Origin of the sequence: Mesorhizobium sp. B2-4-18, assembly GCF_006441385.1 — a bacterium.
GTDB lineage: Bacteria > Pseudomonadota > Alphaproteobacteria > Rhizobiales > Rhizobiaceae > Mesorhizobium > Mesorhizobium australicum.
In genome coordinates this window covers 110,458-152,500 of the sequence record NZ_VFUW01000008.1, presented here as the reverse complement: position 1 = coordinate 152,500, position 42,043 = coordinate 110,458, and the positions used below count along the sequence as shown (strand labels likewise).

At 63.1% G+C, this 42,043-nt stretch carries 38 protein-coding genes, 1 tRNA gene, 2 rRNA genes and 2 pseudogenes (2 of these 43 running past the window's edge); 22 read left to right on the top strand and 21 right to left on the bottom strand.

What is annotated here, in order from left to right; genetic code table 11:
- From FJ527_RS20085 to FJ527_RS20075, 3 genes are all read left to right on the top strand, one after another.
- Positions 1–2,447: ribosomal RNA gene (locus tag FJ527_RS20085) — 23S ribosomal RNA — on the top strand (it extends 385 nt beyond the left edge of the window).
- A gap of 273 nt (positions 2,448–2,720) precedes the next feature.
- Positions 2,721–2,835: ribosomal RNA gene (gene rrf / locus FJ527_RS20080) — 5S ribosomal RNA — on the top strand.
- Positions 2,836–3,044: 209 nt separating this feature from the next.
- Positions 3,045–3,121 (top strand) — tRNA-Met (locus tag FJ527_RS20075).
- A gap of 105 nt (positions 3,122–3,226) precedes the next feature.
- Here the strand turns inward: FJ527_RS20075 and FJ527_RS20070 are convergent.
- Complete coding sequence (locus FJ527_RS20070; RefSeq protein WP_140823940.1) at positions 3,227–4,144, bottom strand: LysR family transcriptional regulator; 918 nt, start codon at positions 4,142–4,144, stop codon at positions 3,227–3,229.
- Between the two features lie 140 nt (positions 4,145–4,284).
- Here FJ527_RS20070 and FJ527_RS20065 point away from each other — a divergent pair, with 140 nt between their 5' ends.
- The gene (locus tag FJ527_RS20065; RefSeq protein ID WP_140823939.1) at positions 4,285–4,923 is read left to right on the top strand and encodes a DsbA family protein; all 639 of its coding nucleotides are present in this window, start codon (positions 4,285–4,287) and stop codon (positions 4,921–4,923) included.
- Between the two features lie 36 nt (positions 4,924–4,959).
- On the top strand, positions 4,960–5,571 hold the full coding sequence (locus tag FJ527_RS20060; RefSeq protein ID WP_015315614.1) for an NAD(P)-dependent oxidoreductase: 612 nt from the start codon (positions 4,960–4,962) through the stop codon (positions 5,569–5,571).
- Here FJ527_RS20060 and FJ527_RS20055 read toward each other — a convergent pair.
- Both FJ527_RS20055 and FJ527_RS20050 read right to left on the bottom strand, forming a co-directional pair.
- A complete protein-coding gene (locus tag FJ527_RS20055) occupies positions 5,555–7,027 on the bottom strand; it encodes an ROK family protein (RefSeq protein WP_140823938.1) in 1,473 nt (490 codons plus the stop codon). The genes FJ527_RS20060 and FJ527_RS20055 overlap by 17 nt on opposite strands.
- Positions 7,028–7,062: 35 nt before the next feature.
- The gene (locus tag FJ527_RS20050) at positions 7,063–7,971 is read right to left on the bottom strand and encodes a tagatose-bisphosphate aldolase (protein ID WP_140823937.1); all 909 of its coding nucleotides are present in this window, start codon (positions 7,969–7,971) and stop codon (positions 7,063–7,065) included.
- Between the two features lie 276 nt (positions 7,972–8,247).
- On the opposite strand from FJ527_RS20050, the gene FJ527_RS20045 reads away from it, so the two are divergent.
- The 4 genes from FJ527_RS20045 (at position 8,248) to FJ527_RS20030 (ending at position 12,472) form a co-directional block, all read left to right on the top strand.
- The gene (locus FJ527_RS20045) at positions 8,248–9,153 is read left to right on the top strand and encodes a sugar-binding transcriptional regulator (protein ID WP_140661652.1); all 906 of its coding nucleotides are present in this window, start codon (positions 8,248–8,250) and stop codon (positions 9,151–9,153) included.
- Positions 9,154–9,585: 432 nt separating this feature from the next.
- Positions 9,586–10,563 carry an ABC transporter substrate-binding protein gene (locus tag FJ527_RS20040; protein WP_015315618.1) on the top strand — a complete coding sequence of 326 codons (978 nt, stop codon included), beginning with the start codon at positions 9,586–9,588 and terminating at the stop codon, positions 10,561–10,563.
- A 99-nt stretch (positions 10,564–10,662) separates the two neighbouring features.
- Positions 10,663–11,724 carry a ribose ABC transporter gene (locus FJ527_RS20035; protein WP_140618992.1) on the top strand — a complete coding sequence of 354 codons (1,062 nt, stop codon included), beginning with the start codon at positions 10,663–10,665 and terminating at the stop codon, positions 11,722–11,724.
- The gene (locus FJ527_RS20030; protein WP_140618990.1) at positions 11,717–12,472 is read left to right on the top strand and encodes an ATP-binding cassette domain-containing protein; all 756 of its coding nucleotides are present in this window, start codon (positions 11,717–11,719) and stop codon (positions 12,470–12,472) included. Before FJ527_RS20035 ends, FJ527_RS20030 begins: the two co-directional genes overlap by 8 nt.
- 36 nt (positions 12,473–12,508) lie before the next feature.
- Here FJ527_RS20030 and FJ527_RS20025 read toward each other — a convergent pair whose 3' ends face one another.
- From FJ527_RS20025 to FJ527_RS20005, 5 genes are all read right to left on the bottom strand, one after another.
- A complete protein-coding gene (locus FJ527_RS20025) occupies positions 12,509–13,285 on the bottom strand; it encodes an ATP-binding cassette domain-containing protein (RefSeq protein ID WP_140823936.1) in 777 nt (258 codons plus the stop codon).
- Positions 13,282–14,163 carry an ABC transporter ATP-binding protein gene (locus FJ527_RS20020; RefSeq protein WP_181166411.1) on the bottom strand — a complete coding sequence of 294 codons (882 nt, stop codon included), beginning with the start codon at positions 14,161–14,163 and terminating at the stop codon, positions 13,282–13,284. Before FJ527_RS20020 ends, FJ527_RS20025 begins: the two co-directional genes overlap by 4 nt.
- Positions 14,160–14,990, bottom strand: coding sequence for an ABC transporter permease (locus FJ527_RS20015; RefSeq protein ID WP_015315623.1), 831 nt, complete (start codon positions 14,988–14,990; stop codon positions 14,160–14,162). The genes FJ527_RS20020 and FJ527_RS20015 overlap by 4 nt, the downstream gene beginning before the upstream one ends.
- Entirely contained in the window at positions 14,987–15,973 is a 987-nt protein-coding gene (locus FJ527_RS20010) for an ABC transporter permease (protein ID WP_140787802.1), read from the bottom strand. Before FJ527_RS20010 ends, FJ527_RS20015 begins: the two co-directional genes overlap by 4 nt.
- 144 nt (positions 15,974–16,117) lie before the next feature.
- The gene (locus tag FJ527_RS20005) at positions 16,118–17,728 is read right to left on the bottom strand and encodes an ABC transporter substrate-binding protein (RefSeq protein WP_140618983.1); all 1,611 of its coding nucleotides are present in this window, start codon (positions 17,726–17,728) and stop codon (positions 16,118–16,120) included.
- A gap of 367 nt (positions 17,729–18,095) precedes the next feature.
- On the opposite strand from FJ527_RS20005, the gene FJ527_RS20000 reads away from it, so the two are divergent.
- Complete coding sequence (locus tag FJ527_RS20000) at positions 18,096–19,286, top strand: Xaa-Pro peptidase family protein (RefSeq protein ID WP_140618981.1); 1,191 nt, start codon at positions 18,096–18,098, stop codon at positions 19,284–19,286.
- Positions 19,287–19,353: 67 nt separating this feature from the next.
- Here FJ527_RS20000 and FJ527_RS19995 read toward each other — a convergent pair whose 3' ends face one another.
- From FJ527_RS19995 to FJ527_RS19985, 3 genes are read right to left on the bottom strand one after another with little or no spacing between them, the layout of a single operon-like run.
- Complete coding sequence (locus FJ527_RS19995; RefSeq protein WP_140823935.1) at positions 19,354–19,770, bottom strand: cupin domain-containing protein; 417 nt, start codon at positions 19,768–19,770, stop codon at positions 19,354–19,356.
- Positions 19,771–19,775: 5 nt separating this feature from the next.
- Positions 19,776–20,633 (bottom strand): phosphoenolpyruvate hydrolase family protein, encoded by an 858-nt coding sequence (locus tag FJ527_RS19990; RefSeq protein ID WP_015315628.1) that lies wholly within the window; start codon positions 20,631–20,633, stop codon positions 19,776–19,778.
- 9 nt (positions 20,634–20,642) lie between these two features.
- Positions 20,643–21,839: a Tm-1-like ATP-binding domain-containing protein gene (locus FJ527_RS19985; RefSeq protein ID WP_140823934.1), complete on the bottom strand. Its 1,197-nt coding sequence runs from the start codon at positions 21,837–21,839 to the stop codon at positions 20,643–20,645.
- 139 nt (positions 21,840–21,978) lie between these two features.
- Between FJ527_RS19985 and FJ527_RS19980 the strand changes: the two genes are divergently transcribed.
- From FJ527_RS19980 to FJ527_RS19950, 7 genes are all read left to right on the top strand, one after another.
- Positions 21,979–22,659 (top strand): TetR/AcrR family transcriptional regulator, encoded by a 681-nt coding sequence (locus FJ527_RS19980; protein WP_140823933.1) that lies wholly within the window; start codon positions 21,979–21,981, stop codon positions 22,657–22,659.
- Positions 22,660–23,019: 360 nt separating this feature from the next.
- A complete protein-coding gene (locus tag FJ527_RS19975; protein WP_015315631.1) occupies positions 23,020–24,336 on the top strand; it encodes an ABC transporter substrate-binding protein in 1,317 nt (438 codons plus the stop codon).
- Positions 24,337–24,405: 69 nt separating this feature from the next.
- On the top strand, positions 24,406–25,311 hold the full coding sequence (locus FJ527_RS19970; RefSeq protein ID WP_015315632.1) for a sugar ABC transporter permease: 906 nt from the start codon (positions 24,406–24,408) through the stop codon (positions 25,309–25,311).
- A gap of 1 nt (position 25,312) precedes the next feature.
- The gene (locus FJ527_RS19965; protein WP_140618971.1) at positions 25,313–26,272 is read left to right on the top strand and encodes a carbohydrate ABC transporter permease; all 960 of its coding nucleotides are present in this window, start codon (positions 25,313–25,315) and stop codon (positions 26,270–26,272) included.
- Positions 26,269–26,499, top strand: coding sequence for a hypothetical protein (locus tag FJ527_RS19960; protein WP_015315634.1), 231 nt, complete (start codon positions 26,269–26,271; stop codon positions 26,497–26,499). The genes FJ527_RS19965 and FJ527_RS19960 overlap by 4 nt, the downstream gene beginning before the upstream one ends.
- Entirely contained in the window at positions 26,496–27,599 is a 1,104-nt protein-coding gene (locus tag FJ527_RS19955; RefSeq protein WP_140823932.1) for an ABC transporter ATP-binding protein, read from the top strand. Before FJ527_RS19960 ends, FJ527_RS19955 begins: the two co-directional genes overlap by 4 nt.
- Complete coding sequence (locus FJ527_RS19950; RefSeq protein WP_140823931.1) at positions 27,599–28,702, top strand: ABC transporter ATP-binding protein; 1,104 nt, start codon at positions 27,599–27,601, stop codon at positions 28,700–28,702. Before FJ527_RS19955 ends, FJ527_RS19950 begins: the two co-directional genes overlap by 1 nt.
- Before the next feature lie 7 nt (positions 28,703–28,709).
- On the opposite strand, the pseudogene FJ527_RS29640 reads toward FJ527_RS19950, so the two are convergent.
- Positions 28,710–28,935 (bottom strand): annotated as a pseudogene (locus FJ527_RS29640) (hypothetical protein); the annotation flags it as partial.
- Between FJ527_RS29640 and FJ527_RS19940 the strand changes: the two are divergent.
- A pseudogene (locus tag FJ527_RS19940) lies at positions 28,926–29,153 on the top strand (MFS transporter); the annotation flags it as partial. The pseudogenes FJ527_RS29640 and FJ527_RS19940 overlap by 10 nt on opposite strands.
- Before the next feature lie 38 nt (positions 29,154–29,191).
- On the opposite strand, the gene FJ527_RS19935 reads toward FJ527_RS19940, so the two are convergent.
- The gene (locus tag FJ527_RS19935) at positions 29,192–29,539 is read right to left on the bottom strand and encodes a GFA family protein (RefSeq protein WP_015315637.1); all 348 of its coding nucleotides are present in this window, start codon (positions 29,537–29,539) and stop codon (positions 29,192–29,194) included.
- 115 nt (positions 29,540–29,654) lie between these two features.
- On the opposite strand from FJ527_RS19935, the gene FJ527_RS19930 reads away from it, so the two are divergent.
- Positions 29,655–30,959, top strand: coding sequence for an amidase (locus FJ527_RS19930; protein WP_140823930.1), 1,305 nt, complete (start codon positions 29,655–29,657; stop codon positions 30,957–30,959).
- A gap of 15 nt (positions 30,960–30,974) precedes the next feature.
- On the opposite strand, the gene FJ527_RS19925 is transcribed toward FJ527_RS19930, so the two are convergent.
- The 5 genes from FJ527_RS19925 to FJ527_RS19905 are packed head-to-tail and all read right to left on the bottom strand — an operon-like array spanning position 30,975 to position 35,239.
- Entirely contained in the window at positions 30,975–31,364 is a 390-nt protein-coding gene (locus FJ527_RS19925; RefSeq protein WP_140823929.1) for a hypothetical protein, read from the bottom strand.
- A gap of 40 nt (positions 31,365–31,404) precedes the next feature.
- A complete protein-coding gene (locus FJ527_RS19920) occupies positions 31,405–32,385 on the bottom strand; it encodes a hydroxyacid dehydrogenase (RefSeq protein WP_140824009.1) in 981 nt (326 codons plus the stop codon).
- 14 nt (positions 32,386–32,399) lie between these two features.
- Positions 32,400–33,119, bottom strand: coding sequence for a FadR/GntR family transcriptional regulator (locus FJ527_RS19915; protein WP_015315641.1), 720 nt, complete (start codon positions 33,117–33,119; stop codon positions 32,400–32,402).
- Between the two features lie 2 nt (positions 33,120–33,121).
- Positions 33,122–34,291 (bottom strand): mandelate racemase/muconate lactonizing enzyme family protein, encoded by a 1,170-nt coding sequence (locus FJ527_RS19910; protein ID WP_140823928.1) that lies wholly within the window; start codon positions 34,289–34,291, stop codon positions 33,122–33,124.
- 60 nt (positions 34,292–34,351) lie between these two features.
- Positions 34,352–35,239: a sugar phosphate isomerase/epimerase gene (locus FJ527_RS19905; protein WP_015315643.1), complete on the bottom strand. Its 888-nt coding sequence runs from the start codon at positions 35,237–35,239 to the stop codon at positions 34,352–34,354.
- A gap of 398 nt (positions 35,240–35,637) precedes the next feature.
- Here FJ527_RS19905 and FJ527_RS19900 point away from each other — a divergent pair, with 398 nt between their 5' ends.
- The 3 genes from FJ527_RS19900 (at position 35,638) to FJ527_RS19890 (ending at position 39,001) form a co-directional block, all read left to right on the top strand.
- Complete coding sequence (locus tag FJ527_RS19900) at positions 35,638–36,693, top strand: sugar phosphate isomerase/epimerase (RefSeq protein ID WP_015315644.1); 1,056 nt, start codon at positions 35,638–35,640, stop codon at positions 36,691–36,693.
- 53 nt (positions 36,694–36,746) lie between these two features.
- On the top strand, positions 36,747–37,934 hold the full coding sequence (locus tag FJ527_RS19895; protein WP_015315645.1) for a Gfo/Idh/MocA family oxidoreductase: 1,188 nt from the start codon (positions 36,747–36,749) through the stop codon (positions 37,932–37,934).
- A gap of 215 nt (positions 37,935–38,149) precedes the next feature.
- On the top strand, positions 38,150–39,001 hold the full coding sequence (locus tag FJ527_RS19890) for a sugar phosphate isomerase/epimerase (RefSeq protein WP_140823927.1): 852 nt from the start codon (positions 38,150–38,152) through the stop codon (positions 38,999–39,001).
- A 294-nt stretch (positions 39,002–39,295) separates the two neighbouring features.
- On the opposite strand, the gene phnE (FJ527_RS19885) is transcribed toward FJ527_RS19890, so the two are convergent.
- The 3 genes in view from phnE (FJ527_RS19885) to phnD are tightly spaced (at most 59 nt apart) and all read right to left on the bottom strand, a layout consistent with a single transcriptional unit that may run on beyond the window.
- Positions 39,296–40,663, bottom strand: a complete 1,368-nt coding sequence (gene phnE / locus FJ527_RS19885; RefSeq protein ID WP_140823926.1) for a phosphonate ABC transporter, permease protein PhnE — start codon at positions 40,661–40,663, stop codon at positions 39,296–39,298.
- A 3-nt stretch (positions 40,664–40,666) separates the two neighbouring features.
- Positions 40,667–41,623, bottom strand: coding sequence for a phosphonate ABC transporter, permease protein PhnE (gene phnE, locus FJ527_RS19880; protein ID WP_140787824.1), 957 nt, complete (start codon positions 41,621–41,623; stop codon positions 40,667–40,669).
- A gap of 59 nt (positions 41,624–41,682) precedes the next feature.
- Positions 41,683–42,043, bottom strand: partial view of a phosphonate ABC transporter substrate-binding protein gene (gene phnD / locus FJ527_RS19875; RefSeq protein ID WP_015315649.1) — the end only. It continues 548 nt past the right edge of the window; 361 of the gene's 909 nt are visible here — the last part of the coding sequence; its start codon lies beyond the right edge, outside the window; the stop codon is at positions 41,683–41,685.

Genomic DNA, 42,043 nt, shown 5'->3' with positions numbered 1-42,043 from the left:
GGCCATAGTGGGTGACAGCCCCGTACGCGTAATGCAATCAATCGTCCTCGAGTAAGGCGGGACACGTGAAATCCTGTCTGAAATTGGGGGGACCACCCTCCAAGCCTAAGTACTCGTGCATGACCGATAGCGAACTAGTACCGTGAGGGAAAGGTGAAAAGCACCCCGACAAGGGGAGTGAAAGAGTACCTGAAACCGGTTGCCTACAAACAGTGGAAGCCCAAGGTTCGTCCTGGGTGACCACGTACCTTTTGTATAATGGGTCAGCGACTTAGTGTGACGAGCAAGCTTAAACCGCTAGGTGTAGGCGCAGCGAAAGCGAGTCTGAACAGGGCGTTCAGTTCGTCGCATTAGACCCGAAACCGAGTGATCTAGCCATGAGCAGGTTGAAGGTAAGGTAACACTTACTGGAGGACCGAACCCATAACTGTTGCAATAGTTCGGGATGACTTGTGGCTAGGGGTGAAAGGCCAATCAAACTCGGAAATAGCTGGTTCTCCGCGAAATCTATTTAGGTAGAGCGTCGACCGAATACCCCAGGGGGTAGAGCACTGGATGGGCTAGGGGTCCTCACCGGATTACCAAACCTAACCAAACTCCGAATACCTGGGAGTACTAGTCGGCAGACACACGGCGGGTGCTAACGTCCGTCGTGAAAAGGGAAACAACCCTGACCTACAGCTAAGGTCCCCAAGTTATGGCTAAGTGGGAAAGGATGTGAGGATCCCAAAACAACCAGGATGTTGGCTTAGAAGCAGCCATCATTTAAAGAAAGCGTAACAGCTCACTGGTCTAAATAAGGGTCTTTGCGCCGAAAATGTAACGGGGCTAAAGCCATACACCGAAGCTTAGGGTTTGGTCCGCAAGGGCCAAGCGGTAGCGGAGCGTTCTGTAAGCTGACGAAGCCATACCCGTGAGGGGTGGTGGAGGTATCAGAAGTGCGAATGCTGACATGAGTAACGTAAGGGGAGTGAGAGACTCCCCCGCCGAAAGACCAAGGGTTCCTGCTTAAAGCTAATCTGAGCAGGGTTAGCCGGCCCCTAAGACGAGGCGGAAACGCGTAGTCGATGGGAACCACGTTAATATTCGTGGGCTTGGAGGTAGTGACGGATCATTGAGGTAGTCCAATCTTATCGGATTGAACGGGCTGCTGCGTGGTTCCAGGAAATAGCTCCTCCTTATAAACCGTACCCGAAACCGACACTGGTGGTCTGGTAGAGTATACCAAGGCGCTTGAGAGAACTATGCTGAAGGAACTCGGCAAATTGCACGCGTAACTTCGGAAGAAGCGTGACCCTTTTCCACGCAAGTGGAGGAGGGTGGCACAGACCAGGGGGTAGCGACTGTTTATCAAAAACACAGGGCTCTGCGAAGTCGCAAGACGACGTATAGGGTCTGACGCCTGCCCGGTGCTGGAAGGTTAAGAGGAGGGGTGCAAGCTCTGAATCGAAGCCCCAGTAAACGGCGGCCGTAACTATAACGGTCCTAAGGTAGCGAAATTCCTTGTCGGGTAAGTTCCGACCTGCACGAATGGCGTAACGACTTCCCCGCTGTCTCCAGCATAGACTCAGTGAAATTGAATTCCCCGTGAAGATGCGGGGTTCCTGCGGTTAGACGGAAAGACCCCGTGCACCTTTACTATAGCTTTACATTGGCATTCGTAGTGGCATGTGTAGGATAGGTGGTAGGCTTTGAAACCTGGGCGCCAGCTCAGGTGGAGCCACCCTTGAAATACCACCCTTATCACTATGGATGTCTAACCGCGGCCCGTTATCCGGGTCCGGGACAATGTATGGTGGGTAGTTTGACTGGGGCGGTCGCCTCCTAAAGAGTAACGGAGGCGCGCGATGGTGGGCTCAGAACGGTCGGAAATCGTTCGCTGAGTGCAATGGCATAAGCCTGCCTGACTGCGAGACTGACAAGTCGAGCAGAGACGAAAGTCGGTCATAGTGATCCGGTGGTCCCGCGTGGAAGGGCCATCGCTCAACGGATAAAAGGTACGCCGGGGATAACAGGCTGATGACCCCCAAGAGTCCATATCGACGGGGTTGTTTGGCACCTCGATGTCGACTCATCGCATCCTGGGGCTGGAGCAGGTCCCAAGGGTATGGCTGTTCGCCATTTAAAGCGGTACGTGAGTTGGGTTCAGAACGTCGTGAGACAGTTCGGTCCCTATCTGCCGTGGGTGTAGGAATATTGAAAGGATCTGTCCCTAGTACGAGAGGACCGGGATGGACGGATCTCTGGTGGACCTGTTGTGGCGCCAGCCGCATAGCAGGGTAGCTATATCCGGACGGGATAACCGCTGAAGGCATCTAAGCGGGAAACCCACCTTAAAACGAGTATTCCCTGAGAACCGTGGAAGACGACCACGTTGATAGGCCGGGTGTGGAAGAGCGGCAACGCTTGAAGCTTACCGGTACTAATAGTTCGATCGGCTTGATCGTTCTCATTCCTAATACCCATTTGATGAAGTCAAATGGTCTGACCAGCGCTCACGCATGAGCGGCCCTTACGGGCCTATGCTTAAGCGAGGGCGCCGGACGACCGGCGACGCGCAGTCGCGCTTGCGGGCTTTGCCCGAAGCAACCTGCAAAGCATCGCCTTGGCGCGGAAAGACGGGCAACGGCACGGCCGGATGGCAAGCAGGTATCCCCTACTCACCATTCCCTACTGCCTAATCCCTAACCCAGCTTCTCGAATAACGTGCGTTTTGCCGACCTGGTGGTTATGGCGGAGCGGCTGCACCCGATCCCATTCCGAACTCGGCCGTGAAACGCTCCAGCGCTGATGGTACTTCGTCTCAAGACGCGGGAGAGTAGGTCGCTGCCAGGTCTGCAAAACGCACGTTCAAACTCTCATCCAATCGGATGACAGTGAAATCTTCTCTGCACATCGTTCGATGCATGTCGTTGCCCCAAACCGCTAACTCTTTTGGGCAACATGCATAAAGGCCCGCCAAGGGATCCCGGGCCGCTCTAAGCGGCCCTTTCATTTGGTGGAGACAGAATACCGCAATCGCCACAAGGCGATCATGGTGGTGACGCGGGGTGGAGCAGCCCGGTAGCTCGTCAGGCTCATAACCTGAAGGTCACAGGTTCAAATCCTGTCCCCGCAACCAAACAAAACGGCCCGCCTGGCTCTATGCCGGCGGGCCGTTCGCGTTCCGATCTCATATTGCTGCGGACGACTTGTTTCGGGTACCGACCTTCTGCCGCGGTTGCATTCACGCCACGACACTGCCGCGCGATCGCTTTCTCTCGGCGGCGGCGAGCAGGTCCACAAACGCGCGCACCTTGGCGGGCCTGAACCTTGCCGGCGGAAAGACGGCGTGGATGCCGCCGGTGGGCAAGGCCCAGTCGGCAAAGACCGGCACCAGCCGCCCCTCGGCGATGTCGTCGCTGACGCTGTAGTCGGGAAACACACCCAGCCCTATGCCGGCAAGCACGCAGGCATGGGCAGCCGGGCTCTTGTCGCATGTGATGACCGGGTTGAGTTCGGTCAGTACCTCGTCGCCATCCCTGGAAAACAGCCATTGGCCGACGCCGCGAAGCTGGGCGTTTCCGACCCAGGCCAGCGACCGCGCCTGCCGCGGGCTCACGCCCTGCGGCAGGCTTGCGGCGAACGCAGGACTTGCCACCACGATCTGCCGGATCGTGCCCAAGCGCCGCGCCTGGTTGGAGGAATCAGCAAGCCAGCCGACGCGGATGCCGAGGTCGATCTGCTCGTCGACCAGATTGCTTACCGCGTCGTCGAAGATCACCTCGACGCGCATATGCGGATAAGTTCTCAGATAGGCGGCGATGACCGGTGCAACCACCTTCGTGCCGTAGTCGAGCGGCGCCGTCAGTCTCAACATTCCAGCCGGTTCGACGGCCGCGCGCGAAATCTCGCCATAGGCGGCCTCCGCTTCCCGCAGGATTATCATCGCACGATCATAGAAGAGGCGTCCCTCTTCGGTCGGCGCGACACGCCGTGTCGTTCGTCGCATGAGTGTCGCGCCCAACTCCTCCTCGAGCTTGCCGATCTGATGGCTGACCACGGCTTTGGCGACGCCAAGCCGGTCGGCCGCCGATGTGAAGGAGCCGGTCTCCATCACGGTGGTGAAGTAGACCAGTCGATTGAGGTTCAGCAGGTCAGCCACGGCGATCGCTTTGTATGAACTGGTCAGACAATCTATATTATTGGATGGTGTTTATCGCAAGATCGTTGTCTGCCACATAGGAGCAACAGATTTTGGCAATCCAGACCGCTGCACGCCGCGCCAAGGGATATCAGGCAATCATGAGCAATTCGGATGTGATTTATCTTTTCGATCCGCTCTGCGGCTGGTGCTACGGCGCCGCCCCGATGCTGGACAAATTGGCTGCCAGCGGCGTGCGCGTCGAATTGCTGCCGGCTGGTCTGTTTTCGGGAGCGGGCGCGAGGCCGATGGATGAAGGTTTTGCCGCTCACGCCTGGGCGAACGACCAGCGTATCGAGCGTCTGACCGGACAAGCATTCACGCAGCCCTATCAGCACAATGTCCTCGGCATCCGTGGCACCTTGCTGGACTCGCATGCGGCGACCCTCGGCATCAGCGCCGCCGGCCTGGAAGACCCAAGCCGCCGGTGGACCGCGCTCAAGGCAATCCAACGTGCGCGCTATGTCGACGGTCGCGATATCGTGACTGTCGAAGGCGTGGCTGCCGTGCTCGGCGGCGCGGGCATGATGGATGCCGCCGCGATCCTGAAGAGCCCGACCGAAACCTTGCTGATGGCGCACCTCGACCTGGTCAATCGTGGCCGCGCGCTATTCCAGCGCTTGCATGCCAACGGCGTGCCTTCGCTGGCGGTCATCCGCAACGAAGCGCCTCGGCTCATCGGTTCGAACGCGCTGTTCGGCAGCTTTGACAATCTTGTCGCCCATATAGCGGCGGCGTAATCCCCAACCGACCTCCAACAAGGACTGGAAAAGAACATGGCAAACCTCGCTCTCATCGGTGCATCCGGCGCTGTCGGCTCGCGCATACTCAAGGAACTCTCCGATCGTGGCCACACGGTCACCGGTATCGCCCGCAGCCCTGAAAAAATTGCCGCGCTGCCCGGCGTGACCGCCAAGAAGGGCGATGTCTTCGACAAGGAAGGCCTTGCCGAGTTGATCCGCGACCATGACGCGGTGATCAGCGCGGTGCATTTCGTGGATAGCGACCCCGACACGCTGATCGCCGCGGTGCGTGCCTCGGGCGTGAAGCGCTATCTCGTCGTGGGCGGCGCGGGCAGTCTCGAAGTCGCGCCCGGCAAGCGTCTGGTCGATACCGCCGAATTTCCTGCGATCTACAAGGCCGAGGCACAGAAGGGCGCCGACTTCCTGGACAAGTTGAAGACAGTCAGCGACCTCGACTGGACGTTCCTGTCGCCGTCCGCGATGTTCGTCCCAGGTGAGCGCACCGGCAAGTTCCGCGTCGGCAAGGATACGCTTCTCGCCTCGGATAAGGGTAGCAGCATCTCCTTCGAGGACTATGCGATCGCGATGGTCGACGAGATCGAAAAGCCGACACATGTCAGGCAGCGCTTCACCGTCGGCTATTGATTGAAAGGACCGACGCGTCGCCGGCCAAACTCGCGCGCAGCCATGCGGCGATGGCCTCGAAGTCGATCGGCTGCGTCGTATCGACGTCGAACAGCGGCCCTCGCCGCAGCGGTTCGGCGCGCTTGGCCAGCTCGATCAATTCGGGGATATAGGCGGCGCCGGGATGACCCGGGAGGCGCTGACCTAGCCGGGCGCCGTAGCGTTCGGCCAGAACTTCGCCCGGCGCGTGGCACCAGATTTCGGCCGTGTGTTCCACGCCGGCGTTGCGCAGATGATCCTCGAGCACTTGCCGCGGCTGGAAGCCGAACCAGGCATCGACGATGAAGGTGCTGCCGGCCGGGGCGTCGCCGACGAGCGACCAGATTGCCTGGTAGCTGGCGCGGCCCAGCGTGCGGTTGAATTCGCGGTCGCCGCCGCCGAGCACTTCGAGGAACGGGTTCTTGACCGTATCGAGCGCGAGCAGCGGCCATCCCATGCGGTCGGCGATGCCGCGTGATACCGTGCTCTTTCCGCTGGCCGGGATGCCGTTGACGAGCACGGCGCGTCTGGCGCGGCCGGGCTGAACGGAAAGCGATGTCGATGTCGGTGCCGAAAGCGCCTGGAGACCGGCGCCGATCACTCCGGCGTCGTCGCCGAGCTGCGCCGGCGCCACCGGGCATTGGTACCACGGCGCCAGCGCCGGCGCGTGGCCAAGCGCTCTGTGTGCCGCCCGGCCAAGACCGCCGCCAAGCAGGACGAGGTCGGGGTCGAACACGGCAACGGTGGTATCGATGGCCGCGCGCAGTGGCCTCGCCCAGGCTTCCAATATGCCTCGCGCCTGGATGTCGCCGGCGGCATCGCGGGCAAAGAGTTGGTCGACCGAAACCTCGGGACCAAGGCCAGCCCGCGCTATGTGACGGCCGAGCGCCGTACCCGAACTGGTGGTTTCGACACAGCCGCGCCGCCCGCAAGCGCAGAGTTCGCCGTTGACATCGACGGTGATGTGCCCCAGTTGCCCCGCTGTTGCTCGGCCGCGCATGATCCGTCGGTTCTGGACGACGGCGCCGCCAATGCCGGTGCCGATGGTGAACATGGCGATGTTGTCGTGGCCTTGGCCGGCGCCAAGCGCCATCTCGGCTGCCAGCGCCATGTTGCAGTCATTGTCGACGATGACAGGCTTGCCGGTCATGCTTTCCAGCCGCTGCGCGAGCGCGACCGAAGCGAGGTTGACATAGCCTCCCGACAGGACCGCGCCGCGCCGCGCGTCGACGCGGCCGGGAACGCCGACGCCGATGGCCGCCACATCAGGCGTATCGAGAAGGCGCGCCATGTCGGCGATGCGGCCAAGCACCAGCTCCGCGTCGGCCGCGCTCTTTTCGGAAAGACGTTCGAGGATTTCACCGGCGCCCGAGATGCGGGCGGCACGCAAATTGGTGCCGCCTATATCGATCCCTATGGCCATCGACTTTTGTGGCATGACGTCCTGCACGTGCCGGCGCTCAAACGTGGATATCAGGCGGCAGCCTTCCGCCGATAGTGCCCGATCACCGCCTGGATCTCTCGCAGTCGCGGCACCGCGATGGTCTTAAGTCTTTCGCGCTGAATGTCACGATCGAGCGAGATGCAGTCCTTCCACAGCGATCGGCCGGCGATGACGCCGGAGGCGCCATTTTGCATGGCGACCTCGACCTGGCCAAGGAAAGTGGTGTGGTTGACGCCGGCCGAAAGTACGGCCCACGGCACTTCGCCGGCCATTTCAGTGATGTTGGCGCAGGCTTCCGGCGTTCCGGGGTAGGGAAGCTTCAGCACCTTCGCGCCGCATTCCAGCGAAATCCTCGTACCCTCCTCGACCAGCCAGGGCGTCTTGGCCGCATAGTCCTCGGGGCTTTCCCCTTCGAGCTGATAGGTCAGGAATTCGACGACGAGCAGCAGGTCCTCTTTGCCGAAGTCGGCGATGCATTGGCGCAGGAGGGCAATGTTGTGTTCGTTGGCTTCAGGCTTGTCGGCTCTGAGATACACCATGATCTTGCCGCCCGTGCCGCCGAGTTCGCGCACGCGCCTCGCGTCAATGCCGGGGACCAGCCGCGACAGCCGATAGCCCTCCGGCGAAACGTCGAAACCGGACGCGTCGAGGCCGATGAGCAGCGCGGTGTCACGGTTCAGTACGCCGTCGTCGACAACTCTCGGCACCGCGCAGAGCGGGTCGAGCAGCACGCAGGACGCCGCACTTGCGAGGTAGCGCGTGATGTCGGCCTTGGTGTCGCCGAGCATGTCGTTGGTGATTCTGGCCTGGTCCTCGGGGTCCGACGCCAACAAGGTGCGCATGCCGCCGCGCTGATCGCAAGCGATGGCCACCATGGCTCCGTCCTTGCCGCATATCTGCTGGTAGCCGCGCAGTTCCGCGGTGGTCATCCTGGTCATGGTTTTCTTCTGTCCGATGTTGGCGCGCCGAGGCGCTGGTCCCGTGGAAACAAATGGTCAGTTTGCCCGCCTGCCGGCAGGATGAGTTTGCCGCCTGATACATCGCCGGCTGCTGGGATAAGCAGCCCAACCGGCGTTTGGCCTGGTATGCCTCAAGTTGCGAGCTCACCGGATTTGCGCGATAACTCGCATCGGCGTATACGTGTGTAACACGTTTCTGAAAGGAATTGCAAGCTGTCTGTTCCCTCCGCCCAGGACGCGACCGCATCGCGCACCATGCTGCACACGGTTGCCAAGTTGCACTATGTGGAGGAGATGTCGCAGGTCGATATAGCGCGGCAGCTCGGTGTCTCCACCGCGACGATTTCGCGCCTGCTGCAGCGGGCGCGGGCCGAAGGGATCGTGCGCATCGAGGTGATCGACCTGGCGACGCCGGAGGATATTACCAGGCAACTTGTCGACGGATTGAAATTGCGGGACGCCGCCGTTGTCGAAACGCCGGCAGCGGGTGCGCTGACGGCGCTTTCCGCCCCGCTTGGCGCTTTGCTCAGGCAGGCGCAACTGGTGGCCGGCTCCGTGGTCGCCATCGGCTGGGGACGCGCCGTGCGCGAGGTCATTCGAGCCGGCCTGCCGCGCATGCCGGGCGTGCTGACTGTGGCCGCGACTGGCGGCATGCAGCAGCACGCGGCGCATTTCCAGGTCAATGAATTCGTGCGGCTCGCCGCCGAAGAGTTTGGCGGGACACCGCACTTTATCCATGCGCCCTATCTGCCGTCCAGCGAGCTGCGTGACGTCTTCCTTGGAGACGCCACCATCCGCGATGCCGTCGCGCTGTGGGACAGGACCGACGTTGCGATCGTCGGCATTGGCCTGCCGCACGCCATCAACCCACCCGAGGCGAGTGCCGCCACGCCGACCGAGCAGGCGCTGGTCCATGCGGCTGGCGACGTCCTTCGCCATTATTTCGATGCGGAAGGCGCCCTGATCGCCTGGGAAGGGGAGAGCCGGATGATCGCCATGTCGCCGGCGCAGCTTCGCGCCGTGCCCCTGGTGATCGGCGTCGCAGCCTCGCCGGAGAAGGCGACGGCCATCATCGGCGCCGTTCGTTCCGGGCTCATCAACACGCTGGTGACGGATACCAAGACGGCTCAGGCCATCCTCGCGGTTCTTGCAACGCGATAGCGGCAGATATGCGGACTGATGCGGCGCTGTCGGTGCGGAGAGAAGCCGCTGCGAAATCGATTGTGTCGCCGGGGAGTCGGGACGATAGTTCGCCCGGGGCTCGGAGGAGCAGTCAGAAGGCGTCTGGAAAGCCGGCGTTGCAGTCGCGGAAAAACCGAGTTGCAATTTATTTCTGCAAAGTGTTACAAATTGCCGATCCGTCGTGCAGGATGCCGGGCGCGATGGTTCCCTGACCTCGCGGAGGCGAGGAAAGTGAGCACGGGATTGTGCGGTCGGCTCGGCCGGCTGATATTTAGACTGGAGGGCGCTTGGGAGGAGCTGCCCGCGAAAGGCAAACAGGCGTTCCGGCCGTCGGCATCCTGCCTCTGAGCGGATAACGGCCATTCCAATGTCACCGAAAACGGCAGAACTGCCAACAATGAGGAGGATGTCATGAAGAAGATCGTTGCCGCGCTCGCGGCGCTTGCCGTCAGCGCAACGGTGCTGATGGCGCCCGCGCAGGCGCAGGACAAAAAATACACCATTGCGCTCATTCCGGGCCTCACGACCGATGGCTTTTACATCACCATGCGCAAGGGTGCCCAAGCGGCCGCCGACGCGCTCGGCGTGAACCTGGTCTTCCAGGGCGCTCCGGACTTCAACCCGGTCACCCAGGTGCCGGTGCTCGACGCGGTCATCGCCAAGAAGCCGGATGCGATCCTGATCGCGCCGACCGACAAGGTCCAGCTGGTCGAGCCGCTGCGCAAGGCCAACGACGCCGGCATTCCGGTCATAACAGTCGATACTTTCATCGGCAGCGGCGTCTACCAGACGGGTGCTGGCGATGCCGATTTCCCGCTGGCCTACATTGCTTCTGACAATGTTCTGGGCGGCGAGATCGCCGCGCGTGCGCTTGCCACCGCCGTCGGCGACAAGGGCAAGGTCTATGTGTCGAACGTCAAGCCCGGCATCTCGACCACCGACCAGCGCGAAGAAGGCTTCAAGAAGGAAATGGCCAAGCATACCGGCATCACCGTGCTGGAGACCCAATTCAATGACGACGACGCCAACAAGGCGGCCTCGCAGCTGCAGGCCGTCTTCGCGCGCAATCCCGATCTGGTCGGCGTGTTCGGCGCCAATCTGTTCTCCGCGCTGGGTGCGGCCAACGGCGTCAAGCAGGCCGGGCAGAGCGGCACCGTCAAGGTCGTTGCCTTCGATGCACCGACCAGCATCGTCGACAACATCAACACCGGCCTGGTGGACGTGGCGATCGCCCAGCATCCCGCCGAGATCGGCTACTTCGGCGTCGTCTCGGCCTATGCCCACCTGACCGGCCATTCAATCCCGGTCACGATCGGCACCGGCTTCACGATCATGGACAAGTCCAACATCGCCGACCCGAACATCTCGAAGTACCTCTACTCCGAGTAGGTCAAGACGAGCTTGGCTCCTCCCGGTCCGCCGGGGGGAGCTCGTGCCGGGTTCCCGAAGGCGGGGCCTGTTTGAACGCAGCCGCGCCGCGGAGTATTCATGACCTCGACATCACCAGCCCAGCCGGCCGAGAAGCATGTCGCCCCCCAGGCCGATCATGGCGATCCGGCCAGGACCCTGATCGGACGCATCGCCGAAGGGCGCGCCTGGTTGTTCCTCGCCGGTCTGATCATCTGTTTCGAGGTATGGTCGAGGTTCGCCTTCGGCGCGACGTTCGTGCTCAACCCGTTCAACCTGCAATCCATCGCAATCTTTGCCATAGCGCCGCTGCTGCTTGCGACCGGACAGACCTTCGTCATCATTTCGGGCGGCATCGATCTGTCGCTGGGGTTCATCATGGGGCTTGCCGCCGTCGTTGCCGCGCATGCCACCAATATGGCGGGCGCCGCCATTCCCTTGCCGCTGGCCATGCTGGCGGGCATCCTCGCCGCGGTGATCGTCGCCGGCTTGCCCGGCATCATCAATGGCCTGCTCATCTCGCGCCTCAGGGTGCCGCCGTTCATCGGCACGCTCGGCATGTTCGGCGTCGCGCGCGGCGTTGCCTTCCTGCTTGCCGGCGGCACGACGGTGCCGGTTCAGAATTCCTGGTTCGCGCTGCTCGGTAATGGCAAGTTCTACGGCGTGCCCTATCTGGTCATGATCGCTGCCGTGTTCGTCATCGTGATGCATTATCTGCTCAGCCAGACACGGTTCGGCCAGCACAATTATGCCATCGGCGCCAATGTGCAGGCGGCGCGGCGCGCCGGCATCGACATCAGGGGCCACATATTGCGGCTCTATGTGCTGTCGGCGATGTGCGCCGGCCTTGGCGGGGCGCTCTACGCGGCGCGCTTCACGGCCGGTGCGGCACAAGCCGGCGAGCCGCTGCTGCTCGACAGCGTCGCGGCGGTCGTCATCGGCGGCGCCAGCCTGTTCGGTGGCTCCGGCACCATCCTGGGCACGGTCGCCGGCGCGCTGGTGATCGCGGTCATCCAGTACGGGCTGGTCTTCGTCAATGTCGAGCCGTTCTGGCAGTTCATCGCCGTTGGCGTCGTCATCATCATTTCCGTGCTCATAGACCAGGCGCAGCGCCGGTTCAGTGGAGGCCGCCAGGATGAATAGCACCGACCAGAACACCCCCTTGCTCGAGGTCCGCAACCTGTCCAAGCATTTCGGCGCCGTGCGCGCGCTCAACGATTTCTCCATGGCCGTGCGGCCGGGCGAAGTGGTGGCGCTGGCCGGCGACAATGGTGCCGGCAAGACGACGCTGATCAAGGCGATCTCGGGCGTGTTCCAGCCGACAGGCGGCGAAATCCTGCTCAGGGGCCAGCCGGTGGCATTCGCGACGCCGCAAGAGGCGCGCGAAAAAGGCATCGAGACGATCTACCAGGATCTGGCTCTCGCCGACAATCTGTCGATCGGTGCCAACATTTTCCTTGGCCGCGAACCGATGCGCAAGGCGTTCGGCTTCCTGCCGGTGCTCGACCGCAAGGCCATGGCCGAGGCGGCCAGGGAGACGATGAAGCGGCTGGATTTCCACGTCAGCCGGATGAACGCCCCGGTCAGCAATTTCTCCGGCGGCCAACGCCAAGCCGTCGCCATCGGCCGCGCTGTCTACTGGGATGCGCAGATCCTCATCATGGACGAACCGACCGCGGCACTTGGCGTGCCGGAACAGCGCAAGGTGATCTCGCTCATCCACCAGCTCAAGGCGCAAGGACGCGGCGTGATCTTCATCTCGCACAATCTGCAGGATATCTTCGCGGTCTCGGACCGCATCGTCGTGCTGCGCCGCGGCGTCCAGGCCGGCGAGCGCAAAATTTCCGAGACCAACCATGACGAGGTCGTCAGGTTGATGGTTGGAGGGTAGGCCGTCCTGTCGGTGTGATCTTGTTCGAAGAGCGGATCATGGTCTGTTTCTGTTCAATCTAGGCGCAGCCGCCACCAGTGCCTTGCCGATGGCCGATCGCGGCGCGTCGATGACGGTTCGGGCATCGCCGCTCTCGGCAATCCGCCCGGCATCGAGAAGGATGACGCGGTGGGCGACCGCCCGGACGACGCCAAGATCATGCGAAATGAAGAGACAGGCGATCCGTTCCTCGCGCTGCAGGTCGAGCAGGAGATCGAGGATCTGGCCGCGCACCGAGACATCGAGCGCCGACACCGCTTCGTCAAGCACGATCAGCGACGGCTTGGTGGCGATGGCGCGGGCAATCGCCACACGCTGCCGCTGACCGCCGGAGATTTCATGGATTGCGCGGGGCGCGAGATCGGCCGCAAGGCCGACCCGCTCCAGCAAGGCGGCGATGCGGCGCGGGCGCTCCGAGCGCGGGGCGACGCCATGAATGCGCAAGGGGTCATCGAGGACGCGCGCCACCGTGGCGCGCGGGTTGAAGGCGGCCAGTGGATCCTGGAACACCATTTGCAGTCGCGCGCGACGGGCTCGAAGTGCCGAGCCGCCCAGAGCCAGGAAATCATCGCCTTCGAATTCAATGCGTCCGCCATCCGGCTCGATCAGGCGCAGCACCAACCGCGCGATGGTCGACTTGCCGCTGCCGGAAGGGCCTGCCAGCGCCAGCGTTTCGCCGGGCTCGATATGAAAGGAGACATCGCTCACCGCAGCAAGGGTCTTGCCGCCGCGACTGTAGCGTTTGGTGAGATTGGACACTGTCAGCAGGCTCATGCATTCAGCCTGCTTCGGTGCAGCAGCGGCTCGGCGTCGAGGTCGACATGGGCGTCGAGCAGCGCGCGGGTATAGGCTTGCGTCGGGGCTTCGACAATCTGCTCGGTCTTGCCAAACTCCACCAACTGGCCGTGGCGGAACACGGCGATGCGTTCGGCAAGCTCGGCGGCGAGCGCAATGTCATGGCTGATGAACAGCAGCGTCATGCCGTCCTCGGCCACAAGCCGTCGAATCAAAGCGACGATCTCGGCCTGCACGATGGTGTCGAGCGCACTGGTCGCCTCGTCGGCGATCAGCAGTTTCGGCCCGGCGGCAATCGCGGCGGCAATCGCCACGCGCTGCTTCTGGCCGCCGGAAAGCTGATGCGGGAAGGCGTGCAGGGCGGAGTCGGGGTCGGGCAAGCGGACGCGTTCGAGAAGGGTTTTGGCTTTGGCATATGCCTGGGCCCATGTGAGGCCGAGATGCGTGCGCGCGACTTCGGCGATTTGTTTGCCGACTGCCATTACCGGATCGAGGCTTGCGGACGGATCCTGGAAGACGAAGCCGATGTCGCGGCCGCCAAGGGAGGCTTGATTGTGACGGTTGAGAGATAGGCGATCCTTCCCACCCCCCTCTATCCTGCCGGAGGGGGGTGCCTTGGCCCCCAACGTTGGCGGTGATCGCATGAACCAGTCGATACTCCCCTCAATCCTGGCGCTCGCCGGCAACAATCCCGCGATCGCCAGCGCCAGCGTGCTCTTGCCCGAACCGCTTTCACCGATGATGGCCAGCCGTTCGCCTGGCTGGATATCGAGAATAATATTCTTCAGCGCGGCGACCTCGCTGCCATCACGGCGGTAGGTCACCGTCAGATCTCGGATCGACGCCAGTCCCGTCACGACAGGCCCCTGCGCACGGCCGTCGTCTCGACGATGCCTTCGCCGGCGAGATAGACGCCGAGCACCGTCAGCACCAGCGCAATGCCCGGGACGATCGAGAGGAACGGCGCGGTGCGCAAGACAGCGCGACCTTCCGCGATCATGCCACCCCAGGTGACCCGGTTGGGGTCGCCAAGACCAAGGAAAGACAGGGCTGCTTCGGTGAGGATCGCGGCGGCGACGATCACCGACGACATCGCCAAGATCGGCGGCAAGGCATTGGGCAGCACCTCGCGAAAGGCGATTTCCAGGGGATGCATGCCAATGACACGGGCACTGGCGACATAGTCGCGTTCGCGAATGGAGAGGACTTCCGCGCGGGCGACCCGCGCCGGCCCCGTCCAGGTGCCGAGCGCTATTGCGACGACGACGACGCCGAGCGAGGGCCCAACCACGCTGACAAAGGCCAGTGCCAGCAGGAAGCCCGGCACGGTCTGGAAAGCATCGGTGACGCGCATCAGCACCTCGTCGATCAGGCCGCCGGCGAAGCCGGCCAGCGTGCCGATCACCGCGCCGAAAGCGAGTGCCGCGGCCGCCGCGGCCAGACCGACGGCCAGCGAGGTACGGGCGCCATGAAACAGCTCGGCCAACACGTCCCGGCCGAGCCGGTCGGTGCCGAGCGGCAGCGACCAGTCCTGGAAAGGCGGCAGCAACGCCGCGCCAGCAATGGCTTGCGGGTCGCCGGGAAACAGCAGCGAGGCCGACAGCGCCATCGCGAAAAGCGCCGCCAGGATGATGGCACCGGCGGCCGCCTCGGGCGTGCGCAGAAAGCGGCGCAGACGGCTCATGCACCGGCCCCGCTGGCGCCGACGCGCGGGTCAAGGAACGCGTAGGCGATGTCGACGACAAGATTGATGACGATGACCAGGACGGCGCTGGTAAGAATGATGCCGAGCAGCAGCGGCGTGTCGCGCGCGGCGACCGCTTCCTGCGCCAGCCGACCAAGGCCGGGCACGGCAAAGACGCTCTCGATGACCACGCTGCCGCCCAGCATCTGCGCCGACTGCAGGCCGAGCATGGTGACCAGCGGCAGCAGCGCATTTCGGGCGACATGAGCAAGCACGATGCGGCGGCGCGACAACCCCCGGGCGCGGGCGGCCAGCACAAAATCCTGGCGCCAGGCCTCGGCCATGCCGGCGCGCATCATGCGCAGATAAAGCGCCAGATAGATGAAACCGAGTGCGCAAACCGGCAGCACCAGATGGATGGCGATGTCGGCGCCGCGGTCGAGACCGGTCTTGTCCGAGGCCAGCGTCTCGACGCCGCCGATCGGCAGCCAGCGCAGGTCGACGGCAAAGATCACGATCAGCACCAGGCCGAGCCAGAAGCCGGGCACCGCGTAGAGAGCCAGCGAGGCGACGGAGAGAAAACGGTCGCGGAAGCTGCCTGGCCTGGCGCCGGCATAGATGCCGAGCACCGAGCCGAGGCCAAAGGAGAGCGCGGTGGCGCTGACCATCAGGATGAGCGTGGTCGGCAGGCGCTCGAGGATGACACCGCGGATCGGCCGGGAAAAAGTGACGGACTGGCCAAGGTCGAGATGCAGCAGTGCCCAGAGGTAGTTGGCGAGCCGCGTCAGCTCCGACTGGTCGAGGCCCCAGCGGTGGCGCAACAGCTCGATCATGCCGGCGTCGCCGCCGGTCGAGACGATGTACGCGTCGACCGCATCGCCGGGCGCTGCTTCTAGCAAAAGGAAAGTGCCGATGGCGACGATCAAAAGCACGAAGATGCTGCCGACGAGGCGACGGCGCAGGAGGACGAGGGCGCGATTCATGCGGATCTCGAATGCGCGATAAGGGACATAACGAAATGTCGAGCCCAGGCGCGCCCCTCTGTCCTGCCGGACATCTCCCCCTCAAGGAGGGGGATTGGCTGCTGCCGACGGCTTTCCTCGCGAATTCTCATCCGCGTGAGTGTGTCACGATTCCAAATATGTGTCCGCCCAGTTCGAGACCGCCCAGCGCGGGTTGTTGGCGATGTTGCCGACCTTGTCACTGGCGACGCTGATAAAACTCCATTCGGCGACGTTGATCAGCGGCAGGTCGGCCGCGACCTGTTTCTGGAACTCCTTGTAGAGGTCGGTGCGCGCCGTGGTGTCGAGCGTTTCGGAGGCCTTGGTGATCAGGGCGTCGAGCGCGTCATTCTTGTAGCCGCCCTGATTGGAAAACGGCACGCCATCGGGAATGCCGCTCTGCACCAGGATGGTGGTCGAGATCGCCGGGTCGCCGCGGAAAACCGGCGGACCGACCGCAAGGTCGAAGGCGTGGTCGGTATAGACCGCCTTGATGTGGGCGGCCGAGTCGTTGTTGACCAGCTGCGCGTCGATGCCTATTGCCGCGAGCGCCTGGCGCAGGTAGTCGCCGAACTGTTTCGTCTCATTGAAATAGGGGGCAGGCAAGAGCCTGAGCGAGAAGCGGTTGCCGTCGGCGCCTTTCTTATAACCAGCTTCGTCGAGCAGCGCGTTGGCCTTGGCGACGTCGAAGGCATAGATCGGCACGTCGGCGGTGTAGAATTGCGGATCGTTCTTCGGCACCGGGCCGGTGGCCGTGGCGGCGTAGCCGAGGAACACTGTCTTGACGACGAAGTCCTTGTCGATGGCGTGCGCGATGGCCTGGCGCACCTTGAGGTCGGCCAATTCCTTGCGGCGATGGTTGATCTCGACCACGAGCTGGTAGGTCAGACCCTCATAGCCCTTGGTGATGACCTTCAGGCCGGGAACCTTGGAGATGCGGTCGAGATCGGCCAGCGGCACGGCCGAGAAAGCCGCGAGCTGGATTTCCTCGGCCTCCAGCGCGGCGGCGGCCGAGGTACGGTCGGGCAGGACCTGATAGATGATCTCGTCAAGATAGGGCTCGTCCTTGCCCCAGTAGTCGGCGTTCTTCGTCAGCCGGTAGTACTGGCCGGCCTTATACTCGCCGAACTTGAACGGACCCGTACCGATCGGTGCGTTGTTGGCGGGGTTGTCCTCGATCTTGCCGACTTCGTAGATGTGCTTCGGAACCACGCTCGACAGCGCCGGCAAGGCGTTGCGGATTAGCTGGAACGGCGTCGGCTTGGCGAATTTGAACACGGCGGTCAGATCGTCTGGCGTGTCGACCGTGCTGAGATCCTTGAACACGGTGCGGCCGAGATTCTGCAGCGGCTTCCATATCTGCAGCGCCGAGAAGGCGACGTCGGCCGAGGTGAACGGCTTGCCGTCATGCCATTTGACTCCTTCGCGCAGCTTGAAGGTCGCCGAGAGACCGTCGGCGGCACCTTCCCAGCTCACCGCCAGCCGAGGCGCGAGCCCGTCCTTGCCGTCGAAGGAGGCTTCGGCCAGCGTCTCGACGATCTTGCTGGAGATGAAGAAAACGCCGTTGGAGGCGACGATCGCCGGGTTGAGATTGCGCGGCTCGGAATCGGCGGCAAGCACGAGCCGTCCGCCCTTCTTTGGCGTCTGCGTCCAGCCCAGGGCCGGCATGGCGGTGGACGCCAGCAGCATTGCCGACCCGGTAAGCACGGTGCGTCTGGAAATGGTGAAACCTGACATGATCGAACTCCGTCCTCTCCTCCACCCGACCGGGCGCGGCCTCGAACGCCGGCGCGCGCATCGGCAGCCTTGCGGCGGGGATTATGGGCCTTGCCGAGGGTTTCGCCAGAGACGGAATTGGCGCATCCCTGCTTGGCTTTGAAATTTCCGTCCGCTGGACCAGTTTAGCACAAGTCCAGTCAATTCGGTTGGCTGGTAGGACCAGATTTCCGGATATGTGGACAAATGACGCTTTGGTGACCGCCCTGGCGCTGTGTTCGTAAACATTCTGGCTGGACCAGAGCGAGAAAAATGGTGCAGATTTGACCGCGAGCCGGCGGATCGGGTGCGAAACAGCGCCGATCCCGGGCAATTCTGGGAGAGAGTGATGAACATTGCGCCGGGCAAGAGTGCCGTCAGCGATATCCCGTTCGAGCAGGCCAGGGTCGACCGGCTGATGGAGGAGGCCGGCATCGACGTGCTGCTCGCGACCTCCAAGCACAACACGCAGTATCTGCTGGGCGGCTACAAGTTCATCTTCTTCGCCGCCATGGATGCGATCGGCCACAGCCGCTATTTGCCGATCGTGGTCTACGAGAAGGGCGGGCCGGATCATGCAGCCTATATCGGCAACCGCATGGAAGGCGGCGAGCACCAGAACCACCCGTTCTGGACGCCGACGCTGCATGCTGCCTGCTGGGGTACCCTCGACGCCGCCAATCTTGCCGTCGAGCATGTCAGGAAGATCGGCAAGGGCGATGCCCGCATCGGTATCGAGCCCGGTTTCCTGCCGTCGGACGCCTATGCGCTGATCCGCAAGGCATTGCCCGACGCGAAGCTGATCGATGCGACTGACATGCTGGAACGCATGCGTGCCATCAAGACCGACGCGGAGTTGGAGAAGCTGCGCACGGCCTCCGAGCTGATCACCGATTCCATGCTGGCGACCATCGCCTGGGCGCGCGAGGGCACGACCAAGGCCGAGATGATCGAGCAGATCAGGCGCGAAGAGACCAATCGCGGTGCGCATTTCGAATATTGCCTGCTCACGCTGGGCTCCAGCCACAATCGCGCCACCTCCCCGCAAGCGTGGAAGAAGGGCGAGGTGCTGTCGATCGATTCCGGCGGCAATTATCACGGTTATATTGGCGATCTCTGCAGGATGGGCATTCTGGGCGAACCCGATGCCGAGCTCGAGGATCTGCTGGCCGAGGTCGAGACGGTGCAGCAGGCGGCCTTCTCGAAGGTGAAGGCGGGCACGCTTGGCGGCGACATGATTTCTCATGCGGAGAGTGTGCTGAAGACATCCAAGGTCGCGCCCTATACGGATTTCTTCGCCCACGGCATGGGCCTGATCACGCACGAGGCGCCGTTCCTGATGACCAACCACCCAGTGACTTATGAAGGCACCTATGCGGCCAAGCCGCTGGAGAAAAACATGGTGCTGTCGGTGGAGACCACCATGCTTCACCCGACGCGCGGCTTCATCAAGCTGGAGGATACGCTGGCGGTGACCGAGAGCGGGTACGTGATGTTTGGCGATCGGGGCCGGGGATGGAATAGGGGTGGGACGGCCTAATTTTGGAGGCAGGCGCTGCCCCTCATCCGCCCTTCGGGGCGGCGCTGCCTCTAGTAGAATAGATTGATCAACTGCCCGCCGGGATTAGCCTGAAATCCGGCAGTTCGCGCAGGCCCAGTTCCGGCCCGGCCGGCGAATAGACGACGAACAGCTGCATGGGCCCGTCGCCGGTGTTGAGCGTCGAATGGAAGCGGCTTTCCGGCACGTAAATGGTGCAGCCGGGGCCGACCTTCTCCACCACTGGATTGCCCTTCTCATCCTCGACCATCTGCTCGCCATGGCCCGAGATGACGAAGATAATCTCTTCCGCGCCCGGATGGTTGTGGCGGGTATGGCCCTTGCCTGAGGGCAGGTCGACGACGCCGCCGGAAAAGCGGGTCGCGCCGTTCACTTCAGGTGCCACCGTCAAAGACAGTTTTCCCCAGTCGAAGCCGAAGGCGCTGACGTCCTTCGGGTAGACAAACACCTTGCTCCTGTCGGTCATCTCTCTCATCCCTTCTTGTTCTTTGCGGCGGCGCCGAGCGTCACCGCCTTGAAATCCGCCGTCTGCCCGGCGATCGCGGCTTCCGCCGGCAGCCGTTCCATCGAGCTCGCGCCATAAAAGCCGTGCAGGCCCTTGGCGTGGGAGAGGATGTAGCGGGCGTCGTCGGGCATCGAGATCGGGCCGCCATGGCAAAGCAGGATGACATCGTTGCGCACCGAGCGCGCCGCCTCGGCAATGGCGTCGATGGCAATGACGCAGTCGTCGAGCGACTTGGCCGAGGTGGCGCCGATCGAGCCGCCGGTGGTCACGCCCATATGGGCGACGACGACATCGGCGCCCGCCTTGGTCATGGCGCGTGCTTCTTCGGGGTTGAAGACATAGGGCGTGGTCAGGAGGTCGAGCTTGTGTGCCTCGGCGATCATGTCCACCTCTAGGCCGAAGCCCATGCCGGTCTCTTCGAAACTCTGCCGCATCTGGCCGTCGAACAGGCCGATGGTGGGAAAGTTCTGAACGCCGGAAAAGCCCATCGTCTTCAGTTCCGCCAGCAGCAGCGGCATGATGACGAAGGGATCGGTGCCGTTGACGCCGGCCAGCACCGGCGTCTTCTTAACCACCGGCAGCACCTCATAGGCCATCTCCTTGACGATCTCGTTGGCGTTGCCATAGGCGAGCAGGCCGGCGGCCGAGCCGCGACCAGCCATGCGGTAGCGGCCGGAATTGTAGATGATGATGAGGTCGATGCCGCCGGCCTCCTCGGCCTTGGCCGACAGGCCGGTGCCGGCGCCGCCACCGACGATCGGCACGCCTTTGTCGATCATCCCCCGGAACTTTTTCAGTATGTCCTTGCGCGGTATGGCTGGCATGTCTGGGTCTCACTGTCTGGCGATGTCGAGAAAGGCCGCGACCGCCGCCTTGGCAAAGTCCGGATCGTTGATGTGCAGCGGCAGGCGGGTGACGCGGCGCGTCGCACCCGGCCTGATGGTGCGCTCGACGGCTTCGAACAGAGCTGCGTCGGCTTCCGGATCGAAGAAGGCGCCGCCTTCGATGTCGAGCGCGGAAACGCCTTTTTCCGGGATCAGGAAGTGCACCGGGCCTTCGCAGCGGGCGAGCCTTGTGCCGATCCATTCGCCGATCGCGCGGCATTCCCGCGCGGTCGTGCGCATCAGCGTGACGTTCGGATTGTGCTCATAGAACAGCCGGCCGCGATGATGCTCCGGAATGGTCGATGGCGCCCAGAAATTGACCATGTCGAGCGCGCCGACCGAGCCGACATAGGGCAGCTTGGTGCGGGCGATGGCACCGAAACGATCCTGCGTCGCCGGCAGCACGCCGCCAAACAGCAGGTCGCAGACCTCCGTCGTGGTGATGTCGATGACACCCGACAGCAGGCCGCTGTCGGCCAGCTTCTCCATGCTGCGGCCGCCGGTGCCGGTGGCGTGGAAGACCATACAATCATATGTCGAGCGGAGGTGTTCGGCGATTGCCGTCACGCAAGGCGTGGTGACGCCGAACATGGTGAGGCCGATCGAGGCCTTGCCGTCCGCCGCAGGCGCCGGATTGACCGCCATGCCCGCTATCGCCTGGGCGGCGTTGTGCAGCACGACACGAGACAGCCGGTTGAGGCCGGCCATGTCGGTCACCGATGGCATCATGATGATGTCGGACACGTCCACATAGGGGGCGGTGTCGCCCGAGGCCAGCGTCGAGACCATGAGCTTGGGCAGACCGAGCGGCAGCGCGCGCATACCCGCTGCGATGATCGAAGTGCCCCCGCCGCCGCCAATGCCGATGATGCCCGATATGTCGTCGCGGGACTGGACAAAGCGCGTGAAGGCCCCAGCCATTGCCGCAACCGATCTGCCGCGGTCGTCGATGCCGAGCACCGCACCGCGGCCATCGGGATGATGGGCGGCGACCTCTTCAGCCGAGACGTCGACCGGCACGGTCGCGCCTCGCGTGCCGACATCGACACGGCAGACGACGGCACCCGTCGCGGCGATCGCATCGGCCAGGAAGGCGAGTTCCTCGCCCTTGGTGTCGGCGGTGCCCACCACATGGATGCGCTTCATCCGCGCCTCCCTCTGCTGGTTGGTTCGAAGGTGGTGATGCTCATCAGATGAAAGCTTTGTGCGCCGTAGAGCGTCAACGTGGCCACTCCAGGAAAAGGGCTGCCATTGCAAATTTTTGAGACGCGCGTATCGTATTGGCATGGATGTCTCACGTCAACAACCCGCTACGGACGACAACGCCGGGGAGAGAGCCGAGCGCGGACCGCGGGCGCGGACGAAGCGGCTGATGCTGGAGACGGCCACGCGGCTGATGCAGGCGGGTGCGACGCCTTCGGTCAGCGAGGTGGCGGAGGCAGCCGAGGTCTCCCGGGCCACGGCCTACCGTTACTTCCCCAGCCAGGCAGCCCTGGTGCAGGCCGTCGTCGACGAGGGGCTGGGGCCAATCTTGACCTGGAAGTCCACCGCCGCCGATGCCGAGCGCCGCGTCACCGAACTGTTCGATACGGCCATGCCGCGCATCGAGGCCTTCGAGGCGACATTCAAGGCTGCTTTGAAGCTGTCGCTCGATCAATGGGCGCGGCGCCAGGCGGGCACGCTGGGCGGAGAGCCGGCCTTCACGCGCGGCCATCGCGTCGAATTGCTGAAGGAGGCGCTCACGCCGCTCAAGGATCGCTTGCCGCCGCGCGACTTCAAGCGGCTGGCGCAGGCGCTGTCGCTGATCTTCGGCGTGGAGGTGCTGATCGTGCTCAAGGATATATGGGGGCTGGACAGCCGCCGGATGATGTCGGTGGCGCAATGGGCGGCGAGTGCGCTGGTGCGCGCGGCAATCTCGGAGTCGGCTTATGGTGGGGATGGGTCTGCTTCAGGAGCGGCGAAATAGCGCCAATCTGGTTCGACCAGATTTACCTGCATGCCGCTGATCCTAGCCCAAAATGCGCTCGTGGGGCAAGGTCAATGTATATCATACAGTAGGAAAATCATGGGAAAACAGGCAGATAAAGCTTCAATTCGACAGTAACGGCCCAGCCTCGCTTTCAAGAAAGGACTTGACGTCGCCGCAGGATTGGTAATACCAGATCAAGGAAGATAAGCGGATCGAAGGTGAGGGCTGCGATCCATTTCCGGACAGAGCGAGGAGGCTCCGAATTCGGAAAAGCGCGACCACGGGAGGAACTACCAGGGCCGGCTCCGTCGCCGGCTCGTACGACAAGGTAGAATGCGCACAAGGGAGGAAATCATTATGCGCAAGTTAGTGACCAGCATGCTTGCTGGTATCGGCTTAACGCTTGCCTGCGGAACGTCCGTCTACGCGCAGGAAAAGTCGCTCACCATCTTCTGGGCGGAATGGGATCCGGCCAATTACCTGCAGGAACTCGGCAACGAGTACGAGAAGGAAACCGGCGTCAAGATCACGGTGGAGACCACGCCCTGGTCCGACTTCCAGACCAAGGCCTTTACCGAGTTCAACGCCCATGGCGACGCCTATGACCTGGTCGTCGGCGACTCGCAGTGGCTCGGCGCCGGCTCCACCGGCGGCCACTACGTCGACCTGACCGACTTCTTCAAGAAGCATGATCTCGGCAACGTCATGGCACCGGCGACGGTGAAATATTATGCCGAGTATCCCGGCAACAGCGGTAAATACTGGGCGATCCCGCTTGAGGGCGACGCCGTCGGCTGGTCCTATCGCAAGGATTGGTTCGAGGATCCCAAGGAAAAGGAAGCCTTCAAGGCCAAATACGGCTACGACCTCGACGTGCCGAAGGATTTCAAGGCGCTGCGCGACATCGCCGAGTTCTTCCACCGGCCGGATCAGAAGAGATACGGCATCGCCATCTACACCGACAATTCCTACGACGCGATGGCGATGGGCTTCGAGAACGCGCTGTTCTCCTATGGCGGTGAGCTGGGCGACTACACGACCTACAAGGTCGACGGTCACATCAACTCCGACAAGGCAGTGGCCGCGCTCGATGCCTACAAGGAGCTCTACAAGTTCACGCCTCCGGGCTGGGCCAAATCGTTCTTCGTCGAGGACAACCAGGCAATCACGGAAAACCTGGCCGCGATGAGCATGAACTTCTTCGCGTTCTTCCCCTCGCTGATCAACGAGGCGTCGAACCCGAATGCCAAGAACACCGGCTTCTTCGCCAACCCTCCCGGCCCAAATGGCGACCAGTTCGCCGCGCTCGGCGGGCAAGGCATCTCCGTCATCTCGTACTCGAAGAAGCAGGACGAGGCGATGAAGTTCCTCGAATGGTTCATCAAGGACGAGACTCAGAAGAAGTGGGCGGCCCTTGGCGGCTATACCTGCAGCCAGGCGGTGCTCAAGTCGCCTGAGTTCCAGAACGCCACGCCCTACAACAAGGCCTTCTACGAGACCATGTTCAAGGTGAAGGACTTCTGGGCGGTGCCGGAATACGCAGAACTGCTGCAGCAGCTCAACCAGCGCGTCTACCCCTACATGATCGGCGGCAGCGGCACCGCCAAGGAAACGCTGGACGCATTGGCGGGAGACTGGAACGCGACCTTCAAGAAATACGGCCGCGTCCAATAATCCTTCATGTCCCGCGGAGGGGGCGATGTCGCCTCCTCCGTTTCTTTTTCTTGAACCGGGAGCAGGGTCTTGGCGACCACGATGATCACCACCCTCGACAGATCCTCGCGCGCCGCGGCACGCGGCCTAAGCGATATCTCCATCCGCAATCTCTTCATCATCCCGACGGTTCTGTTCCTGATCGTCTTTAACATTTTTCCGCTGATCTATTCGCTCGGCTATTCGTTCACCGACTTCCGCGCATCGACCAATGCGCCGGCGAATTTCGTCGGGCTGCAGAATTATCGCGACCTGCTCAACGACCCCTATGTGTGGTCGAACTTCGCCATCACGGCGAAATACGTGATTGTCTCGGTCGTCGGACAGCTGCTTGTCGGCTTCGGCGTGGCGATGCTGCTCAACCGGGACATTCCGCTCAAGGGTCTTATCACCACGCTGCTGCTGCTGCCGATGATGCTGTCGATGGCGGTGGTCGGGCTGTTCTGGAAACTGCTTTACGATCCGTCATGGGGGGTTATCAACTATGCGCTCGGGCTCGGCAATTTCGAGTGGCTGGCCGACCCCAAGATGGCGCTCTACGCCGTTGCGTTGACCGACATCTGGATGTGGTCGCCCTTCGTCATGCTGCTGTCGCTGGCCGGGCTGTCGGCGGTGCCGAAGCATCTCTATGAGGCCGCCGCGATCGACCGCGCCGGGCCGTTCTACACGTTCTTCCGCATCACCCTGCCGCTGGTCGCGCCGATCCTGATGATCGCCGTCATCTTCCGCACCATGGAAGCCTTCAAGACCTTCGATCTCGCCTACATCCTGACCAGCCAGCCGACGGCGGAGCTGATCTCGATCCGGCTCTACAAGATGGCGTTCCAGGAATGGCAGACCGGGCGCTCCTGCGCGATGGCCTATATCGTGCTGATCATGGTGCTGGCGATCACCAACATCTACGTCAAATATCTCAACAAGGTGAAGGAGCGCTGAGATGGCCGCCGTCCGCACTTCTTCCGAAATCACCTTCAACCGCGTCGCCATAGTCGCCGTGCTGCTGGTGACGATCATCTTCCTGGCGCCGATCTACTGGATCGCCTCGACGGCGTTCAAGCCGCGCAATCTTGCCACCACCATTCCGCCGACCGTCGTCTTCCAGCCAGAGATATCGCCGTTCGTGAAGCTGTTTACCAAGCGCTCTCAATTGCGCAGTCCGCCGTCGCCGGAAGAGTACGCGGCGGCCCCATGGTGGGAGCGCGTCGTCTTCGACGGTGGCGAAAAGATCGTGCGCGACGGCAAGGGCCAGGTGCAGTGGTCGGGCTATCCGAGCCGCTTCCTGAACTCGCTGATCATCGCCATCACCTCGACGGTGCTGGCCGTCGGCATGGGCACGTTCACCGCCTATGGCTTCTCGCGCTTCAGGGTAAAGGGGGAGGCGGACCTGCTCTTCTTCATCCTGTCGACACGCATGCTGCCACCGGTGGTGGTCGCGATCCCGATGTTCCTGATGTACCGCGCGGTCGGCCTCAACGATACCCACGTCGGGCTGATCATTCTCTACACCGCCTTCAACCTGTCCTTTTCGGTGTGGCTGATGAAGGGTTTCATGGATGAAATCCCGAAGGAATATGAGGAGGCGGCACTGGTGGACGGCTATACACGCATGGAAGCCTTCTTCAAGATCGTGCTGCCGGAGGCCGCCACCGGTATCGCCGCCACCGCCGTCTTCTGCTTCATCACGGCGTGGAACGAATACGCCTTCGCGCTGATCATGACCAACCGCCGCGCCCAGACGGCGCCGCCGTTCATCCCGAGCCAGGTCGGCTCGGGCCTGCCGGACTGGACGGTGATAGCCGCCGGCACCTTCCTGTTCCTGCTGCCGGTCGCCATCTTCACCTTCCTGCTCCGCAACCATCTGCTGCGCGGCATGTCCTTCGGAGCGATCCGCAAATGAGCTTTCGCGCCATCAATCAGAAATATCTGGAACCGGGTTCGCAGATACTCATGGTGCTCGGCATCGTGGCCCTCTGCCAGCCCTGGAACATGACCCTGCACACCTACGGCCTGACCATCATCCTGATCGGGCTGATCGGCTTCAACATCACCTCGAAGATCGCACCCGAGGAACAGGCCGGCACCGGTCATGCCGGGGACGCGCGAAATCCGGGAGCACAGCATTGACCCAGATCGAGCTTCGCGGCGTCCAGAAATTCTTCGGTACCGTCCAGGTCATCAAGGACCTCAACCTCAAGATCGCGGACAATGAGTTCATCGTGCTGCTCGGCCAGTCCGGTTGCGGCAAGACGACGACGTTGCGCGCCATCGCCGGACTGGAAACCGTCGACGAGGGCGACATCCTCATCGACGGCAAGCCGGTCCAGCATCTGAAGGCCGCCGACCGCGACATCGCCATGGTGTTCCAGTCATTCTCGCTCTACCCGCATATGAGCGTCTACGAGAACATCGCCTTTCCGTTGCGCGCCACGCGCAAGAGCAAAAGCGAGATCGACCAGGAAGTGCGCTCGGTCGCCAAGACGCTGCAGATAACGGATCTGCTGGCCAAGAAGCCGTCGGCGCTTTCGGGCGGCGACATGCAGCGCGTTGCGATCGGCCGGGCGCTGGTGCGGCGGCCGAAGGCGATGCTGATGGATGAGCCGATCGGCGCGCTCGACGCCAAATTGCGCGAGGAGATGCGAGCCGAGATCAAGCGGCTGCATATCAAGCAGGGCTCGACCACTATCTATGTCACGCACGACCAGATCGAGGCGATGAGCCTCGCGGATCGTATCGTCATCATGCATGAGGGCGTGCTGCAGCAAGTGGGAACGCCCGACGAGGTCTATTCGCGGCCGGCCAATCTGTTCGTGGCCCAATTCGTCGGCAGCCCGGTGATGAATGTCGCCGACGCGGCGGTTGCCGAAACAACGTCATCGGCCTCGGTCACCGTTGGTGGCGCGGCTTCCGGCTTCGAGTTTCCGCAGGCGCTGCTGTCGAAACTCAACGGCCACGCCAGCGGCCAACTCGCACTTGGCATCCGGCCGGAAGGCGTCCTCATTCGTCGTGACGCGGCCGATGGCTTCATGGCCGTCGAGACGCAGATCGTCGAACCGCTCGGCTCCTTCGACATCGTCGACCTCAAGGTTGGCTCGAAAATGCTGCGGGCCCGCACCAAGAGCGGCTTCGTTGCCGGACCGGGCGAGAAGGTGTTTGCCCGAATCGATCCGACCCAGGCGCATTTCTTCGACAAGGCAAGCGGCAAGTCGCTTGAGGTGAGGCTCTGATGGCCCATATCCAGCTCAAGAACATCTCCAAGACTTTCGGCAACCACACGGCCTTGACCGGGCTCGACCTCGACATCGCCGATGGCGAATTCTTTGTCCTGCTCGGCGAGACGGGCGCCGGCAAGACGACGACGCTGCGGCTGATCGCCGGCCTGGAGAAGCCGAGCGAGGGGCAGGTCTTCATCGATGGCGTCGACGTCGCCGACTGGGGCGCGGCCGAGCGCGACGTGGCGCTGGTGCTGCAGCAATATTCGCTCTACCCGCGCTACACGGTGCGCGAAAACCTCGAATTTCCGCTGAAGCCGAAGATCCGCCGGCTGCCGGATGCCGAGATCAAGGACCGCGTCGACCGCGCCGCCCGCACGCTGCGGATCGAGCACCTGCTCGACCGCAAGACCGACCGCCTGTCCGGCGGCGAGATGCAGCGCGTCTCCATCGGCCGTGCCATCGTGCGCAAGCCGCGCGTGTTCCTGATGGACGAGCCGCTGTCGGCGCTCGACGCCAAATTGCGCGAGGCGCTCCGCACCGAGTTGAAGAACCTGCAGATACAGCTTGGCGCCACCTTCCTGTTCGTGACCCACGACCAGATCGAGGCGATGTCGATGGGCGACAAGGTCGGCGTGCTCAACCATGGCCGCATCATCCAGACCGGCACGCCGCACGAGATCTACAACAATCCGCGCGACACCTATGTGGCGAGCTTCGTCGGCTCGCCGCCGATGAACCTCATCGACGGCAGGCTGGTGAACGGCCGCGCGGTGATGGCGCCATTGAATTTCGAGCTGCCCTTCGCGGGGGCGGGCAAAATTTTTACGGGGGGTGGGGCGAGTGCGGCGACCGACGGTCGCCCGCTCGTCTTCGGCATCCGTCCGGAGGATGTCTATCTGGAAAGCGGCGCACCGGTCGAGGCGCGTGTCCACGACGTCGAGAACCATGGCGTGGAAAAGATCCTGACGCTGCGGGTCGGCGATACAACGCTTCGCGCCACGGTGCCGGCCAGGACCGATGTCGCGATCGAGCAACCGGTGCGCTTTGCCTGGAATCCCGACAAGGTGGTGCTGTTCGACAAGGGCAGTGGTGTCAGCCTGCGGCACGCATCATAGGGCGCGGCTATTTCGGCAGGTAGGTCTCGTAAGGCGTGTCGTTGATCAGCAGGATCACGCATTCCGTCTCCGAGAGGCAGGCGTCGTCATGCATCTCATTGGTCTTCTGGGTCCAGTAGGAGCCAGGTGGCAGTTCGATTTTGGTCGCCTCACCGCCAGTTGCCGGGGACTTTCAGCAAGGTTCCGGCAGCGCCTTTGGCCCTTTCGCCCCACAGTGGTCCCAAGCGTGCCGGTAGAGCTGCAGAGCTGGCTGGTGCGGGCAGCGCCCGACCAGGCTGCAAGCGCCGGTGGCCTGATGGTGGCGACCTTCCAGGGAGCGATTGCGATGGGCGCCGTCTTCGGCGGGCTGCTGGTCGACCATGCCGGTGTCGGCAGCGCGTTTGCCTATTGCGGCGCCGCGACGCTGCTGGCGGCCATCGTGGTGTTCCTGCGCGGCCCACAGGCCGAATAGTCTCTCGCAACGGCCACCGATAGGGGATGATGGGAAGCTTAGACGGCCCGCCCGTCGAACTCGAAGATCGACAAGGTGGACGGGTCGGGACCGATGACGCAATTGATGTTGATGTAGGCGCTGCGTTCGCCGCCTTCGCTGGTGTCCTCGGCAAAAGGATGGATGCCGCAGGTTCGGCAGAAGCGGTGCGCTATCTTCGTTTCGCCGAATGTGTAGCGGCCGAGGTCATCGCCCCAGGCGACGAGCGTAAGCTTGTCGTGTGGCACGGCCCATAGCAGCGCACCCTTGCGGGCGCAGATCGAGCAATTGCAGCGCACGACGCCCTCAAGTTCGCCCTCCACCTCGAACGCAACCTTGCCGCAATGGCAGCTGCCTTTGTACAGCATCAGTATCTTCCTGTCGCTGGCAGGTGCAAAGGCACGCTGGCCGGGTTATCCCTTCTGCAGTCCCAACGGCTGCTTGCCTTAAAGACGTTCCATCCTGGCGGAGTCCGACACCAACATGCAACCAATCCGCGACCGCCTCGAAATCATCCTGTCACGTCTTGCCAACCGTGCGGCGGACGAGAAGGTCTTTACGAAGCTCTATGCCGAAGCGGCGCGGGTCGCGGCTGACGCCAGCGATGCCCGCAAAAGAGTGGGCGTGACACTCGGCCCGCTCGACGGCACCATTGTCTCGATAAAGGACCTGTTCGATGTCGCCGGCGAGCCGACCACGGCCGGGTCGCTGATGCGCAAGACCGCCGCGCCGGCACAGCGCGACGCCGCCATCGTCAGCCGGCTTCGGCAAGCCGGTGCGGTCGTCATCGGCAAGACCAACATGACCGAGTTCGCCTTCACCGCGATCGGTGACAACATGCATTACGGCACGCCAGGCAACGCCGTTGATGCCAGCCGCATTCCAGGCGGGTCGTCCTCGGGCGCCGGCGTGTCCGTGGGCGAGGGGACGAGCGACATCTCGATCGGCTCCGACACCGGCGGCTCGATCCGCATTCCGGCGGCGCTCAACGGCGTCGTCGGTTTCAAGCCGACTGCACGGCGCGTCCCGCTCTTTGGCACCTTTCCGCTTTCGGGCACTTTGGACTCGGTCGGACCGCTTGCCCGAACCGTCTCGATATGCGCCGCCGCCGACGCGGTGATGGCCGGCGAAGCGCCGAAGGAGTTGGTGGCCATTCCACTCGCCGGGCTTCGCATCGGCATTCCGCGCGGCGTTCTTTTCGGCGACACGGAAGGCGAGGTTGGATCCGCCTTCGAGTATTGTCTTGGCAAGATCGAACAGGCTGGCGCACACATTACGGATCTGTCGATCGACGACATGATCGCGGATCTGCGCGCGGCCACCAGGCGCGGATCGATCGCGGCGATGGAGGGCGCGGAAGTGCATGCCGACTGGCTGGCGACAGGCGCATCCGTGCCGGTCGACCCGCATGTCAGCGGGCCATTGTCGCGGGCGGCGCTGCTGCCGACGCCGGTCTATATCAGGGCGCTCCGCCGCCGTACCGCGCTGGCCGCCGCCATGGATGAGCGGCTGGCATCGGTTGACGTGCTGGCGCTGCCAGCCACGCCGGTGATGGCGCCGGCCATCGCTTCCATGGCCGAGGATGCCGAGTTGCGTGACCGCATCGAAGGCCTGCTGCTGCGCAACACCCAGGTCGCCAACCAGTTCGACCTTTGCGCGATCTCGTTGCCGATGCCGGGGCCATCGCTGCCAATAGGGCTGATGCTCGTGGCGCGCAACGGCCATGATCGGCATCTGCTGCGGATCGCCGTGTCGGTGGAGAGGCTGCTGGGGGTTGATCGGCAGTGAGTCACGGATGACGGATCAGTGCGATGAACAGTGCTTGCGTTCGCCGTCCTTGGCGGTGCGCACGATGCGGGTCGCGACCAGCCAGGGCAGGCTGTATTCCTTGCCGGTGAAGGTCTGGATGCGATGCTCGATCGAGCCCCTGACGACGATCTTTCCGCTATAAAGCACGTCGGACTGGGCCGTTGTCGCCTTGTCGGCCTGCGGCAATCCGCTGGTGTCGACCGACACGCCCTTGATGATGGCGCCGGTGGCAAGGTCGAGCGCGCTGTTCGACGGGCAGGGCGCCTTGAAGCAGCGTAGTCCGTTGTCGCAATAGACATAGCTGCTCTCGGCCGCTGCGAATGCCGGCAAGGTGCAGATGGACGAAGTTGCGACAATCAGAACTGCAAGGCGAAGACCGGACATGGCTCGCAACGTCGCGGAGAATTGGGGCGAAACGGCGATGCTATATCTGCGCCGGAAACCGACGCCGGTAGTGATCGACCACTTCTGGATTGCGCAGATTGACCGGCAGTTTGCCCGCCAGCACCAGCAAGGCTTCGCCGGCCGCGCCGACGCCCATGCGCATCATCGATTCCTCGGTAATCCCCGCCATATGCGGGGTGATGATGACATTGTCGAAGCCGAAATAGGGATGGCTTGGCGGCAGCGGCTGCGTCGAGAAAACGTCGAGCGCGGCGCCGCCGATGCGGCGCTCCCGCAAGGCGTCAACCAGCGCGTCGTCATCGACGACCGGCCCGCGCGACACGTTGATCAGCAGTGCGTTGGGTTTCATGCGGGCGATGCGTTCGCGGCTGATCAGGCCGCGCGTCTCCGGCGTCAGCGGGCAGCAGAGCACGATGATGTCGCTCTGCTCGACCAGCGCGTCGATCGACAGGAAGCCGACTGTTTCCGGCGCTGGCTGCATGCTGCGTGTCGTTGCCACCACTTTGAGGTCGAAGCCGTGTGCGGCGATGTGGCCGACCGCCTGCCCGACGGCGCCGAGACCAACGATGCCGATGGTCTTGCCGGCGAGTTCGATGTTGGCATTGGCGTGCTCGCGTCCGGCCAGCCAGCCCTTGGCGCGCAGGTCGCGGTCGACTCGGCGGAACTGCCGCAGCAGTGCAAGCGCGGTGAACATGACATGTTCGGCCACCGAGCGGGCATTGACCGCCGGCACGTTGGCCACGAGCACGCCGGCCGCCGCGGCCGCTTCCATCGGGATCATGTCGAGACCGGCGCCATGGCGGATCGCGGCCCTCAGCTTCCATGCGCCCTCGAACAGCGCCGGCGGCAGCGGCGCCCGCACGATGACGATGTCGGCATCCTTGGCCTCCCCCGCCAATGTGCCGGGGTCGAGCGCCGAAGCGATGACCAGCTGGCCGGCGCCGGCCAGCTTGGCCGTGGCGCGCGGGTGCAGCGGATGCGTCGACAGGATCTTTGGCACGGTCTGGGTCACGGTCAGGCCTTTTCGAGTGCCGCGCCCGCGGGCGAAGCCGCCATGCCGCCCTCGATCAGGCCCTTCCAGTAGCTTTCCGCGCCTTGCAGATGGGCGCTCATGAGCGCCTGAGCGAGATTGCCGTCGCGGCGCAGCAGCGCCTCGTAGATCTGCACGTGCTCGGCATGCGAGCGCACACTGCGTTCAGGATCGTTGAAATAGATCGGCAGGCGCTGCTCGCCCATCAGATAGTAGACGCTGCAGATGTTGTGGAAGACGCTGTTCTTGGTGGCGCGCACGATCTCGAGGTGAAACTCGCGGTCTTCCTTGGCCAGACCTTCGCCAGCGGCGATGCGGTCTTCCGAGGCTTTGAGGATTTCGCGCAGGCGCTCGAAATTCTCCTCGGTGGCGCGCGAGCAGGCAAGCTCGGCGGCCTTGATCTCATGGATCTTGCGCAACTCGACCGTTTCATAGATCTGCAAGGGATCGAGCGGCAGGCCGGCACGTGCGAACAGCGCCAGCGCCTCGACGCTGGCCTGCTTGGTGTCGATGTAGATACCCGACTTGGCGCGGCGCTCGACAATGCGCATGGCTTCGAGGATGGCGAGCGCTTCGCGGATCTGGCCGCGGCTGACGCCGAAATGCTCCGCCAATTCGCGTTCCGACGGCGTGCGGCCGCTCTCCTTGTCCGAGTGGGAGAACAGATAGGCGGCGAGTTCGGCGAGAAGGTTCTTTTCTTTCATCGTCAATTGCGTTGCGCGTGCGCCTCCAGGAATCGCTTTGAAACGGTGAATCCCAATCCGGGCTTTTCCGGGATCGCTATCATACCGTCCTTGGCTTCGACAGTCTCTTCGACCAGATCGTGGATCATCGGGTTGGCGCCGAGCGAATACTCGACTGTGAAACTCGAAGGCGACGCGGCGCAGACATGCAGCCCGGCGAAGAAGCAGGGCGCGCCGGCCCACAGATGCGGCGCAAAGCGCAAATTGAAGGCGCTGGCGATGGTCCCGATCTTCATCGCCTCGCTGATGCCGCCGCAGAAGGCCGGGTCCGGCTGGAAAATGTCGGCGGCCCTGAGAACGGCGAGATCGCGGAAGGCATAGCGTGTCGCCTCGCTTTCGCCGGTGGCGATCGGAACGGCGCCGGAGGCGCGCACTTCGGCCATGCCTGGCTTGTCGTCGGCGATGACAGGCTCCTCGAACCAGGCGAGATCGAGGTCGTTGACGAGATGGATAAAGCGTTTGGCTTCCGCCACCGTGTAGGTGCCATGGGCGTCGACCATCAGCTCGACGTCGGGGCCGAGTGCCTGGCGCGCGGCGCGCACGCGGGCGGCGGAAACGTGCGCCGCGCCGTCCATGGCGCCGACCCGCATCTTCAGCGCCTTGAAGCCGCCTTTGGCGATATAGGATTTCAGCTGTTCCCCGATGGCATCGGCGGAGGCCCAGCCGCCCGAGGCATAGGCCTGCATGCGATCGACCTTGCGGCCGCCGAGAAGCCGCCAGACCGGCTGGCCCAGCGACTTGCCCAGTATGTCCCAGAGCGCGATGTCGACCGCGCTGATGGCGGCGACGCTCATGCCACGCCGCGCCAGTTGTGGCATGGCGTGGCCGGCGCGGGCGGCGCTCTCATGGCGCACGCCGTTGTAGAGCATCTCCCAGATGACGCCGATGTCGGCCGGATCGCGGCCGATCAACTGCGGCCCGACCTCGTGATTCAGCATGTGAACGAGTGCGCCGTAGCTGCCGGCACTGCCGGCTGCGTTCTTGCCTTCGCCCCAGCCGACCAGCCCGTCATCGGTTTCGACGCGCAGGATGGCGGCGTCGAAGGTCGTCACCTGGCCGAAGTCGCTGCGATGCTGCTTCGCGGCTTCGATCGGCACGCGGACCCACCAGGCCTGGACTGTCTTGATGCGCATGTTTTTCCCCAGCCCTGCCGCCGGTCGGGGCGGAAGGGCAAATTTCCCAGCGGCAGTCGACTATTTGATCAGCGGCAGCAGTGTTTCGGCGGTGATGCGCATCTGGTCGGTGTAGAATTTCTCGGTCAGCACGCTGGAGCCATGGTCCTGGATGAACTTCAGCTGCTCGGGCGAGATATCGACCGGATGGCGCTCGACCATGTCGGGATAGGGTGCTGCCGGCGTGCGGTCGACCGGGGCGACGAACTCGTTGGTCAGTGCGCCGTCGTAGCCGACTTCCTTCAAGGTGGCGACGATCCTTGGCCAGTCGATCTGGCCGAGGCCGGCGGCAAAGCGGTTGTTGTCGGCGACATGGAAGTCGAACAGGCGCTTTCCGACCTGGCGGATAGCGTCATGGACGTTAAATTCCTCCATGTGGATGTGGTAGGCGTCGAGGCAGACGCCGCATTCGGGGCTGACCGCGTCAGCCAGCGCCAGCGCCTGGGCGCCGCGGTTGAACAGATAGGTTTCGAAGCGGTTGAGCGGTTCGACGGCGATCTTGACCCCGACCTTCTTGGCGTGGGTGAAACATTCGCGGGTCGCGTCGACCACCCACTTCCATTCCTCTTCCTCGGTACCGTCCGGGACCACCTTGCCGACGGTCGCCGGAACCAGCGTGATGATCTCGCCGTCGAGTTCGCCGACCATCGTCAGCACGTCCTTGACGTATTGCACGGAGCGCTCGCGCTGGCCCTGGTCCCTGGCGGCGAGGTTGCGTTCACCCAGCATCAAGGTCACCGCGCCCCAGCAGCGAATGCCATGCTCCTTCAGCAGCGCCCGCGTCTCCTTGGTCTTGTACTGCGCGGGCTCGCCGGAAATCTCGATCGACTCATAGCCGAATTTCTTGATGCGCTTCAGCGTCGTCTCAAGCGGTTCCGCGCGCATCCAGTTGTGCGTCGAAAGATGCATGGTCTGTCCTTCCCAGATTCGTCCGTATGGTTTGCCTGCGACATGCATCGCCGGAAGACGACGCAAGGGTTCTTCCCCAAGGCATCCCCAGCCTTTTACTGCAAACTGGTTAGACCAATTGGGTCTGAAATGAGGTCTACAGCAAATTCCTTGAGACGGCAACAACTGTGGCGACGCAACTTTCAGGCTGGATTAGTTTGTTGATTACATTGCGATATGTGCCATTATTTTGGGCTCTCGGAGTGCCTTTTCGGCGCATTCCAAGGCTTGACCAGATTGCCTTATTTGGTCATACCAGAATGGCGGTGTCGGCGAGCGTCCGACGCGATAAGACCAAAGTGACTGGCCCTGCTTTCATCAGGCGCTATGCTTGGTCGTGACAAACGAGGAGGATGCCGATGCCGACGACAATGAAGGGCCCTGGACTGTTTCTGGCGCAGTTCGCGGGCGATGCCGCACCGTTCAATTCGCTGACGTCGATCACCAAATGGGCCGCCGGTCTCGGCTACAAGGGCGTGCAGATCCCGACCTGGGACGCGCGCCTGTTCGACCTCAAGAAGGCGGCGTCTTCCAAGGCGTATTGCGATGAGGTGAAGGGCATCTGCACTGACGCCGGGGTCGAGATCACCGAACTGTCGACGCATCTGCAGGGGCAATTGGTGGCGGTGCATCCGGCCTATGACGCGCAGATGGATGGGTTCGCGCCGCCGTCGGTGCACAACAACCCAAAGGCGAGACAGGAATGGGCTGTCGAACAGATGAAGTTCGGTGCCAAGGCATCACGCAATCTCGGGCTGAATGTCTCGGTGTCGTTCACCGGCTCGCTGGCTTTCCCTTACCTCTATCCCTTTCCGCAGCGGCCCGCCGGACTGATCGAGGAAGCCTTCGGCGAACTCGGCAAACGCTGGAAGCCGATCCTCGACGCCTATGAAGACAATGGTGTCGATGTCGGCTACGAAATCCATCCTTCGGAGGACGTGTTCGACGGGGCGACCTTCGAGATGTTCCTCGACGCGGTCGGCGGCCACAAGCGCTGCAACATCAATTACGACCCTTCGCATTTCCTGCTGCAGCAACTCGATTATCTCGAATTCATCGACATCTATCACGAGCGGATCAAGGCTTTCCACGTCAAGGATGCCGAGTTCAATCCGACCGGACGGCAGGGCGTGTACTCCGGTTACCAGAGCTGGACGAACCGCGCCGGCCGCTTCCGTTCGCTCGGCGATGGGCAAGTGGATTTCGGCGGCATCTTCTCCAAGCTGACGCAGTACAACTACGATTCCTGGGCGGTGCTGGAGTGGGAATGCTGCCTGAAGCATCCGGAGGATGGTGCGGCCGAAGGGGCGCCCTTCATCCAGCACCACATCATCCGGGTGACAGAGAAGGCATTCGACGATTTCGCCGCCGGCACCACGGACAAGAAGCTGCTGCGCGCCATGATGGGAATTTGACACGGCTTTCCCTCTCCCTCGGGGGAGGGGTATCTCACACGAGGGAGAAAAACATGGTTGGTGCATCGAAATCGGAAACGGGAGGTGGCCCGATCCGTTACGGTATGGTCGGCGGCGGGCAGGGCGCATTCATCGGCGCGGTGCACCGGATCGCGGCGCGCATGGACAATGATTTCGTGCTGGTCGCCGGCGCCCTGTCGGCCGACCCGGCGCGCGCGAAAGCCTCGGCCGCCGAACTCGGGCTCGATCCCTCGCGCAGCTATGCGTCCTACGCCGAAATGGCCAAGGCCGAGGCGAAGCGCTCGGATGGCATCGAGGCGGTGGCCATCGTCACTCCCAACAACGTGCATGTGCCGGCGGCCAAGGCCTTCCTGGAAGCAGGCATCCACGTGATCTGCGACAAGCCGCTGGCAACGACCCTGGCCGAGGCGAAAAGGCTTGCGGCGATCGTCGAAAAGACCGGCAAGGTGTTCGTGCTCACCCACAACTACACCGCCTATCCGATGGTACGGCAGGCGCGCGAAATGGTCGCCAAGGGTGTGCTCGGCGACATCCGCATCGTGCAGTCGGAATATCCGCAGGACTGGCTGACCGAGGACCTCGCCGCCACCGGCCAGAAGCAGGCTGCTTGGCGTTCAGACCCCAAGCAGGCGGGCGCCGGCGGCGCGCTCGGCGATATCGGCACGCATGCCTACAATCTCGCCCGCTTCGTCTCCGGGCTCGAACTCGACTCCCTGTCGGCCGATCTCGACGCCTTCGTGCCGGGCAGGCTGCTCGACGACAATGTCAACGTCATGCTGCGTTTCAAACCGACGGGGAAAACGCATCCGGCCAAGGGCATGATCTGGGCGAGCCAGGTGGCGCCCGGGCATGAGAACGGCCTGAAGCTGCGCATCTACGGTTCGAAGGGCGGGCTGGAATGGGTGCAGGCCGATCCCAACTATCTCTGGTACACGCCCTTCGGCCAGCCGAAACAGTTGATCACCCGCAACGGCGCCGGTGCGCTGCCGGTGGCGGGCCGTGTCAGCCGCGTTCCGTCAGGCCATCCCGAGGGTTACCTCGAAGGCTTCGCCAACATCTACCAGGAGGCCGCACGGGCCATCCGCGCGGCACGCAAGAAGGGTGGCAAGCCAGCAAAGGATGTCGTCTTCCCGACCATCCAGGACGGCGTCGAGGGCATGGCCTTCATCGAGGCCTGCGTGAAGTCGTCGAAGAAGAACGGGGCCTGGACCAAGCTGTAAGAGGCGCCGAGTAACGAGGGCCCCTCACCCGGATAGCCAACCGAATTGCCTAGGGCAATTCGGGGCAATCCGGCCTCTCCCCGAGGGGGAGAGGCGGCGTTGGCGCCTATCTCTTCTCCCTCTCGGGGAGAAGGTGGCCGCGAAGCGGCCGGATGAGGGGGAGTGGCGAAAACCGGCGGTGTAATCAGCCGGCCGCCAACAAGGGGAGGGCGTCGATGAAGATCGGCATGTGCATGTTCTTGTGGACGACGGCGGTATCGAAGAAGCACGAGCCGCTGCTTCGAGACATCAAGGCAACCGGCTTCGACGGTGTCGAAATCCCGATCTTCGCCGGCACGCCGGACGACTACAGGAAACTGGGCGAATGGCTTGATCGTATCGGGCTGGAGCGGACCGCTGTGTCAGCCATGGGCGATCCGGCGATGAACCTGATTTCGGCCGATGCGGCAACACGCAAGGCCGGTGTCGACTACATGAAATGGGCAATCGATTGCGCCGATGCGCTTGGCGCCCGCACGCTGAGCGGACCGCTGCATTCGACGCTCGGCGGATTTTCCGGGTCCGGACCGACCGCCGCCGAAAAGAAGCGCTCGATCGCCTCGCAGCGTGCCATCGGCGACCATGCCGGAAAGCGCAACGTCACCGTCGGGCTCGAGGCGCTGAACCGCTTCGAATGCTACCTCCTCAACACCATGGCCGACCTGTCGGAGCATATCGATGCCATCGACCGGCCGCACATCAAGGCGATGTACGATACGTTCCACGCCAATATCGAGGAAGCCGACCCGATCGGCGCCTATACGAAGCACCGCGGCAATGTCGTGCATATCCATATATCGGAGAACGATCGCGGCGTGCCGGGGCGTGGCAACATTCCGTGGAAGGAAACTTTTTCCGCCATTCGCAAGAGCGGCTATGACGACTGGCTGACGATCGAGGCTTTCGGTCGCTCGCTGAAGGATCTGGCGGCGGCGACCAAGGTGTGGCGGGATTTTTCCGAGACGCCGGAAGCGGTTTATCGCGACGGGTACAGGCATATCAGGGACGAGTGGAGGAAAGCGGCTTAGGCGCCCTACGCCTGGTCCATTTTCTATTTGTGTCGCGTCGCTTGCCAGGTGGTTCCCCCACTCCGTCTCGGCTTCGCCGAGCCACCTCTCCCCCTTCCGGAGGGAGAGGAAGGGGCTTGGTGGCGCCGGGACAGGAAGAGAGCCTCGGCCTTCGGGGACAAGCGCGGATCGGACAGTCTGGTGCCTTTCCTCTACCCCGTCGATCGGGGGAGAGGTGTCGAGCGAAGCTCGACGAAGTGGGGGTCGACCCCTCGGCGCCGGGCGAGACGATGCTTGCGCTTCTGCGTCACAACACTAACCCTGCCTGGCCTGGATCCTGTTGTAGTCGTGGATGGTCCGGCTCAGCCGGCGGCGCAGGAAGTTGGATATGTTGTCGAAAACGAAGACGACGAGCAGAATTAGCAGCACCATGTAGAACACGTTAGCCCAGTTGGAATTGGTGCGCATCGCTTCCCACAGTTTCAGGCCGATGCCGCCGGCGCCGACGGCGCCGATGATGGTGGCGCCGCGGGTGTTGGATTCCCACTGGTAGAGTGTCTGGCTGATGAAGACCGGGATCACTTCGGGCATCACGCCGTAGCGCTGCACCAGGATGCCGTTGGCGCCGGTCGAGAGCACGCCTTCGCGCGGCTTGTCGTCGATGTTCTCCAGGCCTTCCGAATAGACTTTGCCGAGGGTGCCGATCTCGGTGAAGAAAATCGCTGCACTTCCCGCCAGCGGGCCGGGGCCGAAGGCGCGGGTGAAGAACAGCGCCCAGATCAGCATGTCGACCGAGCGCATGAAGTCGAAGAAGCGCTTGAGCACCTGGCTGAGCACGCCGCTCGGCGTGATGTTGCGCGCCGCGAAGAAGGCAAGGGGGAAGGCGACGATGCCGCCGAGCAGCGTGCCGAGGAAGGCCATGACGATGGTCTGCAGGAGCTTCGTCCAGACGTCGCCATGCTGCCACTGGGCGTTGTTCCAGATGTTGTCGCCGGCCAGTGCGAGATTCGAGGTGCCGGGCTTCAGTTCCGGTCCCGATACAATCAACGAGATCACTTCCCCCGCGGATTTGCCGAAGAAGGGCGAGCGCGTGTCGAAGACGAAGTTCGCCCAGCCGAGGAAGCGCTTGCGCACCTTGACGCGGTCGACAGTGACGCGCACCTCGCCAGCGAAGCCCATTTTGGCCACCACCTCGTCGTCATGGGCGGTGATCCAGTCCGGTACCGTACCCGAGACCACCGGCTTGCCGCTGGTCAGCGCCACTGGCACCGTCTGTCCATGCGCGGCAATCGTCGCATGGGTTTTGTCGAAGGTGACGGATTTTGCTGGACCGTCGATCAGCACAGTGAAGGTGCCGTCTGGATTCCTGACCACCCAGTCGGGATTCGGGTTATCGCCCAGGGCGGAAAAGCGCGGGTATTTGGGCGTGATCTCCGGCTGGTCGAGACGAAATTCCGGCTGCAGATCGTAGCTGATCCATTGCGTCAGGAAGAGCGGCAGGCGCTCCCAGTGCGATTCCCGCAGCACCTGCGGCAGGTTGAAGAACCACAAGGCATAGATCAGATACAGGAGAGTCCCGACGAACAGGAGCAGCGGACCAAAGCGCTTGTATGCCGGGCGCCGGAACACCTGCGGGTGGCGCGCCTCGATCGACAGAATCTCCTCGGCGGTCATGGTCGCCATGATTTACGCCCCCATCATAAAGGCTTGTTCGCCGACCAGCTTGCGACGAAGCCAGGCGGAAAACTGGTCGATGATGAAGATGGTTGTGAACAGCAGCAGCACCAGCGCCAGCGTCTTGGCGCCGAAGCCGCGCGAGATGGAGAGCTTCAGTTCCTCGCCGATGCCACCCCCGCCGACAGCGCCGATGATGGTCGATGCCCGCACGTTGATCTCGACCCGCAGCAGCGTATAGGAGACGAAATTGGGCAACACCTGAGGCAGGTCGGCGAAGCGCACCCGTTCGAACCAGTTGGCGCCGACCGCCGTCAGGCCTTCCTCGGCACGCATGTCGATGTTCTCGTTGATCTCGTAGAACAGCTTGCCGAGTGCGCCGATCGAATGCAGGCCGATGGCGATTATAGCGGCGATCGGACCGGTCGAGACGATTGCAGCGAACAGGCCGGCGATGACGATCTCTGGAAAGGCACGCAGCAATTCCATGAAGCGCTTGACCACTAGCCTCAGTGCCGGATGAGGCGTCAGGTTGCGCGCCGCGATGAAGGAAAAGGGCACCGCGAAGACAAAGCCGATGAAGGTCGAGACCAGCGCCACGTTCACGGTGGTCAGCATCAGCTCGAAATATTCGGGGATGTAGAAACCGCCCCAGACGTAGACGCGGCCGAGCGGGAAGTTGAATTCCTGGGTGCCGGTATCATGCGGCGAGGCAATGTCGAACAGCGCCCGCCAGACGTCGTTCCAGTCCCTGGGGACCAGCCAGCTCAGGAAATCCAGAATATGCGGCAGCCGGTCGAAGAAGTGCCCGGCATTGGCTTCGTCGGCGAACCACATGCTGGAAAGCATCGCGGCAAGCAGCAGGCCGACGCCCAGCACGGTATACAATCGGCGCAGCGACGTCTGGCGTCGCCAGGCATCGGCCATCTCGTGGGTGGCACCGGAGGGGGCTGTCACGGAAAGGGTCATGATCGGAGATGCAAAAAGGGCGGTACTTGATGAGGTACCGCCCTTTTGCGACTTCGCCGTTAGCCGCCGATGGCTGCCTTACGGGCTTCGACGATGACGCTGTAGAAGTCCGGCTTCACCGGAACGTAGCCGGTAAAATCGCCGCCTTCGACGCCTTCGAAGCAAGCCTTGTCCTTCTTGGGCAGGTCGGTGAAGAAGGCGGCCAGCTTGGCGGTCATGTCGTCGCCGATCGCGGTGCGAACGACCAGCGGGCCATTCGGGATCAGGCCCGAGCGCCAGACTTCGACGAAGTCGTTGGGGTCGACGGCGCCCTTGGCGACTTCCTTGTGGAAGGTGCCGGAGGTGTAGCCGTTCTTGAAGTCGCCGATGCCCGAGGAATCATCGACCGCGACGTCCACCTTGCCGTCACGCACGGCCAGA

Excerpts from the sequence above, each read along its gene's own strand:
- FJ527_RS20065 (WP_140823939.1), top strand. The coding sequence starts at position 4,285 with ATGAGCAATTCGGATGTGATTTATCTTTTCGATCCGCTCTGCGGCTGG.
- FJ527_RS20060 (WP_015315614.1), top strand. The coding sequence starts at position 4,960 with ATGGCAAACCTCGCTCTCATCGGTGCATCCGGCGCTGTCGGCTCGCGC.
- FJ527_RS20055 (WP_140823938.1), bottom strand. The coding sequence starts at position 7,027 with ATGCCACAAAAGTCGATGGCCATAGGGATCGATATAGGCGGCACCAAT.
- FJ527_RS20050 (WP_140823937.1), bottom strand. The coding sequence starts at position 7,971 with ATGACCAGGATGACCACCGCGGAACTGCGCGGCTACCAGCAGATATGC.
- FJ527_RS20045 (WP_140661652.1), top strand. The coding sequence starts at position 8,248 with ATGCTGCACACGGTTGCCAAGTTGCACTATGTGGAGGAGATGTCGCAG.
- FJ527_RS20040 (WP_015315618.1), top strand. The coding sequence starts at position 9,586 with ATGAAGAAGATCGTTGCCGCGCTCGCGGCGCTTGCCGTCAGCGCAACG.
- FJ527_RS20035 (WP_140618992.1), top strand. The coding sequence starts at position 10,663 with ATGACCTCGACATCACCAGCCCAGCCGGCCGAGAAGCATGTCGCCCCC.
- FJ527_RS20030 (WP_140618990.1), top strand. The coding sequence starts at position 11,717 with ATGAATAGCACCGACCAGAACACCCCCTTGCTCGAGGTCCGCAACCTG.
- FJ527_RS20025 (WP_140823936.1), bottom strand. The coding sequence starts at position 13,285 with ATGAGCCTGCTGACAGTGTCCAATCTCACCAAACGCTACAGTCGCGGC.
- FJ527_RS20015 (WP_015315623.1), bottom strand. The coding sequence starts at position 14,990 with ATGAGCCGTCTGCGCCGCTTTCTGCGCACGCCCGAGGCGGCCGCCGGT.
- FJ527_RS20010 (WP_140787802.1), bottom strand. The coding sequence starts at position 15,973 with ATGAATCGCGCCCTCGTCCTCCTGCGCCGTCGCCTCGTCGGCAGCATC.
- FJ527_RS20005 (WP_140618983.1), bottom strand. The coding sequence starts at position 17,728 with ATGTCAGGTTTCACCATTTCCAGACGCACCGTGCTTACCGGGTCGGCA.
- FJ527_RS20000 (WP_140618981.1), top strand. The coding sequence starts at position 18,096 with ATGAACATTGCGCCGGGCAAGAGTGCCGTCAGCGATATCCCGTTCGAG.
- FJ527_RS19995 (WP_140823935.1), bottom strand. The coding sequence starts at position 19,770 with ATGACCGACAGGAGCAAGGTGTTTGTCTACCCGAAGGACGTCAGCGCC.
- FJ527_RS19990 (WP_015315628.1), bottom strand. The coding sequence starts at position 20,633 with ATGCCAGCCATACCGCGCAAGGACATACTGAAAAAGTTCCGGGGGATG.
- FJ527_RS19985 (WP_140823934.1), bottom strand. The coding sequence starts at position 21,839 with ATGAAGCGCATCCATGTGGTGGGCACCGCCGACACCAAGGGCGAGGAA.
- FJ527_RS19980 (WP_140823933.1), top strand. The coding sequence starts at position 21,979 with ATGGATGTCTCACGTCAACAACCCGCTACGGACGACAACGCCGGGGAG.
- FJ527_RS19975 (WP_015315631.1), top strand. The coding sequence starts at position 23,020 with ATGCGCAAGTTAGTGACCAGCATGCTTGCTGGTATCGGCTTAACGCTT.
- FJ527_RS19965 (WP_140618971.1), top strand. The coding sequence starts at position 25,313 with ATGGCCGCCGTCCGCACTTCTTCCGAAATCACCTTCAACCGCGTCGCC.
- FJ527_RS19960 (WP_015315634.1), top strand. The coding sequence starts at position 26,269 with ATGAGCTTTCGCGCCATCAATCAGAAATATCTGGAACCGGGTTCGCAG.
- FJ527_RS19950 (WP_140823931.1), top strand. The coding sequence starts at position 27,599 with ATGGCCCATATCCAGCTCAAGAACATCTCCAAGACTTTCGGCAACCAC.
- FJ527_RS19935 (WP_015315637.1), bottom strand. The coding sequence starts at position 29,539 with ATGCTGTACAAAGGCAGCTGCCATTGCGGCAAGGTTGCGTTCGAGGTG.
- FJ527_RS19930 (WP_140823930.1), top strand. The coding sequence starts at position 29,655 with ATGCAACCAATCCGCGACCGCCTCGAAATCATCCTGTCACGTCTTGCC.
- FJ527_RS19925 (WP_140823929.1), bottom strand. The coding sequence starts at position 31,364 with ATGTCCGGTCTTCGCCTTGCAGTTCTGATTGTCGCAACTTCGTCCATC.
- FJ527_RS19915 (WP_015315641.1), bottom strand. The coding sequence starts at position 33,119 with ATGAAAGAAAAGAACCTTCTCGCCGAACTCGCCGCCTATCTGTTCTCC.
- FJ527_RS19910 (WP_140823928.1), bottom strand. The coding sequence starts at position 34,291 with ATGCGCATCAAGACAGTCCAGGCCTGGTGGGTCCGCGTGCCGATCGAA.
- FJ527_RS19905 (WP_015315643.1), bottom strand. The coding sequence starts at position 35,239 with ATGCATCTTTCGACGCACAACTGGATGCGCGCGGAACCGCTTGAGACG.
- FJ527_RS19900 (WP_015315644.1), top strand. The coding sequence starts at position 35,638 with ATGCCGACGACAATGAAGGGCCCTGGACTGTTTCTGGCGCAGTTCGCG.
- FJ527_RS19895 (WP_015315645.1), top strand. The coding sequence starts at position 36,747 with ATGGTTGGTGCATCGAAATCGGAAACGGGAGGTGGCCCGATCCGTTAC.
- FJ527_RS19890 (WP_140823927.1), top strand. The coding sequence starts at position 38,150 with ATGAAGATCGGCATGTGCATGTTCTTGTGGACGACGGCGGTATCGAAG.
- phnE (WP_140823926.1), bottom strand. The coding sequence starts at position 40,663 with ATGGCGACCATGACCGCCGAGGAGATTCTGTCGATCGAGGCGCGCCAC.
- phnE (WP_140787824.1), bottom strand. The coding sequence starts at position 41,623 with ATGACCCTTTCCGTGACAGCCCCCTCCGGTGCCACCCACGAGATGGCC.